The organism is Paenibacillus sp. JJ1683, assembly GCF_053006485.1.
On sequence record NZ_CM129820.1, the window covers coordinates 852844 to 910514 of the forward strand.

At 47.1% G+C, this 57671-nt stretch carries 50 protein-coding genes, 3 pseudogenes and 1 riboswitch (2 of these 54 only partly in view); of the genes and pseudogenes, 37 read left to right on the forward strand and 16 right to left on the reverse strand.

Going from position 1 to position 57671, the window contains the following annotated elements; all coding sequences use genetic code 11:
* Positions 1–766, reverse strand: the 5' portion of a protein-coding gene (locus ACUC6J_RS03830) for an alpha/beta hydrolase family protein (protein WP_016819346.1). It extends 62 nt beyond the left edge of the window; the window shows 766 of its 828 coding nt (coding positions 1–766); the start codon lies at positions 764–766; the stop codon falls past the left edge of the window.
* A gap of 182 nt (positions 767–948) precedes the next feature.
* Between ACUC6J_RS03830 and acpS the strand changes: the two genes are divergently transcribed.
* The 4 genes and pseudogenes from acpS to ACUC6J_RS03850 form a co-directional block, all read left to right on the forward strand.
* The gene (gene acpS, locus ACUC6J_RS03835; RefSeq protein ID WP_016819345.1) at positions 949–1353 is read left to right on the forward strand and encodes a holo-ACP synthase; all 405 of its coding nucleotides are present in this window, start codon (positions 949–951) and stop codon (positions 1351–1353) included.
* 4 nt (positions 1354–1357) lie between these two features.
* Complete coding sequence (gene mutY / locus ACUC6J_RS03840) at positions 1358–2590, forward strand: A/G-specific adenine glycosylase (protein ID WP_447249781.1); 1233 nt, start codon at positions 1358–1360, stop codon at positions 2588–2590.
* Between the two features lie 830 nt (positions 2591–3420).
* Positions 3421–4308, forward strand: coding sequence for an NAD-dependent epimerase/dehydratase family protein (locus tag ACUC6J_RS03845; RefSeq protein ID WP_025364012.1), 888 nt, complete (start codon positions 3421–3423; stop codon positions 4306–4308).
* Positions 4309–4364: 56 nt separating this feature from the next.
* A pseudogene (locus ACUC6J_RS03850) lies at positions 4365–4562 on the forward strand (FAD-dependent oxidoreductase); the annotation flags it as partial.
* 396 nt (positions 4563–4958) lie between these two features.
* Here the strand turns inward: ACUC6J_RS03850 and ACUC6J_RS03855 are convergent.
* Positions 4959–5600 carry a TetR/AcrR family transcriptional regulator gene (locus ACUC6J_RS03855; protein ID WP_447249782.1) on the reverse strand — a complete coding sequence of 214 codons (642 nt, stop codon included), beginning with the start codon at positions 5598–5600 and terminating at the stop codon, positions 4959–4961.
* Between the two features lie 231 nt (positions 5601–5831).
* Between ACUC6J_RS03855 and ACUC6J_RS03860 the strand changes: the two genes are divergently transcribed.
* Positions 5832–6719 (forward strand): NmrA family NAD(P)-binding protein, encoded by an 888-nt coding sequence (locus ACUC6J_RS03860; protein ID WP_447249783.1) that lies wholly within the window; start codon positions 5832–5834, stop codon positions 6717–6719.
* A gap of 521 nt (positions 6720–7240) precedes the next feature.
* Positions 7241–8448 (forward strand): annotated as a pseudogene (locus ACUC6J_RS03865) (IS110 family transposase).
* A gap of 288 nt (positions 8449–8736) precedes the next feature.
* Here the strand turns inward: ACUC6J_RS03865 and ACUC6J_RS03870 are convergent.
* Positions 8737–9558, reverse strand: a complete 822-nt coding sequence (locus ACUC6J_RS03870; protein ID WP_447249784.1) for an AraC family transcriptional regulator — start codon at positions 9556–9558, stop codon at positions 8737–8739.
* Between the two features lie 174 nt (positions 9559–9732).
* On the opposite strand from ACUC6J_RS03870, the gene ACUC6J_RS03875 reads away from it, so the two are divergent.
* Positions 9733–11925 carry an alpha-galactosidase gene (locus ACUC6J_RS03875; RefSeq protein ID WP_447249785.1) on the forward strand — a complete coding sequence of 731 codons (2193 nt, stop codon included), beginning with the start codon at positions 9733–9735 and terminating at the stop codon, positions 11923–11925.
* Positions 11926–11949: 24 nt separating this feature from the next.
* Positions 11950–13389 (forward strand): PTS transporter subunit EIIC, encoded by a 1440-nt coding sequence (locus tag ACUC6J_RS03880; protein WP_025364017.1) that lies wholly within the window; start codon positions 11950–11952, stop codon positions 13387–13389.
* A gap of 85 nt (positions 13390–13474) precedes the next feature.
* Here the strand turns inward: ACUC6J_RS03880 and ACUC6J_RS03885 are convergent, their stop codons facing one another.
* Together ACUC6J_RS03885 and ACUC6J_RS03890 are read right to left on the reverse strand one after the other, a co-directional pair.
* Positions 13475–13963 carry a DinB family protein gene (locus ACUC6J_RS03885; protein ID WP_340864239.1) on the reverse strand — a complete coding sequence of 163 codons (489 nt, stop codon included), beginning with the start codon at positions 13961–13963 and terminating at the stop codon, positions 13475–13477.
* A gap of 136 nt (positions 13964–14099) precedes the next feature.
* Positions 14100–14714 (reverse strand): superoxide dismutase, encoded by a 615-nt coding sequence (locus ACUC6J_RS03890; RefSeq protein ID WP_016819339.1) that lies wholly within the window; start codon positions 14712–14714, stop codon positions 14100–14102.
* 521 nt (positions 14715–15235) lie between these two features.
* Between ACUC6J_RS03890 and ACUC6J_RS03895 the strand changes: the two genes are divergently transcribed.
* From ACUC6J_RS03895 to ACUC6J_RS03925, 7 genes are all read left to right on the forward strand, one after another.
* Entirely contained in the window at positions 15236–15661 is a 426-nt protein-coding gene (locus ACUC6J_RS03895) for a GNAT family N-acetyltransferase (RefSeq protein ID WP_013369410.1), read from the forward strand.
* Between the two features lie 119 nt (positions 15662–15780).
* A complete protein-coding gene (gene lepB, locus ACUC6J_RS03900; protein ID WP_016819338.1) occupies positions 15781–16365 on the forward strand; it encodes a signal peptidase I in 585 nt (194 codons plus the stop codon).
* Positions 16366–16458: 93 nt separating this feature from the next.
* Positions 16459–16896 (forward strand): ribonuclease HI, encoded by a 438-nt coding sequence (gene rnhA / locus ACUC6J_RS03905; protein ID WP_016819337.1) that lies wholly within the window; start codon positions 16459–16461, stop codon positions 16894–16896.
* Positions 16897–16992: 96 nt separating this feature from the next.
* Positions 16993–18726: a tRNA epoxyqueuosine(34) reductase QueG gene (gene queG, locus ACUC6J_RS03910; protein ID WP_420539776.1), complete on the forward strand. Its 1734-nt coding sequence runs from the start codon at positions 16993–16995 to the stop codon at positions 18724–18726.
* A gap of 105 nt (positions 18727–18831) precedes the next feature.
* The gene (locus ACUC6J_RS03915; RefSeq protein ID WP_013369414.1) at positions 18832–19086 is read left to right on the forward strand and encodes a YneF family protein; all 255 of its coding nucleotides are present in this window, start codon (positions 18832–18834) and stop codon (positions 19084–19086) included.
* Positions 19087–19140: 54 nt separating this feature from the next.
* The gene (gene folE, locus ACUC6J_RS03920; protein ID WP_013369415.1) at positions 19141–19734 is read left to right on the forward strand and encodes a GTP cyclohydrolase I FolE; all 594 of its coding nucleotides are present in this window, start codon (positions 19141–19143) and stop codon (positions 19732–19734) included.
* 197 nt (positions 19735–19931) lie between these two features.
* Positions 19932–20777 (forward strand): lipoate--protein ligase family protein, encoded by an 846-nt coding sequence (locus ACUC6J_RS03925; RefSeq protein WP_447249786.1) that lies wholly within the window; start codon positions 19932–19934, stop codon positions 20775–20777.
* A gap of 11 nt (positions 20778–20788) precedes the next feature.
* Here ACUC6J_RS03925 and ACUC6J_RS03930 read toward each other — a convergent pair whose 3' ends face one another.
* Both ACUC6J_RS03930 and ACUC6J_RS03935 read right to left on the reverse strand, forming a co-directional pair.
* Positions 20789–22168 (reverse strand): Fe-Mn family superoxide dismutase, encoded by a 1380-nt coding sequence (locus tag ACUC6J_RS03930; RefSeq protein WP_019686141.1) that lies wholly within the window; start codon positions 22166–22168, stop codon positions 20789–20791.
* A 253-nt stretch (positions 22169–22421) separates the two neighbouring features.
* Positions 22422–23459, reverse strand: coding sequence for an alpha/beta hydrolase (locus tag ACUC6J_RS03935; RefSeq protein ID WP_017428436.1), 1038 nt, complete (start codon positions 23457–23459; stop codon positions 22422–22424).
* A 298-nt stretch (positions 23460–23757) separates the two neighbouring features.
* Between ACUC6J_RS03935 and ACUC6J_RS03940 the strand changes: the two genes are divergently transcribed.
* Entirely contained in the window at positions 23758–24501 is a 744-nt protein-coding gene (locus ACUC6J_RS03940; protein WP_016819332.1) for an IclR family transcriptional regulator, read from the forward strand.
* Positions 24502–24618: 117 nt separating this feature from the next.
* A riboswitch (TPP riboswitch) is annotated at positions 24619–24730 on the forward strand.
* A gap of 187 nt (positions 24731–24917) precedes the next feature.
* Complete coding sequence (thiC, locus tag ACUC6J_RS03945) at positions 24918–26762, forward strand: phosphomethylpyrimidine synthase ThiC (RefSeq protein ID WP_447249787.1); 1845 nt, start codon at positions 24918–24920, stop codon at positions 26760–26762.
* A 207-nt stretch (positions 26763–26969) separates the two neighbouring features.
* On the opposite strand, the gene ACUC6J_RS03950 is transcribed toward thiC, so the two are convergent.
* Positions 26970–27122, reverse strand: a complete 153-nt coding sequence (locus ACUC6J_RS03950) for a hypothetical protein (protein ID WP_010348453.1) — start codon at positions 27120–27122, stop codon at positions 26970–26972.
* A 506-nt stretch (positions 27123–27628) separates the two neighbouring features.
* Here ACUC6J_RS03950 and ACUC6J_RS03955 point away from each other — a divergent pair.
* Both ACUC6J_RS03955 and ACUC6J_RS03960 read left to right on the forward strand, forming a co-directional pair.
* Positions 27629–28465: a YitT family protein gene (locus ACUC6J_RS03955; RefSeq protein ID WP_013369422.1), complete on the forward strand. Its 837-nt coding sequence runs from the start codon at positions 27629–27631 to the stop codon at positions 28463–28465.
* A gap of 197 nt (positions 28466–28662) precedes the next feature.
* A complete protein-coding gene (locus ACUC6J_RS03960; protein ID WP_016819330.1) occupies positions 28663–29019 on the forward strand; it encodes a DUF1648 domain-containing protein in 357 nt (118 codons plus the stop codon).
* A gap of 65 nt (positions 29020–29084) precedes the next feature.
* Here ACUC6J_RS03960 and acnA read toward each other — a convergent pair whose 3' ends face one another.
* Positions 29085–31796 (reverse strand): aconitate hydratase AcnA, encoded by a 2712-nt coding sequence (acnA, locus tag ACUC6J_RS03965; protein WP_447249788.1) that lies wholly within the window; start codon positions 31794–31796, stop codon positions 29085–29087.
* A gap of 421 nt (positions 31797–32217) precedes the next feature.
* Between acnA and ACUC6J_RS03970 the strand changes: the two genes are divergently transcribed.
* The 14 genes and pseudogenes from ACUC6J_RS03970 (at position 32218) to ACUC6J_RS04035 (ending at position 46896) form a co-directional block, all read left to right on the forward strand.
* Positions 32218–33213, forward strand: a complete 996-nt coding sequence (locus tag ACUC6J_RS03970) for an amidase domain-containing protein (RefSeq protein ID WP_016819328.1) — start codon at positions 32218–32220, stop codon at positions 33211–33213.
* A 73-nt stretch (positions 33214–33286) separates the two neighbouring features.
* Positions 33287–34375 carry a D-alanine--D-alanine ligase gene (locus ACUC6J_RS03975; RefSeq protein ID WP_019686144.1) on the forward strand — a complete coding sequence of 363 codons (1089 nt, stop codon included), beginning with the start codon at positions 33287–33289 and terminating at the stop codon, positions 34373–34375.
* A gap of 102 nt (positions 34376–34477) precedes the next feature.
* Positions 34478–34801, forward strand: a complete 324-nt coding sequence (locus ACUC6J_RS03980; RefSeq protein ID WP_016819326.1) for a hypothetical protein — start codon at positions 34478–34480, stop codon at positions 34799–34801.
* Between the two features lie 139 nt (positions 34802–34940).
* Positions 34941–35942, forward strand: a complete 1002-nt coding sequence (uvsE, locus tag ACUC6J_RS03985) for a UV DNA damage repair endonuclease UvsE (protein ID WP_025364023.1) — start codon at positions 34941–34943, stop codon at positions 35940–35942.
* Positions 35943–36115: 173 nt separating this feature from the next.
* Positions 36116–36982 carry an inositol monophosphatase family protein gene (locus ACUC6J_RS03990; RefSeq protein ID WP_029514326.1) on the forward strand — a complete coding sequence of 289 codons (867 nt, stop codon included), beginning with the start codon at positions 36116–36118 and terminating at the stop codon, positions 36980–36982.
* A 37-nt stretch (positions 36983–37019) separates the two neighbouring features.
* Positions 37020–37256, forward strand: a complete 237-nt coding sequence (locus ACUC6J_RS03995; RefSeq protein WP_039268816.1) for a hypothetical protein — start codon at positions 37020–37022, stop codon at positions 37254–37256.
* Positions 37257–37427: 171 nt separating this feature from the next.
* Positions 37428–39158: a sensor histidine kinase gene (locus ACUC6J_RS04000; protein WP_447250281.1), complete on the forward strand. Its 1731-nt coding sequence runs from the start codon at positions 37428–37430 to the stop codon at positions 39156–39158.
* Entirely contained in the window at positions 39136–40695 is a 1560-nt protein-coding gene (locus ACUC6J_RS04005) for a response regulator transcription factor (protein ID WP_447249789.1), read from the forward strand. Before ACUC6J_RS04000 ends, ACUC6J_RS04005 begins: the two co-directional genes overlap by 23 nt.
* A gap of 174 nt (positions 40696–40869) precedes the next feature.
* Positions 40870–42162: an ABC transporter substrate-binding protein gene (locus ACUC6J_RS04010; RefSeq protein ID WP_019686149.1), complete on the forward strand. Its 1293-nt coding sequence runs from the start codon at positions 40870–40872 to the stop codon at positions 42160–42162.
* A gap of 190 nt (positions 42163–42352) precedes the next feature.
* Positions 42353–43261 carry a carbohydrate ABC transporter permease gene (locus ACUC6J_RS04015; RefSeq protein ID WP_016819319.1) on the forward strand — a complete coding sequence of 303 codons (909 nt, stop codon included), beginning with the start codon at positions 42353–42355 and terminating at the stop codon, positions 43259–43261.
* Between the two features lie 5 nt (positions 43262–43266).
* Positions 43267–44106 carry a carbohydrate ABC transporter permease gene (locus tag ACUC6J_RS04020; protein ID WP_013369435.1) on the forward strand — a complete coding sequence of 280 codons (840 nt, stop codon included), beginning with the start codon at positions 43267–43269 and terminating at the stop codon, positions 44104–44106.
* 116 nt (positions 44107–44222) lie between these two features.
* Positions 44223–45334 (forward strand): annotated as a pseudogene (locus ACUC6J_RS04025) (rhamnogalacturonan acetylesterase).
* A 73-nt stretch (positions 45335–45407) separates the two neighbouring features.
* Complete coding sequence (locus ACUC6J_RS04030; protein ID WP_090891551.1) at positions 45408–46442, forward strand: glycoside hydrolase family 88/105 protein; 1035 nt, start codon at positions 45408–45410, stop codon at positions 46440–46442.
* A 52-nt stretch (positions 46443–46494) separates the two neighbouring features.
* Positions 46495–46896 (forward strand): sensory rhodopsin transducer, encoded by a 402-nt coding sequence (locus tag ACUC6J_RS04035; protein WP_044788128.1) that lies wholly within the window; start codon positions 46495–46497, stop codon positions 46894–46896.
* Positions 46897–46998: 102 nt separating this feature from the next.
* Here the strand turns inward: ACUC6J_RS04035 and ACUC6J_RS04040 are convergent, their stop codons facing one another.
* The 3 genes from ACUC6J_RS04040 to ACUC6J_RS04050 all read right to left on the reverse strand — a co-directional run bounded on the left by ACUC6J_RS04040 (position 46999) and on the right by ACUC6J_RS04050 (position 50677).
* Positions 46999–47949: a DMT family transporter gene (locus ACUC6J_RS04040; protein WP_025364030.1), complete on the reverse strand. Its 951-nt coding sequence runs from the start codon at positions 47947–47949 to the stop codon at positions 46999–47001.
* Between the two features lie 207 nt (positions 47950–48156).
* The gene (locus ACUC6J_RS04045) at positions 48157–49473 is read right to left on the reverse strand and encodes a glutamate-1-semialdehyde 2,1-aminomutase (RefSeq protein WP_447250282.1); all 1317 of its coding nucleotides are present in this window, start codon (positions 49471–49473) and stop codon (positions 48157–48159) included.
* 82 nt (positions 49474–49555) lie between these two features.
* Positions 49556–50677 carry an LCP family protein gene (locus ACUC6J_RS04050; protein WP_044788127.1) on the reverse strand — a complete coding sequence of 374 codons (1122 nt, stop codon included), beginning with the start codon at positions 50675–50677 and terminating at the stop codon, positions 49556–49558.
* A 103-nt stretch (positions 50678–50780) separates the two neighbouring features.
* Between ACUC6J_RS04050 and ACUC6J_RS04055 the strand changes: the two genes are divergently transcribed.
* Genes ACUC6J_RS04055 through bcp form a run of 4 tightly spaced genes read left to right on the forward strand, consistent with a single transcriptional unit; the run spans position 50781 to position 53921 of the window.
* Positions 50781–51821: an ABC transporter ATP-binding protein gene (locus ACUC6J_RS04055; protein ID WP_016819312.1), complete on the forward strand. Its 1041-nt coding sequence runs from the start codon at positions 50781–50783 to the stop codon at positions 51819–51821.
* Positions 51814–52608: an ABC transporter permease gene (locus ACUC6J_RS04060; protein WP_016819311.1), complete on the forward strand. Its 795-nt coding sequence runs from the start codon at positions 51814–51816 to the stop codon at positions 52606–52608. The genes ACUC6J_RS04055 and ACUC6J_RS04060 overlap by 8 nt, the downstream gene beginning before the upstream one ends.
* A 4-nt stretch (positions 52609–52612) precedes the next feature.
* Positions 52613–53401 carry an ABC transporter permease gene (locus tag ACUC6J_RS04065; protein WP_019686156.1) on the forward strand — a complete coding sequence of 263 codons (789 nt, stop codon included), beginning with the start codon at positions 52613–52615 and terminating at the stop codon, positions 53399–53401.
* A gap of 43 nt (positions 53402–53444) precedes the next feature.
* Entirely contained in the window at positions 53445–53921 is a 477-nt protein-coding gene (gene bcp / locus ACUC6J_RS04070) for a thioredoxin-dependent thiol peroxidase (protein WP_447249790.1), read from the forward strand.
* Positions 53922–53980: 59 nt separating this feature from the next.
* Here bcp and ACUC6J_RS04075 read toward each other — a convergent pair whose 3' ends face one another.
* The 4 genes in view from ACUC6J_RS04075 to ACUC6J_RS04090 are tightly spaced (at most 31 nt apart) and all read right to left on the reverse strand, a layout consistent with a single transcriptional unit that may run on beyond the window.
* Positions 53981–55099: a GerAB/ArcD/ProY family transporter gene (locus ACUC6J_RS04075; protein WP_447249791.1), complete on the reverse strand. Its 1119-nt coding sequence runs from the start codon at positions 55097–55099 to the stop codon at positions 53981–53983.
* A gap of 15 nt (positions 55100–55114) precedes the next feature.
* Positions 55115–55351: a hypothetical protein gene (locus ACUC6J_RS04080; protein WP_016819308.1), complete on the reverse strand. Its 237-nt coding sequence runs from the start codon at positions 55349–55351 to the stop codon at positions 55115–55117.
* 31 nt (positions 55352–55382) lie between these two features.
* Positions 55383–56492, reverse strand: a complete 1110-nt coding sequence (locus tag ACUC6J_RS04085; RefSeq protein ID WP_025364036.1) for a GerAB/ArcD/ProY family transporter — start codon at positions 56490–56492, stop codon at positions 55383–55385.
* A 5-nt stretch (positions 56493–56497) separates the two neighbouring features.
* Positions 56498–57671, reverse strand: partial view of a Ger(x)C family spore germination protein gene (locus tag ACUC6J_RS04090; protein WP_025364037.1) — the 3' portion only. 35 nt of this gene lie beyond the right edge of the window; 1174 of the gene's 1209 nt are visible here — the last part of the coding sequence; its start codon lies off the right edge, out of view; it ends in the stop codon at positions 56498–56500.

The window sequence follows — 57671 nt, forward strand, 5'->3', positions numbered from 1 at the left end:
TGCCTCCCTGGAATGGGTGAACCGTATTAAAAGTATGATTGCCGCCTTGAATTTGTACCCACTCGATATCGGGACGAACGGAGGTGAGCTGGGCAGAGCCTTCCCGTAGACGTTTGGAGTCTTCGGTTCCCTGGATAAGCACAACTGGGAGCTGGCTGTTGGCAAGTCTGTCTACAATGGCAAAACGCTCGCGATTGTGCTCCAGGTCGTCCAGAATGACAGCATCCAGCGGAAGCTGTTGCCCAGTTCTGGCGTTTTGCACATAGCTGCGTCCCTTGGCACGCATTTCTTCTTTTTGCGGTAAAGTAAACAGATCAAGATCCGTTACGCCATTCCATGAAATGACGCCAGCAATCTCGCCGGGATGATCTAGAGCATATACAAAGCAGCTTCCCGCACCTCGGCTATGTCCTAACAGAAACAACGGCAATTCTCTGAATTCATGGCGTGCTCTCAGATTGGACAGCAATAGTACCAAATCCTCTTGTTCGCGGCTATAGGTGTTGCGTGCGAACTTTTCCAGCTCGGTAAAATTCTCCAGATCCTCACCTATGCCATTATGTGAAAAGTTGAAGGTTACCACATGGTTATCCATACTCAATGCTTCTGCTATAAAGGGGAACATACCCCAATCCTTAAATCCTTTGTAGCCATGAGCGATGATGAGCAGGCTTTTGGCCGTATTTTTAGCGGGAAACCAGGAGGCACGGATCACCGCATCTGTTCCTGCATCGGTACCTGCTTCAACCACAATCGTTTCTGACATCCTATCCTTCCTTTCTACGGGAGTTTTTAAACCGGCATATCCGCGAATTTCAAGCATTCACTGATTGCCTCTCTCATTTTAACATATTTTGGTGACGCTTTTACGCCTTTGCGACTCGCCAGGGTGTGGACGCACTGTTACAATAGATCCAGTAAAGTAAAAAAAGGGCGGGGAATACCCAAATGATCTACGGAATTGGACATGATGTGCTGGAAATAAGCCGTATGGCTCATATTTTGGCAGGTAAATATGCAGATGCATTTTTGAATCGGGTGCTGACCCCGGCAGAACGCGAGCTTGCAGTGGAACGTAAGGGAAGGCTAGCGGAGTTCGTAGCAGGGCGCTTTGCCGCCAAGGAAGCGGTAACGAAAGCCTTCGGCTGTGGAATTGGACAAATCATCGGGTTCAGTGATATGGATATTCTACCTGAACCTGGGGGGAAGCCCGTAGTTTATTTGTCTTCGTCTGCGTGGGATCGACTGAGATTGCCGAATACGGGTGACTCGAATTACAGCATTCACTTGAGTATTACACATCAGCCTAACATTGCCTCTGCTTTTGTGATTGTCGAATATAAGGAGACGTGATGGGATGACTACAAATACATTGGAACAAAAGCGTTATTTTAGCTTTGAACTGTTGAATTGGTATACACGTAACAAACGCGACTTGCCGTGGCGCCGCCATCGCAATCCTTTTTATATCTGGATTTCGGAAATTATGCTTCAACAGACACGTGTCGATACGGTCATTCCGTATTTCAATCGCTTTATTTCACGTTTTCCGACGATTGAAGCGCTGGCGGAAGCGCCCGAGGAGGATGTGCTCAAGCTATGGGAAGGGCTGGGGTATTATTCACGGGCCCGGAATTTGCAAACGGCAGCGAAACAGGTAGTTGAGCTTCACGGTGGGCAGGTGCCGGATGATACGCAGGCTGTTGCGGCACTGAAAGGTGTAGGTCCATATACGACGGGGGCCATTATGAGCATTGCCTTTAATCGACCAGAGCCTGCTGTAGACGGGAATGTGATGCGTGTGCTGTCACGTTATTTCCTCATTGAAGAGGATATTATGAAGGGTAGCACGCGGTCGCATATGGAAAGTCTGGTCAGGGAGCTGATCCCCGAAGGGAGAGCCTCTGATTTTAATCAGGCGCTGATGGAACTGGGAGCGCTAGTCTGCACGCCAAAGTCGCCCCATTGCCTGACCTGTCCGGTCATGGAGCATTGCTCGGGCAGGCTGGCAGGCCGCGAGGAGACGCTGCCAGTCAAAACAAAAGCGAAGCCGCCGCGCCTGGAGCCGCGTTCCGTCGCCCTCATCGAGGGTAGCGGCACCAACGCAGGCCGATTGCTTGTGCGCCAACGCCCGGCCAAGGGCCTGTTGGCCCGCATGTGGGAGCTGCCGCATGAGCTTGCCGGGCCAGAGGATTACAACGGCCCGGTGCCCGATGAGCCAGCCATGGATCACCTGGCGGCTCATTTGTTGGCAGAGGGCGTGCATGCGCGCCCGGTGCGGTTTGTACGTGAGGCGGAGCACACGTTCAGCCACATTCACTGGAACCTGCGTGTGTTCCAGTGTGAAGAGGTCGCCGCCCCTGCCGGGAAGGCGGGCGAACAGCTGCTGGCTGCCGAGCAGCGGGCCAGCTACAGCACCGCGGCGAAGCCAGGTGCGTTGATTGCGCTCGCTGAGCAGGCGGATCAGGCGAGTAGCACCTTGCCAGCGGGGTACCGCTGGATCAGCGAGGCGGATATGTCCACCTTGGCGTTTCCCAAGGTGTTCCTTGATCTGATCACCGAATATTATGCGAAGCAAAAAGAGAACTGATGTTAATAAAATAACTGTCGGCAAAAGATAAAGTATTAGACTTATCCTAGAAAATGGAAACAGCGACAACTAAGGACGAGAAAATAAAGTCCTAGACTGTCGCTGTTTCCATTAAACTAACGTTTCCCGTTAGTCCAATATCCTTTACTGCTGGGAGATCAGCAATTACTTCATTTTTCAAAAAGAAACCAAAGTAGAAATTTATTGAAATAATATGCAGAAGATATCCTAATGTTGATAGCTTCATCGGCCGAGCTGAGAGAATTGCGGGACGAACGATGCTCGTTGTTAAAAAACATTTGACACGAGAAAGACATAAAGCTAACAAAGAAATTGCAAATATCTTTGAATAATTGTTTTTAAAATTTTCAATTATTTAACCACTGCCAGTTGATTTCGACAGAGTCTATGACCAGATATTTTCAGTCTTCTGGTACGCTTAGCAGTTATAGCATGTGGAATACGTTGCTATGCAACCCGTCTCTACGGGATGCTAAGAGCAACAAGTTTAAGATGACAATGGTTTATGTTTTTAGGCGAGCCAGGTACTTGACATACGTGATCCGTAGCTCTAAAATGAGCTAAGTCATTATGGACTCGATGAGTCGATAATCGGAGCGCAAATGAATTATTCTTAACTCGACTATGCACTTCGTGTCCATGCGATCAAAGGAGCTGGTTCTTTGTATGAATGCAAGCTGAATCACGCACCTTTTTTTTGCTCAATTACAGACATTGAGTATCTATAATATCTTATTATTAATTTGAGTATAGGACACAGTGACAGATCGTATCACTTAAAAGAACTTAGATTAGGGAGATGACAAACGATGAAAATATTTATGACAGGCGTTACCGGATATATCGGAAGTTCTGTGGCTAAAGTATTGCTCGATGCAGGGCATTCTATCTATGGTCTGACCCGGAGCACCAGCAAAATAAACGAGCTGAAAGAGCTTGGAGTGGAGCCTGTCGTGGGCACACTTGGAGATACGGAAATACTGGCTGATTACGCAAAACGGAGCGATGGAGTGATTCATACAGCTGACGTTGCTCACCGCAAGGCTATTGAGACGTTTATTAGCGCTTTGCGCGGTACAGGAAAGCCGTTGATTCACACATCCGGTTCAGGCAACGTTGGGGATGATGCCAAGGGCGAATTCCAGAGCGAGCAAATCTATAACGAAGAAACACCTGTAACAAGGGACTTGGAATCGATTCGAGTCAATGAGCTGGTGCGTAAAGCAGGGGTCGATCAAGGAGTACGAGGCATTGTCATCGTACCTTCCATGGTGTATGGAACGTCTCTCGGACTTCCAAGAGACAGCATTCAGCTTCCAATGATTGTACAGAAATCGAAAGAAATGAAGGCCGGAGTCTACATTGGCAAAGGTCTGAACAGATGGTCGAACGTCCATATTCGTGACTTGGCCCAATTGTATCTTCTTGCACTAGACAAAGCGCCATCCTCCTCTTACTTTTTCGCAGAAAATGGCGAGGAATCGTTCCGTGATCTAAGCCGTTACGTAAGTGAGGCGCTTGGATATGAGGGACGCACGATGAGCTGGTCTCTGGAAGAAGCGGTTGGTGAATTTGGCCTTCTGGCTCAATATACACTTGCGACGAATTGCCGAATTCGCTCTGTGCATACTCGAAACTTGCTTGGCTGGAAGCCTGAAGCCGAATCCGTGCAAACTTGGCTTGCCAATAGCTTTTGAAGATTGTGATATTGATCAGGGAGGTAGAAGGAAGATGACCGGAGACTGAGGCCGAAATATATGATCTTGCGATTGTTGGCGGTGGCCCTGCTGGACTGAACGCTTGCCTTGGTGCTGGCTCGTTCACGCAGACGGGTACTGGTAATCGATAAGGAGATGCCAAGAAATCATGTGACAAAAGAGTCTCATGGCTTCTTGACACGTGTTGGGATTACGCCCGGCGGATTGCAAGGGAACAGATATTGAAGTACCCTTAATGATTACATTCTTTCTAACGCGAGCCATTTCGATATGAAAGTAAACAAATTGGATTTAGAAGCAATATTGGCACTGTGTAGCAATAGCAGCTCGGACTAAAACTTTATTTTTTGCGTACAACTGACGATTTGCCATTAAGCTGACCTGCCCGTTAATGTAATGAAGTTGCCGGTCAACACAGGCAGCTTCATTCTCGTCGTTTATTCAATTATCGTTTCTACGTTAGCATAATGATTTACAGTGATACGGTTCACCGCGCTATCTCTAACCGCTAAGTTTAATGGTCATCTACCCGGATGGCCTTTTAGCGTTATAAGCTACAAATTTTACAACGATTACTCCGATAACGGGACGATAGCATCATGAGAACAAGTCGTAGGAAACGAACGCGTTTACGAAATGGTTTGTAAAATGCGAATGATTTCTTTTTCGATAACTGAATCGTCAACAGTATCCAGATATTCTGGACTAATCACTTGATACTGTTTCATTCTATAAAACTCCATAAGGGCTTGTTTCAAGGTCAGATCATACCATTGAATACTAAAGGTCGGTTCCATAATGCGCCGAAGCGTCGCATCATCTTGAACTAAGGACAGCGCAGCGTGCATTCTGTTAAAAATCTTCTTATCCATACCGGATTGAAAAAATGATTGTAAATTTTTTATTCTATTTTGTTGAGCAACGGAAATTTTTTCAAAAAGTCGTGGATAAAACTCCTTGAGGTCTTGCAGGAACAAATCGGATAAATAAATAACACCTATTAACGATTCCAGAAACGTTTTTTGAAATCGATCAATATATGAAACGGAATCATCATATACAACGGTGTCAGCCTGCTGCAAATACTGAATTCCATACTCTACAACCTGTTCAATGATTTCATCTTTGGATGAAAAGTGCTTGTAAAGCGTCACTTTACTAATATCCATATGTTTTGCGATATCTTCAATTTTCAGTTGGCTGAATCTGGTTCTTCTAATTACAGGTTTGATTTTATTTAGATATTGATCTGCGCTCACGGGTTTTCTCACGATTGAAGCCTCCTCTAATGCTCATCAAATCATATTATATCAAAATACCTGTATCAACAAACAATATTAAATAAAAATATTAAATTAACTAATATTATTAATTTAGTTTACTTAGTTAATTTGTCGTTGTATAATCTCTCTTGTAATGAATAGCCAATCGAGGAAGGGATAACGGTCTCAAAAGCGATATATATTTCTCGAAATCACATTATTAAAAAAGGAGAATACACAATGAAAATCACAGTTCTCGGCTCACTCGGCAATATCAACCGCAACTACCTGCCATCCCTAATCGCAGACGGCCACGATGTCACCGTCATCACAAGCTCCAAAGATCGTATCGCCGACATCGAAGCGCTTGGTGCCAAACCAGCAGTCGGATCAAACCTCGACGTCGAATTCCTCGCGCAGGCCTTCGCAGGTAGTGACGTCGTTTACCTCATGATTTCGGGTATCAACTATGCCTCTGGCACCGACATGTGGCAGACCGCTATTGATCTTGCTGAAAATTATAAGGCCGCTGTGCTAAAATCAGGCGTAAAAAATGTCGTCAACCTCAGCTCAGTCGGCGCCGACAACGCAAACGCCGGCATTCTCTACAGCTATCATTTTGCAGAAGACGCGCTAAACTCGCTTGAAAGCGTGAACGTTGTCCACATCCGGCCTGTCGGCTTTTACAGCAATCTTTTTGCCGACATGCAAAGCCTCAAAACCCAGCAGACTATTTTCAGCCCAATTTCTGTTGACATCCCACAAGGCTGGGTCAGCCCCGTTGATATTGCAAACGTCGTTTACGCCATGATTTCTCACACCCCAGCGGGTAAAAGCGCGAAGTTCATAGTTAGTGACTGGGCCACAGGCAACGACTGGCTCAACGCCCTTGCAGAGAAAGGTATCGAAGCCAAATACCAACAAATCCCCGTTGAAACTCTTGCTGAGAATATGAAAAAAATCGGCTTCCACGAGAACACTGCCAACGAGTTTGCCCAAATGAACCGCGCCTGCGAGAACGCCGACGAGTTCTACGCCAGCCTCCGTGCAACCGACTACCACCTTGGTAAAGTCAAGGTCGGAGACTTTGCGGAAGTTTTTGCAGACGTGTATAATAAATCTGTTTAAACAGTCCAGAATGCTGTTAACCTGCGGATGAGAATGCGTCTAAGTGCGCTACTTCTTTCGATAACTTGACCCGGAGAATCTTGGGATGGCAGCCTGTTCATCCTGCTCTAATCTCAGACCTCGAACAGGGTTTTACTCTGACTTGGTTTTGACATATAAAGAACAAAGCTCGCTGAAGCGATAGCGAGCTTTGTTCTTTATTGATAAATGCGCACAAAAAAAATCCTTACCTGTGATAGGTTCATATCGAATGACTTTAAACTAACCTGCCCGTTCGTATTATGAGATCAACCAGTTCTTTCTGGTTGATCCTTTTTTCATTTGCATAGAGGATTAAGGTAGCCTGGTCGAACGTACCTGCCCGTGGGACTTGATCCCGAGCGCTATAGTGTTCGCCCTACTTGTCATGACCATGATTGAGGCTGGTTGGGACGTAAGATCCCGTATAACAAGCGATGCTATGGAGCGACAAGAAGAACCTTAGGGATGCCGGGGAATCTAAACTTACAGGGAGAGATGAAATGAATCCAGTTGTCGGTCTAGATATTTCAAAAGAAGAAAGTCATGGACAAGCCTTTTTAGCGCGCGGAAAGCCCTTCAGAGGGACATTCCACTTCGAGCACACTCGTGATGGCCTAGCAAATTTACATCAAGTTTTGAAGGATGTTGAGACTGCATCCAAACTACGTCCTCTGCTTATTCTAGAAGCAACCGGCCATTACCAAAGTCCCGTTGTTCAGTTCCTAGAAGAACATCACTACATTTACATTATCATTAATCCGCTCATCTCAAATCGGCTTAGAAAGTCTCAACTTCGTAAAGTAAAGACGGATGCTGCGGACGCTTACCTATTGGGAGAGTTGTACTACAAGGAAGAGTTTGAACCTTTTAAAAAAAGAGGTGGCAACTTCTCAATCTGCGCTATCTTACAAGACAGTATGAGTCCCTTTCAAAGATGTGTGTACAGACGAAGCTGCAATTCCAAGCCGTTTTAGATCAGGTTTTCCCAGCTTACAAAGGCGTCTTTGGAGCTATGTATTCCCGTATTTCACTACGGTTTTTAAGTAAATTTCCAACCTCATATTCAGTTTTGCAGACGGATGAAATTACACTCAAAGCTAAGATGAAAGAACTACTTTCTTCGAAACGGGGGCGTTCAGAGGGCTGGATTAACCAACGGGTTCAGCGACTGCTAGACGCGGCAAAGCAAAACCCATTTCAGCAAACCATGTATGCAAGCCACTTAATCAATTTGAAAGTTCTTATTACCCTTATTCTTCAGTACCAAGAGCATCTTGCTGAACTGGAACAGAACATAGATGCTCTGGTTGAAGAAATTGAAGAGTATGAATTAATTCAGTCGATTCCCGGTATTGGGCATAAAATTGCTGCAACAATTTTATCTGAAATTGGAGAAGTCGACCGATTTGATCATCCTAAAAAGCTAGTGGCTTTTGCAGGCATTGACCCGAGTGTCTTTGCTTCCGGTAAATTTACAGCAACTCGAAACCGAATCACGAAACGTGGTTCCAGACAGTTGCGTTACGCACTGGTAATGGCTGTCCAGTGTGGGCTTATACGCTCCCGAAATATGCGACTCAAAGCGTTCTATGATCGCAAGAGAGCAGAAGGAAAACCACATAAAGTAGCTCTAATCGCATGTGCAAATAAGCTCATCCATTGGCGTTATGCAATCTTGAAAAACAAAAAGGAATTTCGTCCAATTTAAAAGATTATCATTGGCATAACCTTCCAAGACACAACGGAAATTGGAGGGTTATTTGGCATGCTCATTTTAACTATACCACATGATTTAGAATCACTTTACTGGTAATCTTGACAAGCTATTAGCTGGTATAGCCTAATGAAGCAACGTCAGTCTAATACTTTATTTTTTAGTCTAGAACTTTATTTTCTTTTGAAAATAGCGGCAGTATGGACTTGAGGTTACTCCATGCTGCTGCTATTTTTTTGTTTCTGGAATGAAAATGCCTAACTTAGTTACGAACAAAGCGTGTTATTTCTGGTGATGTTTTCGGTATTCGGATGGGGTCAATTTGTTGACCGTTTTGAACATCTTGGAGAATAGGAGTACATCTTTATACCCTACAGACCGAGCAATATCTCCGATTTTCAGGGAAGTATTTTTTAATAGGGAGCATGATTTTTCAATCCTCAAATGCAATAAAAATTCCTGTGGTGACTTATTGAGTTGCTGTTTAAATAAACGATGCAAATACGAACGGTCAATTGAAATGTACTTGGCAATGTCACTTACGGTAATGAAATGTGAATAGTTTTGCTGAATAAAGAGAAGCGCTTCTTTAATATACCGCTGCTGTCTTACCTCATTGTTGACTTCCTGATTAGGATAAAGTTCAAACATCAGATATAGAAATTCATACAACTTGGATGCAAGCAGCAGGTCTTTGTTGGATTTCAGCGTAGAAGAAACGACGATGCTCTCCATACAGCGGGCAAGGCTGCCCTCGGCTTCGAACTGGAAAATGGGATTATCCCTATTGATACAGGTTCGGCTTAGATATTCTTTGGCTTGCACCCCATTAAAACCGATCCAGGCATATTCCCACGGGTCGACTTCATCCGCTTCGTAGTAAATTAAAACCTTCGGCTCAATAAAGAAAGCATCGTTTTTCTCCAAATGATAGATTTTATCGTTGACTTTAAAGATCCCTTTTCCTTTTAAAATAAAATGCACCATATACCCGCTTCGAATGGCTGGACCATAAGAGTGTTTGCTGGTACAGCTCTCTTTGCCGCATGTGTATAAATTGAGATCCAGGTTGTTATAGGAATGATTGGAAAAATGCGAATTCATTTGGTTTCACCTCTTAATTCATCTCTGCATATTATCACACCGTTTCATATAGAGTCTACATTATTCCATATAATTATTAAAACTATTCAATTATTATTAGGGTGTAAGAAACAAGGAGACAACATAATTTATATTTTTTGAAAATATTACTATTGGCGCTACAAGGGGGTTACTATGGCTATATTCATCGATAAAGAGAAGCTTTTATTCCATTTACAAGGCAGCAATACGAGTTATGTCATGCAGGTTATACGAGATGGTTATTTAGCTCATCTGTATTGGGGGAAGAGAATTCAGACCTATCGGGGGAGCAACAAAATCATCTTCATGGATAGAGGATTTTCACCTAATCCCGATGGGGCGGATCGAGCCTTTTCACTGGATACCATCCCACAGGAATACCCGTCATTTGGAAATAGTGACTTCAGGATTCCTGCGTATCAGCTTCAATTGGAGAATGGTTCTACAGTGACAGATTTTCGGTATAAAGAACATCGGGTTTACCAAGGCAAACCAAAATTGAAAGGGCTTCCTTCTACGTATGCGGAGGATGATGGCGAGGTAGAAACACTGGAAATCATCCTTGAAGACCCATTAATTGATGTAAAGGTTGTACTATCCTATAGCCTATATCAAAAGTGGGATGTCATTACCCGTTCAGTCCGTTTCGATAATGAAGGTCAGCAGCAGCTAAAGTTGCTTAGAGCATTAAGTGCTAGTGTGGATTTTCGTGATGATGAGTATGAACTCATTACCTTGTACGGTGCGCATAATAATGAAAAAAATATAGCAAGACGAAAAATTTTACCCGGGATTCAAATGGTAGACAGCTGCCGCGGAGCCAGCAGCCCTCAACAAGCACCCTTTATGGCACTTGTAAGGGAAGGAACAGATGAAGAACAGGGCGAAGTGTACGCCTTTAATCTGGTGTACAGCGGGAACTTTACGGCCCAGACTCAGGTTGATTCCTATCGGAACACTAGAGTTACGATGGGGATTAATCCTTTTGATTTTACATGGTTGCTTGAACCAGAGGAATCCTTCCAAACGCCAGAAGTCGTCATGGTATACACCGAAGATGGCTTGGGTGGTATGTCGAGAATTTATCATGATTTATATAGGAACAGATTATGTCGTGGACCATTTCGTGACAAGGAACGACCGATCCTGATTAATAATTGGGAAGCCACCTACTTTGACTTTGATGCCGACAAGATTGAGCAGTTGGCGAAGGAAGCTCAAAGTGTAGGAGTGGAGCTGTTTGTATTGGATGATGGATGGTTTGGAAAGCGTGATGATGACAATACTTCATTAGGCGATTGGGTGGTGGATCGACGCAAACTTCCAGATGGCTTGCCGGATCTTGCCAACCGCATTCGAAATCTGGGTATGGAGTTTGGCTTGTGGTTTGAACCTGAAATGGTATCCATAGACAGCGATTTATACAGAAAGCATCCCGATTGGTGTATCCATGTCCCTGATCGTCCGTATACGTTGGGCAGAAATCAGCTTATGTTGGATTTATCGAGGAAGGAAGTGTGTGAGTACATCGTTAAGTCGGTTTCCGACATTTTATCGGATGTTCCAATTACTTATGTGAAATGGGACATGAATCGTCACATGACAGATGTGGGTTCGGCCGCTTTACCACCTGAAAGACAAAGGGAGACGGCGCATCGTTATATTCTGGGGCTCTACAGTGTTATGGAAGAGCTTACATCGAAGTTTCCTCATGTCTTATTCGAGAGCTGCTCTAGTGGAGGAGGCCGTTTTGATGCCGGTATGCTCTATTACATGCCTCAGACCTGGACAAGTGATAATACGGATGCCATTTGCCGACTGAAAATTCAATGGGGAACAAGTCTTGTCTACCCTCCGATTACGATGGGCGCACACGTCTCCACGGTACCTAACCATCAAGTGGGCAGAATAACTCCATTGGAGACCAGAGGTTATGTCGCCATGGCCGGGAATTTAGGATATGAGCTGGATCTGACGGCATTAACCGTTGAAGAAAAAGAAGTGGTAAAACAACAGATAGCTCTGTATAAAGAAATGAGATCGATCATTCAGTTTGGAAAGTTTTACAGAATTATTAATCCATTTGATGAAAATGAAGCCGCATGGAACTTTGTGTCAGAGGATCAAACGGAAATGGCGGCCAGCTATTTCAAGGTTTTATCCCAACCGGCTGCTGCGATTAAAACGTTAAAATTCAAAGGTCTGAATCCAGACTACGTTTACAGAAATATAGAAACGGGTGAGCTGTTCGGTGGTGATGAATTAATGCATGTTGGCATAACGCTTGCCAGGGTGAAGCAGGACTTTTTAGGCATGTTCTGGAGATTTGTTAAAGAGGACATCTGATTCAGCTAGAGGAGGTTTTACTAGATGGAAGCAAAAGAAAAGCAGTATAAGCAAATATCTCAAGAAATTTTAAAATATATCGGTGGTGAAGAGAACATTATCGGTGTGGCCCATTGTGCCACAAGACTAAGAATTGTCCTTGAGGACAATGAAAAAGCGGAATTAAAGAAGATTGAGGATATTGATCTGGTTAAAGGTGTTTTCATAGCAGGGGATCAACTGCAGATCATTTTTGGAGCAGGGTTGGTCAATAATATCTATGCTGTGTTCTCCAAACTGACTGGAACGGAAGATATGTCATTAAGTGATGTCAAATCGAAGTCCGCACAAAAGCAAAATCCTTTTCAGAAAGCGATTAAATCGCTGTCAGATGTCTTCATTGAGATCATGCCTGGAATTCTTGCCGCCGCATTGTTAATGGGGATCACCGGTCTTCTAGGTCAAAAGGGGCTATTCGGCCCTAAATCGATTGTGGAGATGTATCCAATTTTCCAAGGGATCAATCGCTTTGTTCAGATCGTTTCCACAGGGATTTTCACCATCCTCCCGCTGCTTGTTGTGTATTCTGCAACCAAGAGATACGGTGGTCGTCCAATTCTCGGGCTTGTGCTAGGTGCGATTATGCTTCATCCGGCCTTGGCGGATGCTTTTGAGGTAGCTAAAGGAAGCCAAAATCCGGAATCGATCAGTCTTTTCGGGCTTCCCGTACAGTTGGTTGGCTTTCAGGGCGGTATTATTATTGCTCTAATGATGGGATATGTGGTAGCCAAGTTGGATCAGTTTTTTAACAAAAAGGTTCCAGACATGATTAAACTATTTTTGGCCCCTTTGCTGACGGTCTTTGTTTCTTCCCTGCTTCTGTTTACCATTATCGGTCCTCTTGGGAGAGAGTTGGCCAGTCTGGTGACTGTTTCGTTGCTCTGGATGACGCAAAACCTAGGGATATTCGGCTTTATGTTTTTTGCAGGTATTCAGCAGATCATCGTTATTACGGGTTTGCACCATGTTATGGGCGCGGTAGAAGCACAGTTGTTAACCGATACAGGCAGAAATTTTATTAATCCGTTGGCATCGGTAGCTTTGATGGCTCAAGGGGGCGCCGTTTTGGGGTATGTTCTTTTGAATCGCAAAGACACCAAGGTTAAAGAACTGGGTTACTCTGCATTCGGGTCTGTACTTTTTGGAATCTCGGAACCAGCCATCTTCGGGGTCACTTTAAAGTATAAATTCCCTTTAATTGCTGGTTGCCTTGGAGGAATGGTTGCAGGGGCATATGTATATTTAAGCAAGCTGACAGCCATAGGATTCGGAACCACGGCTCTTCCTGGCTTTGCAATTGCAGCATCAGATAACCACGGTCATATCAATTATCTTGTTGCTCATCTGATTGCCCTGTTATGCGGAGCATTATTTACATTGGCTTACGGTATGATCAAGAGCAAGAGGTCAAAAGTAATATCTTAAGGAATGAATCGAAGTTTATGAATAAAAAGGAGTAGAAAGAGCTTGCAGGCTCTTTTCTACTCCTTTTTATTTGGGGGTATCGTACTTATAGGGAGGGATCGCTCTCAATCAGCCCTTTGCCGATTACATTGGCTGATACCGGAGGCTTGCCGAGCTCGCGCGACCATACGGATAACTGCCCGATATGATGAATCTGATGGGCAATGACATGGCGCATTACCTCGCCCCAGGCATCAATCGCAATTCTGCCGTCCGGGAGGTGATCTTCAAACCTTTTTCGTTCCAGACCTTCATGCCAGGCGAGTACGAACGGCTCTACATCGAGTCGAAACTTTGCATCCAGCTCGCGGACTTTATCCAGCGTATTATACTGAGAGAAGTCTTCCTGAAAATCAGGTTTGCCTTGAATGATTTGAATCCAGCTCCATTCTACATCAACGATATGAAAGAGCGTTTTTAGAATTCCGCCAACCCCGCCGATGCGTTCTTTCAGCAGTTCCTCCTGCGGCACCTCTTCACACCAGCGGTACCATTGTTCCCGAATCATCCAATTGTAACGAAAAAAAGTCTGCATCCATTACCCTCCAGGGACTGTAATAAAAAATGGTTTCCACCAGTTTACCACAGAATGCCAAAAGGGCTGTCTCATTCGTAGAAAATCTACTTTTGAGACAGCCCTCGTGATTCAGGATAAGAATGTTGCTACTGGCTTATTTCTTTGCAGCAGCGTAACGTTTGTTGACTTCATCCCAGTTGATTACATTGTAGAAAGCTGCAATGTAGTCTGGGCGTTTGTTTTGATATTTCAGGTAGTAAGCATGCTCCCAAACATCCAATCCAAGAACCGGAGTCAGACCTTCGAACAGCGGGCTATCTTGGTTTGGAGTGCTAGTGATCGCCAATTTGCCGTCTTTGCCGACAACCAGCCAAGCCCAGCCGCTACCAAAACGAGTTGTAGCTGCTTTAGTGAAGTCTTCTTTAAACTTGTCATAGCCGCCCAGTTCGTTGTTGATGGCTTCAGCAATTGCACCTGTTGGCTGTCCACCGCCGTTAGGAGCGATAACTTCCCAGAACAGGCTGTGGTTGTGGTGTCCACCACCGTTATTGCGAACCGCAGTGCGGATGCTTTCAGGAACGCTGTCCAGATTGGAGATCAGATCCTCCAGGCTTTTGCTTTGCAGTTCAGGAGCGCTCTCCAGAGCTGCATTTAAGTTCGTAACATATGTGTTATGGTGACGATCATGGTGAATTTCCATTGTCAGTGCATCAAAGTGTGGTTCCAGTGCGTCTTTTGCGTAAGGAAGTTCTGGTAATTGAAATGCCATAATAAAATCCCTCCTGGTTATATGGTTGGGTAAGTGTTCCTATGTAATAATACCCTCGATAGTTATATTAAACCGCATTCGGCCTATTTTTTCAACATTTTTGTTTGTAAAATACCAAACTGAGCAATAGGGCCTGGTAGCTAGCATGTCCAAAAACCCGATTGGAATACGTAATACATAGGTAATAAGAGGTAAATTTGCCCCTCAAAAATGTAAACGCTTTATATACAGCGCTTACATGAGAAAAAAGGATGTATTCCGTCAAAAAGTATGGTTTAATGGTCAAGGAAGCAGAATTTTGGGCTTTTTTGTCGTCTGCTATAAGCTGTCATGTCTATGACATGACGAACTTGAGGGCACACACCCTTTTCCTGTTCTTCATTTCATATATAGCAGATCGTATGCATTTTTATCATAATGCCTTGTGATTAACACCATGATAAGCGCTTTATGGATTTATGTAAAAATGACGGTGCTGTCTCAATTTTTTTATTATGCTTACGAAAAGGGAGATATTACTTATGCACGTTCGTTCCTTTCAATTAAGTGATGTGAATTCAGTAACGGAACTCATGCAAATTGCCTTGTCAGAGGAGTGCTACAAAGAGACGGTGGGTGCTTTTGCCCGTCAGCTTTCGTGGGATTCCGGTTTGATCGTCGTTGCCGAAGAAGAGGGAGAGATCGTTGGTGCCCTTATTGGCACGATTGATCAGAATCATGGTTGTTATTATCGTATTGCTATTCACCCGGATCATCGTCGGATGGGAATCGGGAAATCGCTTGTGGAGTCCATGGAGCAGCGTTTTCAGCAACGTAAGGTTAGCCGTATTTGGGTAGCTGGGGACAAGCATAACAGTGCGGCCATGCCGTTGTACGAAGCTATGGGCTACGGAGCAAGCCAGATTTTACAGGCGTTTCAGAAGCTGAGTATTTTGGCACCTCATTAATCGGTATTCGATATACAGAAACGAAGTATAATATTTACATTTAGAGCATATCTGAGTAACCGTTGCAATCGGGTACGGGATATGCTTTTCTATTTATAACAGGGTTGAGGAGGTTAATTATGGACGCTTTGGCTCCTTCGTCAGACCCGCTTCCTTCACCGGAAACGTCCAAACAGGCAGGTCGCTCTGGTTACATACGCGATTGGTTAGTCACTCTGCTGATCGCGATGGTTGTCTTGCTGCTTCTGAACCTGTTTGTATTTAACTTGTCTACGGTCAGAGGACATTCGATGCAGCCGACGCTAATGGAAAGCCAGCATTTGTTCGTTAACAAGCTGGTTTATAATTTTCATGATCCGGGAAGAGGGGACATTGTGATTTTAAAAGATCCCGATTCCAAACTGTCCAGCCCAAGATTTTTAGTGAAAAGAGTCATAGGTATTCCCGGAGATGTCATTCGGATTGAGCATAATCATTTATATGTAAACGGTGAGCTGCTAAATGAACCGTACACCAACTCGGACGTGGAGGATGGTGATTACGGTCCTTTTACGGTGGAGCCAGAACACTTCTTTGTCATGGGAGATAATCGCCATACGGCTGCAAGCAAGGATAGCCGGTACTTTGGCAGCGTTAAGTCTGAAGATTTACTGGGACGTGCAGAGTTTATATTTTGGCCGATCTCGGAGTGGAAGTGGCTATAGAGCAGTTATGAGTCTGAAATCAATGCGGAATACGTGCGACCCGATCAGAGCTACAACGGATCAGCGATTCCCAATCAGGAAAGGAAGAGGACGATGAAAGAAGTGATGGTTTATACCGACGGTGCTTGTTCGGGGAACCCGGGCCCAGGGGGCTGGGGGATTGTTTTGCTGTATGGAGAGCATCGTAAGGAGCTGTCGGGTGCCGAAAAGATGACGACAAACAACCGCATGGAGATCAAGTCGGTGATTGAAGCGCTGAAGCTGCTCAAGGAGCCGTGCCGTGTAAAAGTACACAGTGACTCTGCCTATGTCGTCAATTGCTTCAAACAAGGCTGGATTAAGAATTGGCTCCGTAATGGCTGGCGCAACAGTAAAAATCAGCCGGTGGAGAACAAGGAACTTTGGGAAGAACTATGGGCACTAATGGGTAAGCATGAGGTTGAATATGTGAAGGTGAAGGGCCACAGTGACAACGAACTGAATAATCGCTGTGATTTTCTGGCGACGAGTGCTGTTAAAAATTTACGGTAGCATCTGCTGCTATTTTCTGTTGAAATTTGAGATAGGAGAATGATACATCATTCTCCTATCTGTCACGAAGAATTGTGAAAGAGAGGTGAGTATCGGATGCAACGCGAACTAACTCGGACGGCGACCGGAACGGCTTCGACTTGGGCTTCGCTCAAGCAGGAAATTATTGAGGCAGCTCCAGGGCTGGGGATTGATTCCATCGGGTTCGCATCCGCCGATCCCTTTCTGTCTCTGAAAGCTATATTGGAAGAGCACCGTGCTAAAGGCTATGAATCCGGCTTTGAGGAGCCCAATATTGATAAGCGTATCTATCCAGAGCTGTATGGCTCGCAGCCCGCATCCCTGATTGCCATTGCGGTGGCGTATCCTTCGAAAATGAAGGACCCGCCGAAGTCGGACAAGGGAAAATACCGTGGTATTATGGCGCGTTCAGCCTGGGGCAAAGATTATCATCTGGTACTGCGGGAAGCGATGGAAAAGCTGGAGGCTTTTATAAGTGAGCGGGTACCTGATGCACTGTTGAAAAACATGGTGGATACCGGAGAATTGTCAGACCGAGCCGTTGCGGAACGCGCAGGAATTGGCTTTAGCGGCAAAAATACGATGATGATATCACCGACACTGGGGTCATGGATTTATCTCGGGGAGCTGTTGACGAACATTCCCTTCCAGCCCGATGAACCGGTTACGGATGGTTGCGGAGAGTGCACCAAATGTTTGGATGCATGTCCTACCGGTGCGCTTGTAGGTCCGGGACAGCTGAATGCCCAGCGGTGTGTGTCCTTTTTGACGCAAACCAAGGGCTTTTTGGACGAGGAGTTTATGCTGAAAATAGGGAATCGGCTGTATGGATGTGATACGTGCCAAATCGTATGTCCCAAAAATCGAGGCCTTAACTGGGATCATCATCCCGAGCTTACACCCGATCCTGAAATTGTAAAGCCGTTGCTGTTACCATTACTGGATTTGAGCAATCGCGAATTCAAAGACCGGTTTGGTCAAAGTGCAGCGGCTTGGCGGGGGAAGAAGCCGATTCAACGCAATGCAGTCATTGGTCTTGGAAATTTCAAGGATGTTAGCGCGGTGCCCAAATTGACGGAGGTTTTATTGGATGATCCGCGTCCCGAGCTGCGAGGCACGGCGGCGTGGGCTTTGAGTCGAATAGGAGGGGAAAACGCTATGACAGCGATCAAGCAAGCATCAGAGAAGGAACAACATGAGCAAGTACGCGAAATGATCGCGCAGGCGCATTCCAAGCTAGCGGAACAAGAGCAGGCAGAGCAGCAAACTTCTGCTGAATTAAAGACGGAGGATTCACAGGGTCCAACTAAGATTTATTATGACGAAATGGAGACGCCTGTGGGCACTCTGACGCTGTGTGCTACGGATCGAGGGCTATGCCGAATTGACTATGGCTCTTTTTATGCGAAGGAAGCACTGCTTCAGCAATGGGCCCGGACATGGGTCGGGGAATATGTCTATGTACAGGAGCCGGAAAAGCTGCGCGAAGCTGCAGAACAACTGCGTGAATATTTTGCGGGAGAACGACGGGAATTCAGTATAGCCTATGATTTGAGAGGCACTCCTTTTCAAGAGCAGGTATGGCGCGCACTGCAAAATATTCCGTACGGACAAAGTGTGTCCTATCAAGATATTGCAGAATCGATTGGACGAGCCAAGGCGATACGTGCTGTCGGCGAAGCCAATAACAAAAATCCATTGCCTATCCTGTTTCCATGCCACCGTGTATCGGGTGCAAACGGTAGTTTGGTTGGCTATGCCGGAGGCTTGCCAGTCAAAATGAAGCTGCTGGATTTGGAGAAGGAATAAGGACATATGTTTGCAAAAAGTAATTTGCTAGCTGTCCCATGTTTTGCTATGATAAGTTCGTGTAATTCAAGATGTCTCATATAAATATACAGAGGTGACGACTTCGTGGTGTGGAATATTGTCATTCCGATTATTACCCTGATTGTTGGCTTGGTCGGGGGATTTTTCATCGGTGCTTATTATCTTCGCAAACAGCTTGAAAAGATGCAGAACGACCCTGAAACGCTGCAAAAAATGGCCAAACAGATGGGCTACAACCTGAATGGGAAACAGATGCAAAAAGCCCAGCAGATGATGAAGAACCAACAGTTCTCCAAAAATCAGCCTGGTGCGCGTAAAAATCAGGGCCGTCGGAAATAATGAGCAACGTGAGTACGGATGCCGCATGAGGTTGCTGCATAGAGGAGGATTACTGTGGCTGGCGTAAAAGATTATATTAACCGCAAAGCTGCGGATAACCGGGATAAAATCGAGTACCATGTGGAGCAGATTTTAAAACTGATCGGTGAGGACCCCAAGCGTGAAGGTTTGTTGGAAACACCGGCACGCGTTGCGCGCATGTATGAGGAAATATTTGCGGGTTATGAGGTTGATCCACGGGATGCGCTGGGTGTGACATTTGACGAGAATCACGAGGAGCTTGTAATCGTGAAGGATATTGTCTACTACAGTCAGTGTGAACACCATATGGCTCCTTTCTTCGGAAAAGTGCATATCGGCTATGTACCCAGCGGTAAAATTGTAGGACTAAGCAAGCTAGCCCGTTTGGTGGAGGCGGTGACCCGCCGATTGCAGGTACAGGAGCGTATTACATCGCAGATCGCTGATATTCTAAATGAAGCGGTCTCCGCTCACGGAGTTATGGTGGTCGTGGAAGGCGAACACTTGTGCATGTGTGCCAGAGGTGTCAAAAAGCCTGGCAGCAAAACGGTAACATCTGCCGTACGCGGTACGTTCCGTGATAATGCAGCACAACGCGCAGAGTTCTTGTCCCTGATCAAGGAATAATTGAACAGAATGCAATGGTTAGTGATAAAAAAAGGTGGTTTACGCATAGGCGTAGCCGCCTTTTTTTGTTAACATCGGTAATAGTGACAATGGGATAGCTACTGTGAAGAAGATGAAATAAAAAAATAGCAGCATGCTGCCTTGAAAATTACGATTAGCCTATGGATAACAGTTATTTTTAAGATAGGGGATAACGTATGGATCATTTACATAGCTCAACAGAAACAACAACAGCATTGCCTGAGTTGCAATGGTTGGAAGCGCCACTGATGACTACTCAGGAAGACGTATTGTTTCCGCTGGCTTGGGAGGAGCTGGCTTGTCGGCAAGTAGGGAAAGGAGCTGCGCCCATTTTGCATGTATGGCGGCATCCGGCAGCGCTTGTGATTGGTCACCGGGACCGCAGGCTTCCCAACGCTCCACAGGCGATGGAGCGAGTGCGCAGTTCAGGAACGTCGGTATGCGTGCGTCCTTCAGGTGGAGCAGCTGTCATGCTGGACAGGGGGGTACTGAACCTGTCCTTGATCCTACCGAATCCGCAGCGGGCCATCAGCCTGCATGAGGATTTTCGGCTCATGGCAGGGCTGATTGCCGATGCGCTGGCCCCGTGGTCTGCCGAGGCGCAGACTGGAGAAATCATCGGGTCCTTCTGTCCCGGGGATTACGATGTGAGCGTCCGAGGACGCAAGTTTTGCGGCATTGCGCAGCGGCGTCAGGCCAAGGCGTATATCATCACGGCCTTTGTGATGATTGAGGGCCACGGAGCAGAGCGCGCACAGGCGGTGCAGCAGTTTTATCGGGAGGCAGCCGGGGATACACCGGCAGGCGTGCAGCAGCCGGATTATCCCCGGGTTAATCCGGCAACGATGGGCAGCCTGGCAGAGCTGGCCGGAGTGCCGTCTGTCGAGGCGTACACAGCATCGCTACGCCGTGTAGTCGAGAGTCGGGCGGCCATTTTGCCTGCCAATGGCTCGCTGGTGCAACCGGAAGAATTGACTGGACAAATAGAAGCGCTCAGAGAGCGATACGATTTGCAGGTATAATTTGTTTTAGCTTAGAATGGTTGCCATCTCAGCTTGGAGGCTTGAGCGTAGCGCGCTTCCACTTCAGGCCAGTTGACGACATGCCACCAATCTTCGATGTATTTATTGCGTTCAGCCTGATGCTTTAAGTAATATGCGTGTTCCCACACATCGATCGCCAGCAGCGGAATAGACTCCCATTGAGTCAGGTTCTGGTGCTTTTCGGCCTGCAAAATTTCAAGCCGCCCGGCGCGCGGACTCCACACCAGAATGGCCCAGCCGCCGCCTTCGACCTTTTCGGCTGCTGAACTAAATTGCTTTTTGAAGGCATCGTAGCTGCCAAAATCCTTTTTAATCTGTTCAGCCAGCGGTCCGCTTGGATTTCCACCGCCTTGAGGGCTCATGATCGTCCAAAAAAGAGTATGCAGATAATGACCTGCACCGTTAAATGCCAGTTCACGTTCCCAATGCTTTACGAGGTCAAAATCACCTGTTTTTCGGGCTTCTTCCAGTTTCTTTTCCGCTTTATTCAGATCATTCACATAGCTCAAATGATGCTTGTCATGGTGAATACGCATCGTTTTTTCATCAATGTACGGTTCAAGCGCATTATAAGGGTAAGGAAGCGGAGGGAGCCGATGTCCGCCAATAGGGACCGGGCGACCAATTAAGGACTTTTCTGCTGGCGAAGGTTGCGCCTGGCCGGACTGGACGCCTTTAGTGGCCCCAGAACCTTCTCCTCTCATGCCGGCATGCCGCTCTCGAAACGCTTGTTCTGGGTAATCCTTACCCTCTGCCGCTACATGATACAGCCCAGCGGCTCGCGCGATGGAGCCGGGCTCTTGAAAGGGAGTGGTTGAGATCAGGAAATATTGACTTTCATGTGCTGCGTGTATTACAACTCCGGCGGATTTTGGCTGTTGACGCAATGCATGACTGTGTTCAGTCAGCAAACCTAGCTGCCGTACATATTCTTGTGATTGACGGTTCGCGGTTTGCAGCAAATCGTCCAATCGACGATTTAATTCCTGTGAGGCAGGCTGTGAATTCAAGCCTGATTCAGACAACGATTTCTCTCCAGTCGCTGATGCGTCTGATCCCCTTGAATGTGCTGATGATTCATCCAGCTGGTGTGTATGTGCTTGAGGAACAGACGACTCTTTTTTCCATTGATGCTGCCATGCCTGTTCTGCCGGATCAAGCGCACTCCGTTGCTCTTCGAGCAGCTCGATGGCGGTGCGTTCCGTTTGTTCAAATACGGTTCGCCAATCATCCAGCAGCCGCACATAAGCAGGCTCTAGCCCTTCAGTAGCAGATTTAATCACTTCCACGTGCCAACTTTCCTGCTGCTTCCAATGACGAATTTCCTCCAGCACACGTAAGGGCAGGAAAGACCCATAAGTACTCAGCATTCGTTTTTACCTCCCGTATCCCACTATGGCTATCCGGCAGATCTAGCAGATCTGTCCTGGATGCATATGTACCCAGTATATTCGCCGTCTCACCGTGAATATGTCTATGAACTTCCTTCATCAGGTTATACCTGTTGCGCAGAACAATAATTACTCATGGAAAATAAAAAAAAGAAGCCCGTCTACGGCACGGGTTAAGTGTCCATAGGCAGGCTTCTTTAAGACGATGATTACTTGTTTTGAAAATAATTTCTTACTTCGTAGTCGTTTGTTTATGGGCAGCAGCAGTGGTTTTCTTGTCCTCCAGCTCCTGCACACTGCTTAGAAATGTCGATACCCGTCGCAAATATTCACGGGGATGCTCTCTGAAAATAAGCTCATGTATCCCGTTTTTGACAATCCATACACTGGAAAGCGGGTTGGTTTGATTGGCAGCAAGCTTTTCCGCAATGGGGTAAGGAGCCTTTTCATCCTGTGTACCATGCACAAACATGATTGGAAACGGATAGTTCTCCTTTTTAACCTCTTGATATGGAATCTGATGCAAGCTGGTGCCGTTTAAGACTGGAAACAGCAACTCCAAAATTTCCAAAGACGGATGTCTCGGCAGATTAATTTGATTGTGAATGTTATGGTACAGTGTATCTGGCTCCAGCAGGAAGGTACTGTCCAAAATCATTGCGTCCACATCCTTGGTTTGCAAGCCCGCCTGAAGAGCGGTTCCTGCTCCCATAGAAAAGCCCCATACGATAATTTCCGACGAGCCGCGTTGCTTCGCAAGCTGAATCGCTCCAAGAAGCTGCTGGGATTCCGCCTTACCTCCGGTTGCGACGGCCTTGCTGTTTTGTGACGCGAATCCATAATCAAACATGACCACATTAAAGTTCAGACTGTGGGCATAATGCGCCAGATCATACATAGGAATCCAGCTTTCTTCGCGATTAGCCCCGTAACCATGACTGAAAATAATGGTTTTCCGCGATTGATCCGCCGGGATATACCAGCCTTGTACGATACGGCTACCATCCTTGGCTGGGAAGCTGACATCTTCATAAGGCATGCCTTTGGCCTGCATCGGATTAGAGTACAAGGGTGCGACGGTGGGATTCGTAAGCACCCAGGCGATGTAAGCATGCAAGGCAATAAAGCAAAACAACAGAAAAAATACGACCGACAGCAGCAGAGCAATCACAACGTGCTTGAACCGCAGCATACGGGGATTAAAGAGTGGGGTGGACGGCTCCTGAACAGCGGTCTGTAGCTGAGCGTTGCGCTGGGATGTCGAAATCATGTAAGAGCCTCCTTATATAAAATTGATCTTCGAATCATAAAATTTAGGTATAATTCCACTTGAAAATAGTAGGGTATGTCCGTATAGATACCTATTATCGTATGATGGCTATTATCCAAAGTCAACGCCTGAACCGGAAAAGTAAAAATGATGCAAAGAATTGTCGATGTTTGTTCTTGTTCTGTAATATGGTTGTCACAAAAACATCGGTTTACAGTAGCCGCGACTATTCTATATAATTTATGTAACCATGTTTCATAGTGTGAAACGAATATGGATACAAGAGGAGCGGTTCACGATGGAAGACCGTAAATTAACCGTCCGCGCTGTAGAGCGTGCACTTGATATACTGCTGTGTTTTACCGCAGAATCTGATCTTGGTCTAACGGAGATTGCCTCCCAAATTGGTCTACATAAAAGCACTGTTCATCGTCTTTTGACTACGCTGGAGGATCGGGGATTTGTCGTTCGGAATGCCGAAACGGAAAAATATAGGCTTGGTTTTCGCATATGGGAGCTGTCCACGCATCTGTCCCAAAGCGATGAGCCGGCGGTGTTGTTACAGCCTGCAATGGAAGGACTGCGTGATCGCTTAGGGGAAACGGTCAGCTTGTACCTGCGGGATGGAAGCATGCGTATTCGCATACAAGCCGTGCAGAGCAATCAGGCGATCCGCAGGGTTGCGCCTGTAGGTGCGCGTATGCCGCTGGCTGTGGGAGCCTCCAGCAAGGTGCTGGCGGCCTTTATGCCACCACAGGAGCTGGAGGTATTGCTAAGCAGTGAAGAATGGCCACCTTCGGTAGACCCGGAGGTTTATAAAGCCCAGCTGCAGGACATTCGTGAGAAAGGCTATGCGACCAGCTATGAAGAACGTGAGCCAGGAGCTGCGGCTGTGGCCGCGCCTATTGTGAACCGAAAGGGACAGGTCACGGCGGCTTTATCTGTATCCGGCCCGGTCAGTCGACTTGCGCCCGAGACGCTGCATGAGTTTGCACCGATTTTGATCGAAGCAGCCAAGGAAATGGGGCTTATGCTTCCGTGACAGTAATCAATACAAAAGGAAAGCATACAAGGGTTGCCAAAGCTATAAATTTAAAGTAGTCTGATAGAGATGGCGGTATGTCTGTTATAGCCACCAATTCATGTGAATAGAAAGTATCACAGTTACTGGGGGAGCCTGTAATGCGGGCTGAGATGGAATCAGGCAAGATTCCGGACCCTTTGCACCTGATCTGGATCATACCAGCGTAGGGAAGTAATCGGCCATTGAAATGTATACGCAGCTGCTGTCTACGGCCGCGCATTGGAATATGATTATTCCACGTGCGATCGGTTTGGATAGCTGTCTCGTTTGATTAGCCGGTTCCCTAGGGAACCGGCTTTTTTGCATAGATCAGCGCCACCCTGGGAATGGTTCCGGATCGGTGTGTCATTTCAACGATACGGGAGGAATGGATCATGAAACCGACAGAAACAAAAGGAACAAAAGAAACAGGAATGAAATCAGCAGATGCAGGATTGGCGGGAATAATAGAAGTAGAGGGAGAGAAGGCCAAAGCGGAGCAAGCCAGTGGGCTACAGCCCTTTCCGGGGAGCCGTAAGGTGTATATTCAAGGTTCTCGGCCAGACATTGCCGTGCCAGAGCGTGAAATCGCGCTGCAACCCACACATACGCCGCAGGGAACCGAGTATCATGAGCCACTGCGTGTATACGATACCAGCGGTCCGATGACGGACGAAGCCTACCAGGTCGATATCCGTCAGGGATTGCCACCATTACGGCGAGCTTGGGCACTGGAACGGGGGGATGTGGAGGCTTATGAGGGCCGCGCCGTCAAGCCGGAGGATAATGGACTGAAACCCGGCTCCAAACGGGAGACAGTGGAATTTCCCGGCGTGACCAACCGTCCGCTACGGGCTTCGCAAGGGCGTACTGTGACGCAAATGCACTATGCGCGGCAAGGGATCATTACGCCTGAAATGGAATTTGCGGCGATCCGCGAAGTTGTAGAGCCCGAGTTTGTACGACAGGAGCTGGCGGCTGGACGAGCTATTTTACCTTCAAATATCAATCACCCGGAAAGCGAGCCCATGGTCATTGGACGCCATTTTCACGTAAAGATCAATGCGAACATTGGGAATTCCGCAGTTACGTCCTCCATCGAGGAAGAAGTGGAGAAGATGACCTGGGCTGTGCGCTGGGGCTCAGACACCGTCATGGACCTGTCTACAGGCCGGAATATTCATACAACGCGCGAATGGATCATCAGGAATTCTCCCGTACCGATTGGAACGGTGCCGCTATATCAGGCACTGGAAAAGGTGAACGGCGAAGCTGAGAAGCTGACGTGGGAGCTGTATCGAGACACGCTGATTGAGCAGGCGGAGCAGGGAGTGGACTATTTTACGATCCATGCGGGTGTATTGCTGCGATATATACCGATGACGGCGAATAGAATGACGGGAATTGTATCCCGGGGCGGGTCGATCATGGCAGCCTGGTGCCTTGCACACCATCAGGAGAATTTTTTGTATACGCATTTTGAAGAAATCTGTGAAATTATGAAAGCCTACGATGTGGCCTTTTCTCTCGGGGATGGTCTGCGTCCAGGGAGTATCTATGATGCGAATGATGAAGCACAATTTGCAGAGCTAGAGACGTTGGGCGAGCTCACGCAAATTGCATGGAAGCATGATGTCCAGGTCATGATTGAAGGGCCAGGACATGTCCCTATGCACAAAATCAAGGAGAATGTGGATTTACAAATGGAGATTTGTAAGGAAGCCCCCTTTTATACTTTAGGGCCGCTGACGACGGATATCGCACCAGGATATGATCATATTACCTCAGCTATCGGGGCAGCCATGATCGGTTGGTTCGGGACGTCCATGCTGTGCTACGTTACGCCGAAGGAGCACTTGGGTCTGCCGAACAAAGATGATGTCCGCGAAGGAGTTATTACCTACAAAATTGCCGCACATGCTGCCGATCTGGCGAAGGGTCATCCGCGGGCACAGCAGCGGGACGATGCTTTGTCCAAGGCGCGTTTTGAATTCCGCTGGCGCGATCAGTTCAATCTCTCGCTTGACCCTGAGCGGGCATTGTCCTACCATGATGAAACGCTACCAGCAGAGGGGGCCAAGGAAGCCCACTTTTGCTCGATGTGCGGTCCCAAGTTTTGCAGTATGCGTATCACGCAGGACATTCGTGCCTATGCGGCCGAAAAGGGACTGAATACTGAGGAAGCCGTTGCCGCCGGGATGCGAGAGAAGGCAGAGCAGTATCGGGAAGCTGGGCAGTAAAAATCGGTAGCGATACAAAAGTCAATCAACTGGGAAGCCTCAACGAAAAGTACAGTTAAGCTCGTCAGAGGTTTATTTCCATAAACGTATGAGCAAGGTTTAGAAACGCGTGAGTAAAAAAAGGCCGTGGTTCTCTACAGTCGATGTAGAAAACTACGGCTTTTCAGCTTATGTAAAGCGGGATCATGCTACCGGATTAACGGAGCTTTATTTTTTACCCATTTTTTCATTCAAAATGTCCTGAAAGCTGAGCTTCTTCTCCGAGCTGTCTTCTTTCTTCTGCATACTCACCGCGTTGGCACGTTGGTATTGGTGGTGAAAAGGCATCAGGGTGTGGACAGTTAAGTTCATTGTATTCATGTGGTCATTCCTCCAATTCCATTTTGTCAAATTCAGATTGAGTTGCTTAGGACGTCTGTATAGGACTATGTATATGTACTTGATGTCGTAATGCCGTGTAGGTTGCTTGGTAATGTTTCAATCATTATACCCGCATTTATCCAAAGTAAAACGCTTTTGACATAAAACAGGAAGATGGTCGTATGTGTCCAAAATGTGTATTAGGAGGATGGTCATTTTAGGGGAAAATGTGCCTAGGGTCTAAACAAGGGCTAGAGGCCCGTTTTCTCAGTTTAGTAGTCGGGATTGTGTTTTTTTGTCGAATAACCTTGTATTAGCGGAATTTTGCGGAATTCTAAGGTTGGACTAAGGCAGTCTGGTGGCGAATTAAAGTGTCAAAGTTGTATTGACTTTATGTTGGGTAGTAGATACCATGAACTGGTTGTCAGCGTATTTTGGCAAGAAGAGTCAGCCAATCCATCTGGCAATTCATCCGTTGAAATGTTAGAGAGAGGATTAGAGCATATATGAAAAAAAGTATTGCAGATATCGTATTTATTATTCTGGGTGCGTTTTTTTTCGCGCTGGCTGTTAATCTGTATGTGATCCCGAATGAATTTGGCGAGGGGGGCGTTACAGGGGTCACGATCATCTTGTACTACCTGTTTCAGTGGTCTCCCTCGATCGTCAATCTGGTCATTAATGGCTTGCTGCTGATTGTCGGATATAAATTTTTGGACAAGAGAACGACTCTGTATACTATAATTGCGGTCGCTTTTAACTCGCTGTTTTTACATTTAACAGTCAACTGGCGGATTGATTCGCATGAGCCGACGATTAATGCCGTATTTGCCGGAGTTTTGGTAGGGGTCGGCATTGGCTTAATTGTACGGGTCGGTGGTACAACGGCAGGAACGGTCATTTTAGCCCGGATTGCTAACAAGTATCTGGATTGGAATATCAGCTATGCCTTGTTGTTTTTTGATCTGATTGTCGCCTTCTCTTCCTACTTTATTATTGGCCCGGAAAAATTAATGCTAACTATCGTTATTTTGTACGTCGGTACGAAAGTTATGGATTTCATGATTGAAGGATTGAATCCGAAAAAAGCGGTCATGATCATTTCGGAGCATCAAGACAAAATTGCTGAGATGGTCATTACGCAGATGGACCGTGGAGTTACCGTCCTGTCAGGCCACGGATATTACACCAAAAATCCAAAAGAGGTCCTATATATCGTCATTAGCAAACAAGAGGTGTCGGCGCTTAAAAAGATTGTAAAAGCTATCGATACAGCAGCATTTATCACCATTCATGACGTACGGGACGTATTTGGAGAGGGCTTTTTGGATATTTCGAAGTAGTTTAGCAATGCGAAGGCAAGGATATAAGAGAATACAGTGGCAAGCCGGTCCTGAGAGGATCGGCTTTTTTGCATTTAGCAGTGAGAATGTCTTTTGCTAATCGCATAATTTCTCTTTTACTTAGCCGTGGATATAAAAATATAAATTGCTGATATGTGTATAATATGAATTGAATCAGCTCTAAAAGGAGAACTTCCATGCGAAATAGATTAAATATTTTTAATGTGTTGTCCTTTCTTGTGTCCGCTTTGCCTTTCGTCATCTACCTTTTCATGTATCCGACAATGCCCAGAAAGGTAGCAATCCACTACGGTTTTAATGGGGTGGCTGACCGTTTTGTTGACAAATCCTCTCCTGAGGTATGGTTGTTATGTGGACTTAGCCTCATATCATTTATGATTATGCTTTTGCTTCAGCCTATTCTCAGACGTCGATTCAAGAGCCAAGAAGGCTCTGAAATGTTGAAAAGCCTGCCTGGTCTCATTACAGTTCTTATATCTGTTGTATTCTCGACCATAGGCATGTGTTTTCTTCTGAATGCTTCGGGCATGTAAAAAATCCCCTCTCCATTGCAGTTTACACCGCATTTGAGAGGGGATTTTCATTATTCACTCGATCATTACGCTTGAATCATTTGACGCAGTACGGTTTGCAAGATACCACCGTTGTGGTAGTAGTCGATGTCAACGGTGCTGTCCAGACGAGCAGTGACCGGGAATTCGAACTTGGTGCCATCCTCGCGTTTGGCTACAACCGTAAGTTCTTGACCTGGTTTCACGTCATTGTCAATGCCGAGGATGTCGAAGGTTTCGCGACCGTTCAGGCCCAAGCTGGACCAGCCATAGCCTTCCTGGAATTGCAGCGGCAGTACACCCATACCGACCAGGTTACTGCGGTGAATCCGCTCGAAGCTTTCTGCAATGACGGCTTTAACACCTAACAACAGCGTACCTTTGGCTGCCCAGTCACGTGAGCTGCCTGTGCCGTATTCCTTGCCGGCGATGACGATCAGGTTCTGATCGGCTGCCTGATATTTCATGGACGCATCATAGATGGACATTTCCCCATCTGTAGGCAAGTACTTGGTCACACCGCCTTCGGTGCCTGGAGCTACATTGTTGCGGATACGGATGTTGGCGAATGTACCGCGCATCATGACTTCATGGTTACCGCGACGGGAGCCATAGGAGTTGAAGTCCTTGCGCTCTACACCATGCTCCTTCAAGTACAGTCCTGCCGGGCTGGAAGGGGCGATGTTGCCTGCTGGTGAGATGTGGTCAGTCGTGACCGAATCATTCAGCAAGGCAAGTACACGGGCATTACGGATTTCCTTGATATCCTGCACACCATCCTGAAGTCCTTCAAAGAACGGCGGATTTTGAATATAAGTTGAGTTTTCATCCCATTCATACAGTTCGCCTTCAGGAACCGGAATGGAATTCCATTTTTCGTTGGCCGTAAATACATTTTCGTATTTGCGACGGAACATATCCGGGCTCAGAGACAGGCTGATCGCTTCCTTGATTTCTTCGGAAGTAGGCCAGATATCTTTTAGGTAGACAGGCTGATTGTCCTGATCGTAACCGAGTGGTTCGTTCACCAAATCAATATTTACCGTGCCGGCGAGAGCATAAGCGACTACCAGTGGCGGTGAGCCGAGATAGTTGGCTTTGACTTGCGCATGCACACGTCCTTCAAAGTTCCGGTTACCGGAAATAACTGCGCCAACGGTCAGATCATTGTCTGTAATAGCCTGACTCACTTCGTCAGGAAGGGGTCCAGAGTTACCGATACAGGTCGCGCAACCATAGCCTGCCACATGGAAGCCGAGGGCTTCGAGCGGTTCGATCAGCCCGGCTTTTTGCAGGTACTCCGTCACGACAAGGGAGCCTGGTGTCAAGCTTGTTTTAACATAGCCTGGCTTTTTGAGCCCGCGCTGTACTGCCTTTTTGGCGAGCAAGCCCGCGCCTAGCATAACGCTCGGGTTGGAGGTGTTCGTGCAGCTTGTAATCGCTGCAATCACGACTGAGCCAGTACCCAGCTCGCTGGTGGAGCCGTCCGGATGGGTCAGTGGAACCTTCTGTGCGATCTTTTCATCGCTCAGTCCATAGCCGCCTTTGTCTACCGGGGTACGGATAATGCCTTCGAAAGTTTCTTTCATGCGGCTTAGCTCAACACGGTCCTGCGGACGTTTGGGTCCTGCGAGACTCGGTACAACCGAAGCCAGGTCTAGCTCAAGCGTATCGCTGAACACAGGGTCTGGGGTATCGGATGTGCGGAACATGCCTTGAGCTTTGTAATATTCCTCTACGAGGCTGACTTGCTCATCGGAACGTCCAGTGCTGCGCAGGTAAGCTAGCGTTTCGGCATCAACCGGGAAAAAGCCGATCGTTGCGCCGTATTCCGGTGCCATGTTGGCCACGGTCGCACGGTCAGCCAAGCTAATGTTGGCCAGACCTGGGCCGTAAAATTCTACGAATTTGCCGACCACTCCTTTTTTACGCAGCATTTGCGTGACTGTCAGCGCCAGGTCGGTAGCGGTAGCTCCTTCCGACAGGCTACCTGTCAGCTTGAAGCCGATCACATCGGGAGTGACAAAATACAGCGGCTGCCCCAGCATACCCGCCTCTGCCTCGATCCCGCCGACGCCCCAGCCTACGACACCGAGTCCGTTAATCATCGTCGTATGGGAGTCCGTTCCCACAAGGGAATCCGGGAAGACAACCGTTTCGCCGTCGATGGTTTTGGTGGCAGCCACGGAAGCGAGATACTCTAGATTAACCTGATGAACGATACCGGTGGACGGCGGCACCGCACGGAAGTTATTGAATGCCGTTTGCGCCCAGCGCAAAAAACGATACCGTTCTTCGTTACGTTCAAACTCTACATTAATATTGTAGTCCAGCGCGTCACTGGTACCGAAGGCATCAACCATGACCGAGTGGTCGATTACGAGATCGACGGGAACGAGCGGGTTGATTTGTTTCGGATCGCCGCCCGCTTTTTTCACCGTATCACGCATAGCTGCCAAATCGACAACCACCGGGACGCCAGTAAAATCCTGAAGCACGATACGTGCAGGAATGAACGGAATTTCCTTGTTGGTGTCACGATCCTCAGCCCAGCCTGTCAGCTGCTGCACGTGTTCTTCTGTAATGGCGCGTCCGTCAAACTGGCGAACCGCTGCTTCCAGCAACACTTTAATGGAGAAAGGCAGCTTGGCAACACCGCTTTTTCCTTGTTCCTCCAGTGCCTTAAGACTGTAGTAGCGATAAGGCTTCCCGTTAACTTCCAAACTACGGGCAATGGAGAATTGATCTTTTCCTGACATAAGTATTACCTCCTTGAAGTGGATGCTTGCGGGAAAATAGGGATGTCTTTTTTCGACGTCATGCACATTTGGTTTTAATTGGTTGCGTTCTCAATTTCATCTTCAGTGGTACATTGTAAGTTAAGAGGTTGAGATGAATGTAATTCGTTTCATTAGATGAAACATGATTTCAAAATGATTGCTTTTGGTTTAAGTATACCGTTTTCAGACGGTTCCGTAAAGTTTTTTTGACCTAAATTATGCGTGTTCAGACTGGAAAATAAAACGTTCGGTTCCCCTGCGTTTCGATGTTCATACCAAGCTTTAGAGATTCATACTTATAGATAGAGAGCATATCCGACCAGAGAGGAAAGAAGGAAGTTATATATCAGCGTGGTTATCCCCGAATAAGGATAGCGAGACGAAAAATGGAGGGATAGGGATGGGGGAGCGGGAATGGAAACAGGCCCTTTTTGCTTATGTGAATCAGTACAATCGCAGTGAGGTAAATGGTGTACCACAGCCGGATGAGTACCTGGAGGTGGGCCAGCGAATGGAGCGGGCGGCACGTGCGGCCAGATTGGAGCAGTGGTACAACGAACGGGACGCTGTTCCCCTGCGCAGCGAGACACGCGCCAAGCCGCTACGAATAGTGCAGGATACCCCGGATGAGGCAGTGGTCGATGTACAACTGCATGTGAGGCTCTTTTATGAGAAGGGCGGGATGACGCACCGGGAGGATCGGATTGAACGGGAGCGTCTAACGTTTACACGCGAGGGCGAAGCCTGGCAGGTGACGAGGATCGAGCGCGATCCGGCAGAAAGAAAGCCGGCGGGAGGAGAGGTTCCTTTTGAACAAGCGTCGTTTAATCAGGGAGGAAGTCTGCCGCTATTGAATCGTGGTGTGCTGGGCTTCGGCTCATCAGCACGCCCCAGTCGATATCGTCGTGAAGAAGCAGCGGCCTATGCAGATCAGTGGTGGGATAGCTTTAACCCGGAGTTTGAGGCGTTTGACGTGGATTGCACCAATTATATCTCGCAGTGCCTCTTTGCAGGTGGTGCACCGATCCACTATACTGGTAAAAGAGAATCGGGCTGGTGGTATAAAGGACGGGTCGCTGGACGTGAGCTGTGGAGCTATAGCTGGGCGGTTTCCAACAGTCTGGAGCGGTATTTGGGCTCCAGCTCCTGGGGGTTGACCGCAGAGCAGGTGAGTCGACCGGAGCAGCTCATGCTGGGGGACGTCATTTTTTATGATTGGGATGGTGACGGAACTTTCCAGCACAGCACGGTGGTAACGGCCTTTGATGCTGGCGGCATGCCGCTAGTCAATGCACATACGGTAAGCTCTAGACATCGTTATTGGGACTATAAAAATTCGTATGCGTGGACGGACAATACGGTATATCGCTTTTATCACATCGCCGACTATTTTTAAATGAGATGATGGATAACAGGTACAGTGAAGCAAATCAGGCACAATGACGAAAGCAGGAAAGCGGAGGATAGGCATGGCAAATCAAAAATTGACCGTAGGGCTGGTGTACGGTGGTAAATCGGGCGAACATGAGGTATCGCTGCAAACGGCGTATGCGGTAATGAACGCTTTTAACTATGAGAAATACGAGATTATTCCTTTTTATATTACGAAGGCTGGCGATTGGCGTAGAGGGACGCTGTTAAGTGCGCCTCTGACTACTGTAGACCAATTGAAGCTGGAGCACGCTGAGGGCGGCACCAAGGCGGCATTAGATACGTTGTTCGGCAAGTTGTATGGAGAGCAGACGCTGGATGTACTGTTTCCGCTGCTGCACGGCACCTTTGGCGAGGACGGAACGATTCAGGGTCTGTTCGAAATGGCTGATATGCCCTATGTCGGGGCAGGCGTGCTGGCTTCGGCAGCAGGTATGGATAAAGGCGTCATGAAGAAGCTGTTTGAGCATGCAGGATTGCCGCAAGTGAAATACTGCTATTTTAATAGTACACAGTGGGCACAAACCGGTCATGACTTGGTGCGTAACATAGAGACTGAGTTGGGTTATCCTTGCTTTGTCAAACCAGCCAATCTGGGCTCAAGCGTAGGTATTTCCAAAGCCAGTAACCGGGAAGAACTGGAAAAGGCTGTAGATCTGGCTCTGCAATTTGACCTGAAGGTGATTGTAGAGGAGTACGTCGATGCCCGTGAGATTGAGGTCAGCGTACTTGGGAATGATGAGCCGATTGCCTCGGTACCAGGTGAAATTGTATCGTCGAGTGATTACTACGACTATGCTGCCAAATATACCGATGGTCAATCGGAAATGCTCATTCCGGCACCACTGGACGAGGAAGTGGCAGATCGTATCCGTGAAGCCGCATTGCAAGCTTTCCGTGCTCTGGAAGGTTGCGGGATTTCCCGTGCCGATTTCTTCGTCAGACGCTCAGATGGACATATCCTTATTAATGAAGTGAATACAATGCCTGGCTTTACACCGTTCAGCATGTATCCATTATTGTGGAGAGAAACCGGCGTATCCTATGTAAGTCTGCTGGATCGCATGATTGCTCTTGCACTGGAGCGTTATGAACGCAGGTCGGCACTGCACTATGAGAACTCATAAACGAAAAACGAAGGGGAGCTGATCACTCTCCTTTTTGTTCATATATATTGATAGACTTGAGCATTTTACCAAACCCTTAAATATGAAAGGTGGCGGCTAGACATGGGCTTTCAAACTGAATTTAACTCGGTGTGCAAATTCAAGAGCGAACAAGAACTTTATGAACTGCTGGAATATGGACGTGGCAAAATGGTTAAATCCGGCCTGCGTGTTTTTCCGACAGGACAGAAGGTCATCGCTTACAGCGTGGATAACGTGGCAGTAGCCATCGTTCAGATTGTGGGCTGTATCGCTGAAATCAATTTCCAAGGTGACGAAGTGACCGAGGTAGAAATGACTCTTATTCGTAAGCTGAACGAAGAGGAGTCAAGAATTCAGACCGCGTTGGCAGATGAAATGTTTTTTGGAGCACAGCAGCAATCCTAGCTGTTTGTTTCTTTCAGTTTTGTGCAAATCACCGAATCAGCAGATGCTTTTCCGGGTATGATCAGTAGAAAAGGGGTTTAGGTCACAGAATGAAAGCGGCCTTGCCATCTACTGCGAACTGCTGAAAGGAAGGACATCTATGATCGTAAGGTTCGGTTATGTTGCCATGTCAGTCACCGTGCAAAATGCATCCCCTTCTAAAACCATGACTATGGCCAGCTTTAACAAGATCGGAGACCGAGAAGCCGCGATCCGCAAGCTAGAACGAATTGCAGCCGAAAATCTCCACAATACATTGAGGCTGCTGCGTCATAATCGTGCGAGTGATATTCAGGTCTATCGTTTCTCATCCAAGCTGATTCCGCTCGCGACCCATCAGGATCTGCGGGACTGGGACCCATTTCAGGCGCTTGCCGCTGATTTTGCAGAGGTGGGGGACTATGTCAAAGCGAATAAGATGAGGGTATCGTTTCATCCCGATCATTTTACAGTGCTGAGCACTCCCCGTCCTGAAGTGTTGCAAAGCTCTATTCATGATCTGAAGTACCACGTGGCGATGCTAGAGGCTATGGGACTTAGTGCCGAAGCCAAGAACAACATTCATATTGGTGGTGCATACGGAGATAAGGTGACCTCAGGTCAGCGTTTTGTAGAGCAGGTTAGTGCGCTGGATCTTTCATTAAGAGAACGGTTAACATTGGAAAATGATGATAAAACGTTCAATGCGGTGGAAACACTGGAAGCTTGCAAAATAACAGGCTTGCCGATGGTTCTTGATATTCATCATCAATGGGTCAATAACGAGGGAGAGAAGCCGTGGGAGCTTTGGCCGGATATATTGGATACCTGGAAAGGGGAATTGGCCCAAGCCGGATCTTCTGCGGATCATCCATTGCCGCCCAAAATTCATGCGTCCAGTCCCAAAAGTGAAAAAGACCCTCGTGGTCATGCAGACGGTGTTCTGGTGGAGCCATTGCTGACCTTTCTGCGTAATATTGCTGGATATACGGATCGGATTGATGTCATGCTTGAAGCCAAACTTAAGGATGAAGCGTTGTTCGGATTAATGAATGAACTGCGTCTTCAGGAAGATAACGGGGTCAAAGTGTTGGATGGGGCTTCCATAGAAATTACGCCTTAGAAAGCAGTATTTCGCGGATAAAGCTTCCATATGGAGAAACTTTATGAAGCTTATTGTGTATACTAGAATGTGTAAACTAGCAAACTTGTACTGAAACAGAGATGGTTAAGAGAATGTCTGTTGGGCAGGCTCGTAAACCACGTAACAATGATATAGAAAGTAGAGTGAACACGTTGAACGAACATGAAAACGAAAAGGTTCCCTATATCGTATCAGGAAAAAGCTATACGGCCGTGGCTATTAATGCGGCATCCAAAGCCGGGGAATGGATTAAAAGCAGGCTGGGCACAGTTGAACAATTGAATACCAAGCAGTCGCCGACCGATCTAGTGACAGAGGTAGATAAAGGTGCAGAACAGATGATTCGTAGACTCATTCTCACCCATTTTCCCGATCATGCCATCTTGGGTGAAGAAGGGGTAGAGCCGGGAGCCGAAGCTTCAGCCCGAGCATTAGAAGCTGCCCGTGAAGAGGAATATTTATGGATTATTGATCCGGTAGACGGCACTACCAATTTCGTGCACAGTCTGCCGTACTACAGTGTGTCTATTGCCTTGGCTCATCGTGGTGAAGTGATTGTCGGGGTAATTTATGATCCGTCCCGTGATGAAATGTTTGTAGCGGAAAAAGGAAAAGGCGCATATGTCCACGGCAATCGCATGCAAGCATCGAGAGAAGAGACGCTGGGAGATAGCCTGGTGTGCATCGGTTTCCCGCCGGATCGTACGTATGCACAACCGTTGAATATGAAAATTACGCAGGTTCTTACACCTCAGGTACGCGGCATTCGGGCGCTCGGCTCGGCAGCGTTGCATCTGGCTTATGTGGCGTCGGGACGTTTGTCTGCTTATTGCGAAATCGGTTTGAATGCCTGGGATGTGGCAGCGGGCGCTTTGCTGGTACAGGAATCAGGAGGTACCATTACGGACACATTGGGCCAACCTTATGACCTGAGTGTACGGCATATTGTAGCTACGAATACAGCTATTCATTCTCAACTTATTCAAGTGCTGAAAGAAGCAGACGCAACCGGGTTATAATACTACGTACACCATCATTCTGAAGGAGGAAATCGCGATGAGCCAGTCCGAAGAATTGGAACGCCAGCTCAGTGAACTGCTGACGGAAGGCGAAATTCGTGAGAATGAGGCCAAAAAACGGGAACGACTCAGTCCCAAATATGAGGTGCGGGTTCAGACTCAAATGGACCCTATTGTCGAGGAGACGCGTAAATACCGGAGTATGGCACGTGAGCTTGATGATCGATATGACGAATATATGAGCAAGGCGGACAAATCGAAAGCAACCGATTAACGCTAAGCAAACCCAAATACCTCTTGCCGAATGACCAAGGCATGGGGTATTTTGTATAATATATAGAGTTTTCTCCATTTTGAGCTGGACGGGCAGGACGTGCGAAGGAGGCGACGTGTACTGATCACCTATTTTAAGAGCGCTTACAAAAATGCTGGAATCCATCATAAGATGGTACTGCTGATTACGGTGCTCATGCTGGTTAATTTTGCGGTTGTTGCAGTCATACTTAAATACGTATTTCATATTTATGATAATCAAATGTATAAAAAGACATCTGAAGTACTCAATATTTCTTCGATTGGCATTGAAAATGAACTGAAGGATGTTGAAAAAGTTACGTTTAAGGTAATAACGGACGAGCAGCTTCAGCGTTATTTGCTCCAATTGGAAAAGGAAACATCACCTTATGTCAAAACGGTACTGCGCAAAAAAATAACGAATAGGCTTATTGCCTTCGCCGGCTCTGAAACCTATGTCTATTCTATGATGGTAATCGACAAAGAGGGACAGGTCATGAGTGCGGGCAACCGCGAAGGTATCCCCCAAGAGCTTCGATCCACTCTGTCGGAGTTGGCAGACGAATATGACGGCTCCCATGCATGGTATGCGGCAGGTCATTCCTCCTTGCTGGCAGCGCGGCAATTCAAATCCTTTACCGATTCCAATTTTACGCTGAACGGGCTCGGCACGCTTGCGATTCGTGTACGAATTGACCGGATTGTAGCGGATCGTGTGCAGACCTCCGGCCGTGACGGACAGTTGATGATTACAGACGGAAGACGGATGATTTATCCCGAAACACCGCTTTTGAGTGAGAGCGATATTCAGGCAGAGCTTGGGCGGAAGCAGCCTTACGGGATCGCGACCTATACAGGCGGAACCTTTTTTGCTGCTCAGATCAAATCCTCATATACGGGCTGGACGTATTTACATATGACTCCCTTTGATGATATGTTCCGCAGTATTACGATAATCAAAGAAATTGTAAGCGCTATTTTTGTAATTATGCTGCTTATTGCATTGGCGCTGGGCGCGAGGCTGTCGGGCAGCATTACTCAACCGATTGTTCAGTTGATCCAGAACATGCGTAAAATAGAAAAAGGCGACCTCGACCGTCTGGAAGAGGAAGCGCTTGGGGCGGTACCCCTTTCCACACAGGATGAGGTTGGTCTCTTGCATCGGACGTATAAGAAGATGATCCTCCGTATCCGCGAGCTTATTAATGAGAATGTTGCCAAGCAGCTATTGCTGCGGGAAACAGAGCTAAAGGCGCTTCAGGCACAGATAAATCCACATTTTCTATACAATACGTTAGGATCTGTGAACTGGCTCGCCAAGGCCAACAAGCAGGACCGGATTTCAGAAATGGTGGAAGCCCTTGCTTTTCTACTACGCAGCACGGTCAGTTTTGAAGAGCAGTTGATTCCGCTTCAAAAAGAGCTGGATATCGTAAGGAGCTACGTAACGATCCAAAAAACACGTTTTGATGAGCGCCTCGATTTCCACCTCGATGTCCCGGAAGAGCTGATGGATGCACAAATTCCGAAGCTAACGCTTCAGCCCTTGGTGGAGAATGCGATCCATTATGCGCTGGAGCCGCGTATTGAACCGTGTCGGATCACGATTGTGGCCAGAGAAAGCGAGGGAGCGCTGTTCCTGCGGGTTAAAGATGACGGACCTGGAATGAGCCCGGATTTCTTGGAAAAGCTACGCAGCGGTCAGATCACAACCCGTGGGCGGGGCATTGGACTTGCAAATATTCAGGAACGGATTAACCTGACATTTGGTACACCTTGGGGGATAGAACTGCACAGCGAGTCAGGAACAGGTACGTCAATTCATGTCTGTATTCCATATGTGAAAGGGGATCAGGGTCGTGTACAAGGTGCTACTGGTTGATGATGAGCGTATGATTTTGGAAGGTATATCACAGGTGGTCGATTGGGGCAAGGCCGGAACACAACTGGTAGGTACGGCGCGTAATGGGATTGAGGCATATGATCAGATCCAGGCGAGCCCGCCTGATTTTGTGATCAGCGATATTTCCATGCCAGGACTGGACGGTATCGGACTCGTTGCTAAAACGACGGAGCATTTTCCAGACGTTCGTTTTATTCTGCTGTCTGGCTACAAAGATTTTGACTATGCCTGTCGGGCCATGCAATACGGGGTAAAGCACTACTTGTTGAAGCCCTGCAATGAGCGGCAAATTCATGAGGCTCTGACTGAGCTGGGACAGGAGCGAGAGGAACAGGAAGAACGCAAGCAGTTTGTGAACCGGATGAAGCTTGATTTTCAGCGTATGCTGCCGCATGTGAAAGAGCATTTTTTGAAGGAGTTTATTTCCTATAAAACTTACGGCAGCCGTGATATCGCTTTTTATGAGCGTTTGTTCGGTCTGGAGTTGCAAGATAAGCAGGTTCGAATGCTGCTGCTGCGGGTAGAGGAGTCCCACGAGCCGGAGCATTTGTTTGCTTTGCAAAATATAGCAGGGGATTTAATGGATCATGTCTTGCTCAGTACGACGATGCAAGGGCAGCTGCTGATTGTGCTGGAAAGTGCGGATGACACGTCTGGGTTTATGAAACAGATTGAAGCGGTACGTACGACGTTCCACCGTTTTTATAAGCTAGAGGTGACCGTCGCAGTTAGCGAGTCGGATAGCATGCAGCATTCGCGGGGGATGTACCGGGAGACATTGCATTGTATGAATCACCGCTTTTACACCGGGGAGGGCAGCCTCATTACGAAGGAAGATTTGGCGGCTGATGACACCCGGGAGATGGCAGATTTGGAACTGGACGAAGAGAAGTTCGGTCTGCTGATCAAGGCTGGAAATAGGGAGGAAGTTGCACAGGAAGTGGATCAGCTGTTCGGCATCCTGTCCCGTATGAAGCTGGAAATTTCCGTAACCCGTTCTTATGTGCTACAGCTATATGCTGCCATGATTCGTATATGTCCTGAAGAAGAGCGTGCGGCGTTCACGAGTCGAATGGTCGTGCTGGCAGAGCAAAAAACATTGGCATGCCTCAAATCTTTTGTACAGGAAGCCGCCGAACGAATGACCGCAATTTATTATAAAAGCAATGTATATCGCCAATCTTCCACGGTGGATAAAATGATCACTATTATTGAGCAAAACTATAGAAAATCCGATCTTTCGCTGAACGGAGTGGCGGGTCAAATGCTCTATATGAATTCCGACTACTTAGGGAAAATCTTCAAAAAAGTGACGGGGGAAAACTTTTCACACTATGTTAACCGTTACCGGATCGAGCGCGCGGCTGAGCATATTCGGGAGACGGGAGACGTAAAGGTGTTTGAGCTGGCGGAATGGTTCGGCTTCGGCGGGAACGCGCAATATTTTAGCCAGGTGTTCAAAAAATGGGCAGGTATGACACCCTCCGAGTACATTAAATCACACGAACGGGGATGAGCAGCTGAGTCCCTCTGTTTTTTAAACCTTTGAAATCTGATTTGTGTATTCCAATGTTTCTCTGCTTTTGGGAAAATAACAACAGGAGCAAATGTAAACGCTATCAAACAAGCGTAAGTACATTGTTACTCGTAATAAGGCTCCTTTCTAGAACAGCGAAAAGGGGAGAGATAGGTGGGCAAAAAGGGATGGTTTCTGGTCATAGCGATGCTGCTCGTGTTGACGACGGCATGTAGTGGAGCAGACGGTGGAGGCAATTCGGGCGCAAGTGCAGACGGGAAAGTAAAGTTGCGGATCGCTTGGTGGGGATCGGATACGCGCCACGAATATACGCAGAAGGTTATCGATTTGTATAAGCAAAAAAATCCGAATGTAACGATTGATGTGGAATATGCCTCTTTTGATGACTACTGGAAGAAGCTCGCACCGCAGGCGGCAGCAAACCAACTGCCGGATATCGTGCAGATGGACATTTCGTATATTAGCCAATATGCGAAGAACGGCCAGCTGGAAGATATGGCGCCTTACTTGAATCAGAAAATCCAAGTCGCTGATGTAAACGAAAATGTACTCAAAACCGGAATCATTGCCGGAAAGCAATATGGTATTCCAACAGGTGTCAATGTGCTGGGCTTCCAGTACGATCCGGCACTGCTCAAAAAAGCGGGCATAGACAAAATTCCTGATGACTGGACATGGGACCAATACAAAGAGCTGGCTTTGAAGGCAGCCTCCAATAAAGTTTACTTTGACAGCTCCATGGCTGCGGATATTTTCTTCCACTACTATTTGCGGACACATGGAAAATCTCTCTACAATACGGAAGGAACAGGATTGGGGTATGATGACGATAAGCTGTTTGTTGATTTCTTCGGTGGTTTAGCTGAGCTGATTAAGAAGGGGGCGACACCGACTCCTGAAGTCATGAACCAAACCAAGGGAATTCTTGAGGAATCGGATATCGTAAAAGGAACAGGTATCGGCATTTGGCAGTGGTCCAATCAGTATGTGGGCTTACAACAGGTCGTTAATCGCCCAATGGCGCTTGCTCCGATGTTTGGACCGAATATGGAAAAAGGCGTGTATATGCAGCCTACCATGTACTGGGCGGTGGCTTCCCGTTCACAGGTGAAGGATGAGGCCGCAAAGTTTATTGATTTCTGGATGAACGATGTTGAAGCGAATAAATTGATTAAAGGCGAACGCGGCGTACCGATTTCTGCCAAAATCAAGGAAGCTGTAGCGCCGGAGTTGAGCGAGGCAACGAAGCAGGTGTTTGAATTTGTGGCTTCCATGGAGCCAAAAGCTTCTCCAATGAGCCCGCCGCCACCGGTTGGATCGCCGGAAGTGATTGCTACATTGACCGATTACATTGAGCAAGTCAATTTCGGACAGATGACGCCTGAAGACGCAGCGGTCAAATTCCGGGCTGATGCGAATACCATCCTTGCGAATAACAAGCAGTAATAATGCAGGGTTGAAGGACCGATTCGTTAGGTTAACCGTGCGTAGTGCAAAGCATGACTTGCGCACGGTTGATCCGACGAACCCATTGCAGAAGCAACCTCTGTAGATATCACAATATAGTTCATATAACAACGATTATATAATATCTTTAAATTAGCAAATTCTTAAAATGCAACAGAAGGGAGGCTTGATGAGCTTGCGAAATCATCAGAGCTTGAAAGCCAATATGACCGGATATGCGTTTATCAGCCCGTTTATTGTGGGCTTTCTGGCATTTACGTTAATTCCAATGTTTATTTCGCTGTATCTGTCCTTTACGAGCTACAATCTGTTCACCCCGCCCAAATGGATTGGTCTGGGTAACTTCGAAAAAATGTTCACAGGTGATCCGAAATATTGGAATTCGATCAGGGTCACATTTACGTATGTATTGGTCGGTGTACCGTTGCGACTGATTTTCGCGTTGTTTGTGGCGATGATTTTGAATACCAAGTCACGCATGGTAGGCACCTATCGGACGATGTATTATCTGCCTTCTATTATCGGGGGTAGCGTTGCAGTGTCCATCATGTGGCGCAATATTTTCAGTAATGAGGGCATTGTTAACAGCTTGCTTTCGGCCTTGGGGGCAACCCCAGTGAAATGGTTTGGTGATCCGAATGCTTCGCTCATGATGCTGATCACCTTGTCTGTATGGCAATTTGGTTCATCCATGCTTATTTTTCTGGCAGGGCTGAAAAACATTCCGCTTGAAATGTACGAGGCATCCAGTGTAGATGGCGCTACGCCAGTACGAAAATTTTTCAGTATTACGCTGCCACTGCTGAGTCCGATTATTTTATTTAACTTGATTATGCAGACGATCAGTGCGTTTATGACCTTCGTCCCAGCCTATGTTATCTCCAAGGGTGAGGGTGGTCCAATGGATGGAACGATGCTGCATTCACTGTATCTGTTCCGGCAGGCGTTTATGTTCAGCAATATGGGATATGCGGCAGCTATGGCCTGGGTCATGCTCATTATGATTGCGATACTGACAGCGATTTTATTTATGACATCCAAGTTCTGGGTGTTCTATGAAACGGAAAAGGGGCGCTGATACCAATGGCATGGAAAACGTTCAAATGGCCAATTTATCACATTCTGGTTGCTGCACTGGCGCTCCTAATGCTGTATCCCGTGTTCTGGATGCTGTTCAGCTCTTTTAAAGAAAGTCGGACGATATTCGTCACGGCCTCCTCACTTTTCCCTACAGAATGGATTTGGCAAAACTATGTAACAGGCTGGAAAGGCACGACTGGTTATAACTTTGGCACATATATTCTGAATTCGCTCACGATCGTAGTGATTTCCACGATTGGTGCTGTGCTTTCCTCCTCATTGATCGCATTTGGCTTCGCACGTTTGAAATTCAAAGGGCGTAACTTGTGGTTTGCTCTGATGATGGTGACGCTGATGCTGCCGGGGGATGTAGTGCTGGTACCGCAATATATTATTTTCACCAAGCTTGGATGGATCAATACGATCTTACCGTTGGTGGTGCCATCCTTTTTCGGGATGCCGTTCTTCATCTTTCTGATGGTGCAGTTTATACGGACGATTCCAGCAGAGCTGGATGAAGCGGCGACGATTGACGGATGCGGCAAGTTCCGGTTGTATTTTCGAATTATTTTACCCTTGCTCAAATCCTCGCTGGCTACGGCGGCAATCTTCTCTTTCTACTGGAAGTGGGAGGATTTGTTAGGCCCGGTACTGTATCTGAACTCGCCAGAAAAATATACCGTATCGATTGCACTCAAAATGTTCCTCGACAGCGAGTCAGCCTCCAACTGGGGAGGAATGTTCGCGATGTCCATCCTAAGCCTGCTGCCTGTCATCGCTGTATTCTTCGCTTTCCAAAAGCAAATCGTAGAAGGAATGAGCACGAGTGGCCTGAAGGGCTAAGACCTAAAAAATGCATAGCGTGAGGATATAAAGCTCGCGCATAGAAATGGGCTGCATCTGGATATGCATACGATGAATGATGAGGTCTTTAGGGTGATGGCTGAGGGGTGAGTAAAATGTGGAAGTTTGACTTTGGTCCGGGGAACCTGCGGAGGGCTACAAGGCCGTATCCCCGGATTGCATGTATACGGCTGAGCAAGGCTATGGCTTCGAGACTACGGAGCATGTGTATGGCCGACAAAGGCAGAATCCAGCCAAGGATGCACATACACGGCTGCGAAGCAGCTTTTGTATTCCACTGAACGCTTCGTTTGTTGCAGATGTACCGGACGGAATAGTTTTGGTCACCGTATTGCTTGGCGATCCACTGGCGGAAACGATCACGCGGCTCCGGGCTGGTGAGGGCAAGCATATGCTGCCTCCCGTCCACACGTTGCCAGGCCAGTTCACCGAGGCAATGTTTACGGTGCCTATCCGGGATGGTAAACTGCGCCTCATCGTATCTGGCACTGCACCGAGACTCAATGCGCTGGAGATTGTGCCAGCACCACAGAATCTCCGGCTATTCCTAGCCGGAGATTCCACGGTTACGGATCAAGGGATGTCCGGCTATCCGTACACAGGCTGGGGACAGGCTTTGCCGGCCCTGTTCAAGCATGATGTGTGCGTGGATAATCACGCTGTATCGGGGCGAAGCTCCAAGAGCTTCGTGGACGAGGGACGGTTGAACGTTATTTTGGAGGAAATGAAGACAGGAGACTTCCTGTTCGTCCAGTTCGGTCATAATGATCAGAAGCCCGATCTGGAGCGGGCCACGGAGCCTTTTACGACCTACAAGGAGCATCTGCGTCTGTATGTCGACGGAGCGAGAAGCAAGGGCGGAACCCCGGTGCTGATTACGCCTGTACATCGTCGCTATTTTAACGTGGACGGTACGTTGTCCGACACACATGGCGACTATATAACGGCGGTTCGCGAGCTGGCGGAAGAAGCGAACGTGCCGCTTATTGATCTGTCTGCCCGCACGCAGGAGTTATATGAAGAGCTGGGCCCCGAAGACAGCAAGGAGCTTTTTATGTGGCTGCTGCCTGGGGAATACATGAACTTTTCCGGCGGTCTGGAGGACAATACGCATTTTCATGAGAACGGTGCGGTCCGGATTGCAAATATGGTGACGGCGGCTGTGAAGGAACTGAATTTGCAACCGCTGCGCATGTACTTACGTTGACGGATGACCTTTTTTGGAGCAGATGGCAAGGAGGGCAACTAACGTGAAGCTTACCAAAGGAGGAGACGTGGAAATGCCCGCATTGAGTTTTGATGAAGAACAGATTAAACAGGTGATTGACCGGGTAGTGGAACGCACGTTTCAAATGCACTATAGCTGGGATTGGCCTGGCGGAGTAGCCTTTTATGGAGTATGCGAAGCCTATGAAGCGACAGGCAATGAACAGTATTTGATCAAGCTGAAAGAATGGGTTGACGAAAATATTGAGGATGGACTTCCACCTCTGTCGGTAAACGGCGTTTCCGTTGGGCATTGTTTGTTGACACTACATCAGGCTACAGGTGAGCAAAAATACCTGGATATCGCTATCGAGATGGCAGAATTTTTGACGAAAAAAGCTGAGCGGTTTGCCGACGGCATTTTCCAGCATACCGTGAATTCACTACATGATGTATTTCCGCAGCAAGCATGGGTGGATACGATGTTTATGGCCGGTTATTATTTGCTGCGGATCGGTCATTTGCTAGGTAACAAGACATATTGGGAGGATGGAATTCGGCAATATCACGGGCATGAAGAATTTTTGCAGGACCCGGATACGAATTTGTATTACCATGGCTGGGATCATGCGAACCAAAGCCGCATGTCGGGCGTATACTGGGCGCGCGGCAATTCATGGGCAGCACTCACGATGGCCAAGGCGCTGAAATGTGTCGAGGTGCAGCATCCATCCTACATGATCATTGACGGCTCACTGCGTGACCAACTCAATGCACTGGTGCGGCTGCAATCCCCAGAAGGATTGTGGCATACGGTGCTGAACGATGATACCTCTTATCTGGAAACCTCTGGTTCGGCAGGAATTGCGACTGCTTTGCTTATGCAGGGCCGATTGTTTAACAAATACACGCAAAAGGCGATTGACGGTATCCTTTCCCGTATTAAAGAGGACGGCACAGTGACTGGCGTATCCGCTGGAACTGCTGTAATGAACGATATAGATGGCTACCGAAACGTACCCTACAAACGCATTCAGGGGTGGGGTCAGGGCTTGGCGCTTGCTTTTCTGGCTGAACTGCTGCGTACCCAGGAGAATCCGTACGGGTAGAAAAGAGGCATAGAGATGTAAAAGTATTCATAGCTGAAAGGAGGCCATTGGCATGGGAGATACTGAACGGTCACAGGAAAAGGCGGCTAATCAGCCGCGGGGAAGCTTATTCTGGGTCATTCCCGACGGGTATATTCCACCGGAAAGCCGAGGAGAGCTGCTCAGTCATGAAAGTATATGTGTGCTGAACTGTGGAAACTGTGCGGCAAAGCTGAGCATAGACATTTATTTTGAAGACCGCGAGCCGTTGGAGGGAATGATCGAGGTGGTGGAAGGAAGACGAACCCGCCATATCCGAACAGCCTCGCTGGAAAAGTCCGGCGAACGGATTCCGACAGGTGTTCCTTACGCAATTACGGTCACTAGCGATGTGCCTATCATTGTACAATATAGTAGACTGGACACCACACAGCCGGAGCTGGCATTAATGAGTGTCATGGCGTACCCGGTATAGTCCGACGAAGACAAAGAAGATAAAAAAAGAAATCTCCAGGCTGGAATTGCCCAGCTTGGAGATTTCTTTTTTAAGACAAGATTTGTGCCTGCTCTTAGTCCATTATTGCGATTTTGCCGAAGTTGTTTTGATCGGCGCGAAGCTTTTTCGTCCTCCGAAATTGGTGCCCACTACACCGATAATAATCACCACAGCACCAATAATGTGATAGTAGGCAAGCTGCTCTTTCAAAATGTAAGCACCGGCAATCATGGAGATAAGGGTGGATAAATTACCGATCACACTCATTTTGGAGGCTTCGATCCACTTCAAGGCAAAGCTCGATAACAGCGAGGTGACGAGGGTAGACAGTATGCCCAGATAAGCCAGTGCTAGCCAATAATCTGGCTTTACCAGCGGCGCGGTATAGGCGCTCATAGAGCCGTCTATGGCATGATACCCCAAGGCCGCCAGGTTAAAAACGATACATCCTAAAATGGAGGTAACGTAGGTCAACTCCATCGGACTGTACTTTTGCGTTAATGGACGAGCCAGCACGTTATAGCCAGATAGGCATATAGCAGAGAGCACGAGCAGAACAATACCGCCAAAGCTATTGGAAGCTAGCGGTGCTCCGCTCTTCATCACAAATATAAAAACCACACCAAAGACAGAGAGTAGTAAGGAAATCTTTTGAAGCACTGTTGTGCGCTCTTTAAGAAAATAGGAGGCTAACAGAAGTGTAAAGATAGGAACAGTAGCTTGAATAATTCCACCTTCCGATGAAGAAGTGCTCATCAGCCCGAACGCTTGCAAGGGGAAGAACAGTAACGGTGAAAGCAGCGCCAATGGCAAGATACGCAGCACATCACGCCACTTGATATTGATTTTAATCCAACCCAGCAGCACTGGAATGGTCAAAGCAATCAATGACAACGCGAAGCGGTGGGCGATCACATCCAGTGGGCTTGCCTCCGTCACTGTCAGTTTTACAAATAAAAATGAGAAGCCAAGTATAGCTGCATAGCTGAGAGCTGCCAGATAGGCGACCCCATTTCTGGAACGACTGTGCATAATAAACCTCCGTAATCATGATCTCAACTTGTGGTTCTCTCAATATAACCGGATGGCATAACCAGATACAATTCATAAATTTCACAACTGTACGGGTACAGTTGTGAAATGAAAAAGAGCTGGAACGCAGCCCCAGACGTCGGATACCCGTCTCTAAGACTACTTTCAGCTCTCATCCTATTCATATATTATCGCTTACTGCTCTGCTTATTTACCTTGTGACATCGCACGGAACGAATCGTCCGCTGCTTCCAGCGTGGCATCCACGTCTTCGTCCGTATGCGCTGTTGTGAGGAACCAAGCTTCGAACTTGGATGGTGCCAGATGGATACCACGATTCAGCATGTGACGGAAGAAGGATGCGAACGCTTCGCTATCCGTGTCCTGCGCCTGTGCATAGTTCGTGATCGGATGATCGCAGAAATGCGTTGAGAACGCTCCGCGAATGCGGTTGATCGTCAATGGCACGCCGTAGCGATCAGCGGAAGACTGAATACCGTCCGTCAGTCTCACAGCCAGACGCTCCATCTCTTCATACACGCCTTCTCCTTGAAGAACTTCAAGACAGGCGATGCCTGACGAGATCGAAGCCGGGTTGCCCGCCATTGTACCTGCCTGATAGGCTGGGCCGAGTGGGGCAACCTGCTCCATGATCTGCTTGCTGCCGCCGTAGGCACCAATCGGCAGACCACCGCCCATGATTTTGCCCAGCGCGGTCAAATCCGGCTGAATCGCATCATGATTGTCGAGACCTGCATACGTTTGGGTTGAGCCGTAGTGGAAGCGGAAGGCGGTAATGACCTCGTCATAAATGACAAGGGAGCCGTTCACCCGCGCCATCGAGCACAGCCCTTCCAGATAGCCTGGCTGTGGCATCACCATGCCGAAATTACCGACAATCGGCTCCACCATAACTGCCGCCACATCGTCGCTCCAGCGCTCCAAAGCTTGGCGCAATGCGTCAAGGTCGTTGAAGGGCACAGTAATGACCTCGCTCGCAATGTTGGTTGTAATACCTGCGCTGTCAGGTATGCCTAGTGTGGAAGGGCCAGAGCCTGCGGCTACAAGTACCAGATCCGAGTGACCGTGGTAGCAGCCGGCAAATTTGATGATCTTGTTCCGCCCCGTATAGGCTCGTGCCACACGAATTGTCGTCATGACCGCCTCTGTGCCGGAATTCACAAACCGGACTTTATCCATAGAAGGAATAGCCTCTTTCAGCATCTTGGCCAGTTTGATTTCCAATGCCGTCGAGGTTCCGTACAATACGCCATTCGCAGCCGCTTCGCTGATAGCCTTGGTAATATGGGGGTGAGCATGTCCGGTAATAATAGGACCGTAGGCCGCCAAATAATCGATATACCGATTATCATCCTCATCCCAGAAATGAGCACCTTGGGCGCGTTTCATGAATACTGGAGCGCCACCGCCCACAGCTTTAAAGGAGCGTGAAGGGCTGTTAACGCCCCCGACAATATGCTCCAGGGCTTCTTTATATAGTGCTTCGGAGTTTTCCCGTTTCATCATCAAAACTTCCTTTCCGTTCATTAAAATAGGGTATACACACGCCAAAGGGCAGCGCTCACGGCTGCCCCTGCATACATCATTATAGCTCTTTTTGTCCTGTCTTTGTTGTTGATTGTGTGGAAGCATCCTCAGTACTGGTTTTATTGCCTCCTGTAAAGGAAGCTTTATCCGTCTTGGAGGACGATGCACTATCCGGCTGTTTCGTTTCGTTCTGATCCTTATTTTGTTCCTGTGTTTGTGTAGGAGGATTATTAAATATATCCTGTACATAAGATTTCAGTTCTTCCGGATCACGGACGGTAAGAACTGCCGCGCCGCCCACATTTTCTTCGCCAAGCAGCTTCATCGGTGGAACCTGTTCGCTGCCTGCAAAGCTGCTTTGGTACCCCACATTCGCCAGCTTCCACATATCGTTAACACTGAGATTCGTATCAATGTACGGGTTAACCTGCTCTAAAATGCTTGGCAGATTAGCAATGGAAGTCGTGGTCTGCATTTTCTGGGCTACAGCCTCCAAAAATGCCCGTTGCCGTCCGGAACGGGAGAAGTCGGACATGGCATCGTGGCGGAATCGCACATATTGAAGCGCCGTCTTGCCGTCCAGATGCTGCATACCCTTTTTCAAATCAATATCGTATTCATGCTTATCCGCATTACTTGTATAATGCATATCTTTTTCCACTTCAAAATCAATGCCGCCTACAGCGTCCACTAGTTTAATAAAGCCTTGGAAATCCGTATACACATAATATTGCACTGGAATGCCCAATAGATCGCCAGCCGTCTTCATGGCCGTATTGGGTCCGTGGGTAATGGCGGTGTTGATCCGATTTTTTCCGTAGCCGGGAATATCCACGTACGTATCACGCAAAATAGAGAACAGGTGCATTTTTTTCTTCACAGGGTCCAGCGATACAACCATCATGCTGTCCGATCGGGGGACTTCCCCTTTCTGGATGCCACGACCATCGACACCCATCAGCAAAATGTTGACCATATCGGTACCTTCCCACTTGGGCGGTTCTGGTGTACGAACCTGATCGACCTGCTTTACATTTTTGAAGGGGGAGTTAGCACCCTCTTTATGCAGATTATCCAGCTGATTATAAATGGATGTAAAATAGTACACGGCAAAGCCGACAATCGCGACGATTACCACGGCTAGAACCGACCATATCGTCCTTTTGGTTCTGCTTGTCATGGATGCTCTCCCTTTCGCTTTTCAGTTCATTACATTATAATTTCTTTTTGGAGCACAATCAATTTAACTATGGATTTTACAAATCCTGATTGAGAGGTATAACATGCTGGCAATTGATGTGCAGGATCTGCGCAAAACATTTAAGGTTCAAAAAAACCGCGAGGGCTTAAAAGGTGCCTTCCTTGATTTATTCGCCCGCGAATACAACGAGGTGGCTGCGGTCAAAGATATATCCTTCCGTATTCCGCAAGGGGAAATATGCGGTTATATTGGTGAGAACGGGGCCGGAAAGTCCACCACGATTAAGATGTTGACAGGTATTCTCGTGCCAACATCGGGACATCTCAAGGTGGGGGGCTATGTCCCTTATGAGGATCGCGAGAAGTTTGTAGGTAACATAGGCGTTGTTTTTGGTCAGCGCAGCCAGCTTTGGTGGGACATCGGCGTGATCGAGTCTTTTCAACTGCTGCGCAAAGTATATCAGGTTCCGGCTATGGACTTCAAACGTAGGCTGGATGAGCTGGTAGAAAGGCTGCAATTGCAGGATTTGCTAAGCCGCCCGGTGCGCAAACTTAGTCTTGGACAACGGATGCGTTGTGAACTGGTAGCTGCTTTGCTGCACAATCCGTCGATTGTTTTTCTGGACGAGCCGACCATTGGGCTTGATATCATGGTGAAGTCCGAAATTCGTGAGTTTTTGAAGGACATGAACCGGGAACACGGGACTACTATTTTGCTGACGACCCATGATTTACAGGATATTGAGGCGCTGTGCTCGCGCGTCATTATGTTGGATGATGGGAATATCATTTATGATGGTGGACTGGATGACCTCAAGGCTCGTTGGGGGACAGGTCGGGAAGTACGGTTCCAATTTGGTACGACGACTGTGCTGGAGCAATTGCAGGCATGGACAGCCGATATGCCATTGACGTGGACTATGGATAACGATTTGGCTGCCAAGGTGTGGATTCCTCTTCATATTAATGTATCGGATGTGCTGGCTAGCGTAGTTGGCCGCACGGACATTACGGATATCAAAATCATTGAAACCAACACGGATGATATCGTTCGCAGTATCTATCAGTCTGGCTCGGCAGAACGCCAAGGCAATCCGCTAGTGGAGGCCAAAGTTCATGCTTAGCGTATATACCGATTTTATTCGTATCCGGTTTCTCACGATGCTTGCTTATCGTGTGAACTATTATTCGGGCATACTTATTTATTCCATGAATATCGGCGTGTATTATTTCACATACAAAGCGATCTATGGCGATGCGGGTAGTATTGGAGGCTTTACTGCTGCTCAGATGACGACCTATGTAGCCGTATCGTGGATGGCGAGAGCCTTTTATTTTAACAATCTGGATCGCGAAATATCGACAGATATTCGTGATGGAAGCATTGCTATTCAGATGATCCGACCTTATAACTATGTACTTGTTAAGTTTATGCAGGGACTCGGTGAGGGGATGTTTCGCTTCCTCCTATTTATGATTCCAGGTATGGCGATTGCGATGCTGCTGTTTCCCGTGAAGCTGCCTAGTGATCCGGTAGCCTGGATCGGTTTTCTGGTCATGCTGTTTTTCAGCTTTCTGATCAACACTCAGATTAATATTATTACGGGATTGACGGCCTTTTTTATCGAAAATAATGAGGGCATGATGCGCATGAAGCGCGTAGTCGTAGACCTGTTTTCAGGGTTGATTTTGCCAATTAGCTTGTTTCCGGGCTGGCTGGCAACAATTTCCCAATGGATGCCTTTTCAGGCAATTACTTATTTGCCGGGCTCTGTATTTACGGGACGTGTAAAAGGCGTTGGCATATGGAATGTGCTGGGTATCCAAATCATTTGGCTGGTCGTTCTGCTCGTGCCGATGATCATCATTTGGCGGCTGGCGCGCAGACGTCTGTTCGTGCAGGGAGGGTAAGCCGATGATGTACTATTTGGGTCTCATTAGCGAATATTTGAAAAATTACATGAAGTCACGGCTCACCTATCGTGCCGATTTTTGGGTAGAAGTCATTTCGGATCTGCTCTTTCAGGCCACGAATCTTATTTTTATTTTAGTTATATTTATGCATACAGACAGCTTGGGTGGCTGGAGTGAAAATGAGGTCGTGTTCGTTTATGGATTTTTTATGGTTCCTTACGGACTGTTTAGTTGTTTCGTTAATCTTTGGAACTTTAGCGAGCGTTATATTGTAAAAGGTGAACTCGACCGAGTAATGACCCGTCCTGCGTATAATCTGTTCCAGATTTTCCTTGAAAATGTGGACCCACCCGCGCTGGTTGGCTCAGTGATTGGTCTGATTATTATGGGGATCAGCGGCGCACAGATGGATTTGGCTATGGAGTGGTGGTTTATACCAGCGTTGATCGTTTTGAGTTTAAGTGCCGTGGCGATCTATACGGGTATATACACCATATTGACTTCTCTTTCATTCTTTTCGGATGCGCCCACAGGAATTATCCCGCTCATGTACAATATTCAGGGTTACGGACGTTATCCGGTAACGATCTATAACCGTGCCATTCAGGTTGTGCTGACCTGGATACTGCCTTTTGCTTTTGTGGGCGTATATCCGGCTTCCCTGTTCCTTCAACGAGAGGACATGCGCCATATGGCGCTCTTAACTCCTGTGATGGGAATTGTTTTTCTGACACTGGGCTTACTGGCCTGGAACTGGGGGATTCGGCGTTACCGGGGGGCTGGCTCATAAGGACGGATGATATAAGAACCCCTACAAGATAGGAGATGATAAGATGTCCACGACATTGACCGTTATTGGACAAGCGGCACCGGACTTTGAATTGCCTGGGAGTGAGGGAAAGAGTGTCAAGCTCTCGGATTATCGAGGCAGTAGGGTATTGTTGTACTTTTATCCCAAGGATTTGACCTCTAGCTGCTCGACCCAGGCTTGCGATTTTCGGGATAAACATGCGGAGTTTAAAGGCTTGAACACCGTGATTCTCGGCATAAGCCCCGATCCACTCAAGCAGCATGACAAGTTTATTGCCAAGTATGGCCTACCTTTTCTGCTGTTATCTGATGAAGAGCATCAGGTGGCTGAAACGTATGGTGTATGGCAGCAAAAACAGATGTACGGCAAGCAGTACATGGGTATTGTTCGTTCTACGTTCCTTATTGATGAGAATGGCATTTTAGTTCATGAATGGCGTGGTTTAAGGGTAAAAGGACATATTGATGCCGCGCTGGCATACATTCAGGATATGGCATAAATTAAAAAAACCTTTTGGAATCGGGTTATGCTTTTTAAGCATCGGTTTCAAAAGGTTTTTTATTCATTTTTGGATGTATTTTGCCGATGTTTCCACTTTTGCCGACAGAGGTAAACAATCCACAAAAGAAGCGGAATGATCAAGCCGTTCGTATAATGCCAGGCAGCCATGGGATAAACAAGAGTTCTTACATAATAAAACACATTGGGGGTTATCAAAATGGTCATACCAAACACAATCGCTCCTGCGGGTATGACGAATGGACGACTATTAGAAATCCGGAACAACTGGGGTGTTCCAAAAGTGAAGGCGTAGAAGAAAAGAACTCCCTTGAAATAGGCAGCCAGTGCCCAGGTTAAAGCAACAAGCGATTCAACGCGTGTAATATAATTCAGTTCATTAATTTTTGTCGTGAGTACAGAAGAAATGTATGGACTGTAATGGGTCACAAAGGGTCCAATCACAAGCAGGGAGAGCAGCAGAAATAGGCTAATCACGATTCCGCCTATAAGGGAAGCGAGCAATATGTCCTTTTTAAAATGGGCTTTTTTGTTTACATAAGGAAAAACCATAAGCATAATAGACATTCCGGCAAAAGGCATTGCCGCGCCTGGAACCATTCCTTGAGCAATAGGAGCCAATCCATTTTCCAAAACAGGCCGTACATTGAAAAGCTGAACTTGTGGCAGGAGTGCAAGGAACAGACCAGAGAAAATTAATATATATGCTGGTAATAGCATCTCGCTAACACGACCGAAAGCTTCAATTCCGGCTAGCGCAGTAAGCACCATTAAGGCTATTCCCATAGCGAGCAGAACACGCAGAGGGGTTTGTACAAATAATTGTGTAGTCAGAAAATCGCCTACCTCTCTCGCAATAAGAGCGGTGTTCATTAAAAAATAAAACAGATACCAGCAGGAGACAACGGTTCCGAACACGGGCCCCAAAATTTTGCGAATCGCTTCAATAAGTGTAAGGTTCGGGTAGAGCTCATGAACACGAATAAGCACGTAAATTATGATTAAGCCCAGCGGAATGGACAGCATGGAGCTGATCCAGGCATCCTGATGAGCAATATGTGTAATCATAGTCGGATAGAATAAGAGCATATCCCCGATTAAACTCATAAACATCAGGACAGTCACTTGCCGAACGCTAATACGTGTTTTTTTTGACATGTGGCTGTCTCCTTTCTAAAAACCAAATACATGTGACACAAAAGCGTTAACAGGGTTGTAGATGATTTCAATCAGTACCAGCGGGCTTGGCGTAACCTCTGACTTGGCGGCAAGGACACTAAGCCATGTGCCTATTCCGAGCATAATGATGTACACGAACATATCTTTAAAGCGATGTTTTCGATACAAGCCTGGCAAATCTTTGGCAGCAATGGCTAGACCGATACAGATAATAACAGTGGTGATTAGCACGGTGAAGGCTCCTTTCGTTAAAGGGTGTGGATCAACTGGGTTCCAGGCTGTGGCGGCCTTTCGATCTTAACTTGTATACGATAAGCAGCAGCGAAGGAAGGACAATAGAATCCGTCAAATCCCAATAAATCCAGGCGTTGACGATCGTATCCAGATAGTAAGTAATATTAGGCGCCGACACGATAATCAGACCAAACAGGATCATGAAGCTAGGACCAAGAAAGGTCCGAACATTATTTAATCGCAGTAGTTGAGTCATTCCTAAGGTAAAGGCATAGAAGTGTAAAATGGTTTTAACAAAAGTAGTGATAATCCAGGCAGTACTCATCATGGATTCAATTCTCTGCAGGAAATTCCCTATGTTGATCTTTTTAGATAGCGTATAAGAGGTATACACACTATGTTCGGTTACAAAAGGGCCCAGAACCATGAGAGAAACCAGGAGGAGTACGCTTAACAGAATACTGGCCGTAAGTCCAGATAGTAAAACAGATTTTTTTAGACCCGGTTTTTTGCTCACATAGGGAAAAATCATCAGTAAAAAAGCTAGTTCACCGAATGGGTAGGAGAGCGCAAATAGGCTGCCCTCCATAATTTTAGGAATACCTTGTTCCATAATAGGCTTAAGCTGCTGACTGTCACATTGGGGAAGCAAGCACAGTATTAAAAACAAAGCGAAAGCCAAGCATAATGGAAATAAGATTTGAGCCGTACGCGCAATTGGTTCCAATCCCATATACATCCCCCACATCAGCACAAGGATGAAGAGTAAATTAATAACAGGAAGAGGTGTCATTACATAGGTCTGGCTGTTCATAAAATCTCCGACTTCTCTTAAATAAATCGCTGAATTCATCATTAAATGGAACAAATACCATATGGAGATGAGGGCGCCTAGCCACGGACCCAAAATTCGCTGGCAGAGCTGCACAAAGGTGAGATCAGGATACAGCTGATGTACCCGCAGGAGTAGCAGTAGTACAGCCAGTCCTGCAGGGATGCTAAGTAATGAGCTGATCCAGGCATCCTGCTTGGATATGCTAGTAATGAGGGAGGGATACACCAATACACAGTCTCCGATAATACTCAAAAAAACGAGTACGGCTATATTTGTAATGCTGATACGCCCTTTCTCCTCCACCAAGCTCACTCCTTCATTTCTTTTTGGAACGATTCAAACAAGGAACCAATTTTTTTGATCGTAGTCTTTGCCTTATATTCAATTTGTAAGTCCATAAATGGATTTTCTTTTTCTTCTTTTAGTCGTTTCCAAAGCTCAGGTTTGGACTGGTGGATCAGCTGACCAAAACCGAAAATGTCTGACTTAAACTCACGTCGAACAGTCTCTACGGAATGCTTCATAATTTCAACAATTTTTTCATTGCTTGCGGCCTCAATTTCTTTAATATCAGCCATACTGCTTAACTTCATATGCTTACAGTTGACCTCTCGTACTGTGCTGTCGTTGGTAACGGATATGGAGATAACAGGTTCTCCATCGCGAATGATCACTTTTTTTTGGGTGTTGCTTCTTAAGGTTAATAAGGCGATATTACCTCCTCCCTGACAATCGGTGTGCCCCGTTGTAGACTCCACTTTATCCCTGATGTAACTGAGCCCTTTACTGTCAAAGTCATTGATCCATCCCAGCAACCGGTCTTTTTTGAATACACCATTACCTGAAAACCGCAATATGGTTTCAGGCGATATGCTTTTGGTGGCATCCATACCTTTTTCATTGGTCGATTCTATATCTCCCACAGCTTCCAATGCGGGCAGAGTGGACTGGATGTCGGGATTAACCAGATCGCTAAGAAGTTGATCCATGGTTACTTTGGTAGCAGGAGCCCAGGTTTTGGTTAAGGTATCTAACGAAGCAAATAATTTATTTGCCGGCAATTTTTCCATTGGAGTGGGGATCTTTAACATCGTAGAAGCCTTGTTATTCTTGGCTATCGCAATATAAAAGTCACTTCTTGTAAAAGGCTCTCGCATCATGGCTTCAATCGCATCAGCAATTCCCCTTCTCGCATACTCCTCACCTAAAATCAGCATACGAATATGAGATAAATAAATGGAGCGCGGACTTGTATTCGTCATTTTTTCAATGGCCTCTTGAATCGTGGGTGCAGTGGCCTGATAAGTAACGACTGGAGGGCCTGCACTTGGTGATGATTTGGAAGCTACAGCAGAAGGAATGACCACCTGAGCGGTTACCTGATACTGGTCTCCTTCCATATCCACACCGATCCCAATAGCGATGCCCAGCTCATTTAATTCTTGGCGATCCCAGCAACCACCTAACAGTAATGCAATCAGG

Excerpts from the sequence above, each read along its gene's own strand:
- acpS (WP_016819345.1), top strand. The coding sequence starts at position 949 with ATGATCTACGGAATTGGACATGATGTGCTGGAAATAAGCCGTATGGCT.
- mutY (WP_447249781.1), top strand. The coding sequence starts at position 1,358 with ATGACTACAAATACATTGGAACAAAAGCGTTATTTTAGCTTTGAACTG.
- ACUC6J_RS03845 (WP_025364012.1), top strand. The coding sequence starts at position 3,421 with ATGAAAATATTTATGACAGGCGTTACCGGATATATCGGAAGTTCTGTG.
- ACUC6J_RS03860 (WP_447249783.1), top strand. The coding sequence starts at position 5,832 with ATGAAAATCACAGTTCTCGGCTCACTCGGCAATATCAACCGCAACTAC.
- ACUC6J_RS03870 (WP_447249784.1), bottom strand. The coding sequence starts at position 9,558 with ATGAATTCGCATTTTTCCAATCATTCCTATAACAACCTGGATCTCAAT.
- ACUC6J_RS03875 (WP_447249785.1), top strand. The coding sequence starts at position 9,733 with ATGGCTATATTCATCGATAAAGAGAAGCTTTTATTCCATTTACAAGGC.
- ACUC6J_RS03880 (WP_025364017.1), top strand. The coding sequence starts at position 11,950 with ATGGAAGCAAAAGAAAAGCAGTATAAGCAAATATCTCAAGAAATTTTA.
- ACUC6J_RS03885 (WP_340864239.1), bottom strand. The coding sequence starts at position 13,963 with ATGCAGACTTTTTTTCGTTACAATTGGATGATTCGGGAACAATGGTAC.
- ACUC6J_RS03890 (WP_016819339.1), bottom strand. The coding sequence starts at position 14,714 with ATGGCATTTCAATTACCAGAACTTCCTTACGCAAAAGACGCACTGGAA.
- ACUC6J_RS03895 (WP_013369410.1), top strand. The coding sequence starts at position 15,236 with ATGCACGTTCGTTCCTTTCAATTAAGTGATGTGAATTCAGTAACGGAA.
- lepB (WP_016819338.1), top strand. The coding sequence starts at position 15,781 with ATGGACGCTTTGGCTCCTTCGTCAGACCCGCTTCCTTCACCGGAAACG.
- rnhA (WP_016819337.1), top strand. The coding sequence starts at position 16,459 with ATGAAAGAAGTGATGGTTTATACCGACGGTGCTTGTTCGGGGAACCCG.
- queG (WP_420539776.1), top strand. The coding sequence starts at position 16,993 with ATGCAACGCGAACTAACTCGGACGGCGACCGGAACGGCTTCGACTTGG.
- ACUC6J_RS03925 (WP_447249786.1), top strand. The coding sequence starts at position 19,932 with ATGGATCATTTACATAGCTCAACAGAAACAACAACAGCATTGCCTGAG.
- ACUC6J_RS03930 (WP_019686141.1), bottom strand. The coding sequence starts at position 22,168 with ATGCTGAGTACTTATGGGTCTTTCCTGCCCTTACGTGTGCTGGAGGAA.
- ACUC6J_RS03935 (WP_017428436.1), bottom strand. The coding sequence starts at position 23,459 with ATGATTTCGACATCCCAGCGCAACGCTCAGCTACAGACCGCTGTTCAG.
- ACUC6J_RS03940 (WP_016819332.1), top strand. The coding sequence starts at position 23,758 with ATGGAAGACCGTAAATTAACCGTCCGCGCTGTAGAGCGTGCACTTGAT.
- thiC (WP_447249787.1), top strand. The coding sequence starts at position 24,918 with ATGAAACCGACAGAAACAAAAGGAACAAAAGAAACAGGAATGAAATCA.
- ACUC6J_RS03950 (WP_010348453.1), bottom strand. The coding sequence starts at position 27,122 with ATGAATACAATGAACTTAACTGTCCACACCCTGATGCCTTTTCACCAC.
- ACUC6J_RS03955 (WP_013369422.1), top strand. The coding sequence starts at position 27,629 with ATGAAAAAAAGTATTGCAGATATCGTATTTATTATTCTGGGTGCGTTT.
- ACUC6J_RS03960 (WP_016819330.1), top strand. The coding sequence starts at position 28,663 with ATGCGAAATAGATTAAATATTTTTAATGTGTTGTCCTTTCTTGTGTCC.
- acnA (WP_447249788.1), bottom strand. The coding sequence starts at position 31,796 with ATGTCAGGAAAAGATCAATTCTCCATTGCCCGTAGTTTGGAAGTTAAC.
- ACUC6J_RS03970 (WP_016819328.1), top strand. The coding sequence starts at position 32,218 with ATGGGGGAGCGGGAATGGAAACAGGCCCTTTTTGCTTATGTGAATCAG.
- ACUC6J_RS03975 (WP_019686144.1), top strand. The coding sequence starts at position 33,287 with ATGGCAAATCAAAAATTGACCGTAGGGCTGGTGTACGGTGGTAAATCG.
- ACUC6J_RS03980 (WP_016819326.1), top strand. The coding sequence starts at position 34,478 with ATGGGCTTTCAAACTGAATTTAACTCGGTGTGCAAATTCAAGAGCGAA.
- uvsE (WP_025364023.1), top strand. The coding sequence starts at position 34,941 with ATGATCGTAAGGTTCGGTTATGTTGCCATGTCAGTCACCGTGCAAAAT.
- ACUC6J_RS03995 (WP_039268816.1), top strand. The coding sequence starts at position 37,020 with ATGAGCCAGTCCGAAGAATTGGAACGCCAGCTCAGTGAACTGCTGACG.
- ACUC6J_RS04000 (WP_447250281.1), top strand. The coding sequence starts at position 37,428 with ATGGTACTGCTGATTACGGTGCTCATGCTGGTTAATTTTGCGGTTGTT.
- ACUC6J_RS04015 (WP_016819319.1), top strand. The coding sequence starts at position 42,353 with ATGAGCTTGCGAAATCATCAGAGCTTGAAAGCCAATATGACCGGATAT.
- ACUC6J_RS04020 (WP_013369435.1), top strand. The coding sequence starts at position 43,267 with ATGGCATGGAAAACGTTCAAATGGCCAATTTATCACATTCTGGTTGCT.
- ACUC6J_RS04030 (WP_090891551.1), top strand. The coding sequence starts at position 45,408 with ATGCCCGCATTGAGTTTTGATGAAGAACAGATTAAACAGGTGATTGAC.
- ACUC6J_RS04035 (WP_044788128.1), top strand. The coding sequence starts at position 46,495 with ATGGGAGATACTGAACGGTCACAGGAAAAGGCGGCTAATCAGCCGCGG.
- ACUC6J_RS04040 (WP_025364030.1), bottom strand. The coding sequence starts at position 47,949 with ATGCACAGTCGTTCCAGAAATGGGGTCGCCTATCTGGCAGCTCTCAGC.
- ACUC6J_RS04045 (WP_447250282.1), bottom strand. The coding sequence starts at position 49,473 with ATGAAACGGGAAAACTCCGAAGCACTATATAAAGAAGCCCTGGAGCAT.
- ACUC6J_RS04050 (WP_044788127.1), bottom strand. The coding sequence starts at position 50,677 with ATGACAAGCAGAACCAAAAGGACGATATGGTCGGTTCTAGCCGTGGTA.
- ACUC6J_RS04055 (WP_016819312.1), top strand. The coding sequence starts at position 50,781 with ATGCTGGCAATTGATGTGCAGGATCTGCGCAAAACATTTAAGGTTCAA.
- ACUC6J_RS04060 (WP_016819311.1), top strand. The coding sequence starts at position 51,814 with ATGCTTAGCGTATATACCGATTTTATTCGTATCCGGTTTCTCACGATG.
- ACUC6J_RS04065 (WP_019686156.1), top strand. The coding sequence starts at position 52,613 with ATGATGTACTATTTGGGTCTCATTAGCGAATATTTGAAAAATTACATG.
- bcp (WP_447249790.1), top strand. The coding sequence starts at position 53,445 with ATGTCCACGACATTGACCGTTATTGGACAAGCGGCACCGGACTTTGAA.
- ACUC6J_RS04075 (WP_447249791.1), bottom strand. The coding sequence starts at position 55,099 with ATGTCAAAAAAAACACGTATTAGCGTTCGGCAAGTGACTGTCCTGATG.